Here is a 46,154-nt window from a genome sequence, read left to right as displayed (position 1 = left end):
GGCCATCACCTCCTGCCTTGTTGGACGAGCCAATAGATGCAGAAGGCACTGCCAGCACACGGGTCTTACACCGCCGGCTTCTTCACTATAGCGCTCATTTTCTTATCTTCAAGTCTTAATATGCATGAAATATAGCTTGAATTACCTTCAATAGTTTTACTATACATTGCGAATTATTGTAGAAATATGTGCGAATTCAGCAAGACTTTGGCTCGACTTTGATGCGGTGCCTTTCCGGCTCCCTCTCGACTCTGCTGCGACACTTCGCTGATGTTCTCTCGACTGCGCGACGGCGCATCGGACCCCATCGGCATCGCAGGTTTTGGCGGAAGGAAGGGATGACCCTCTCGCTTATCATGAGAGGCGCCGTTTACCGATGGACGAGAAGAATTTCTGGAGAAATTTTCTTTGTAGGAAAACCGTAACCTTTCATACGTATTAAAAGATATAAGGATTTAAGAAAATAATATTATAGTCACTATCTCACATTGAGAATTTGAAAAAATATAGTCATAGAATGACTTAATACTTATGTCAGAAAATGGTCAATATGGATTTGAACTGGGGATTTGCTATATTCCCATATAGCAAAGAATGTCTCTATTAATAAATAATAGAGACATATAATGATTCTGTGACTATTCATTTTCAGGAAGTTTTCAAGGTTCCGACAATTTGTCGTAATTTTTTGTGGAGACGGAATCGGGCAAAAAGGGGTTTTTGAGCACAAAACTAACTCAGAGTCAACAGTAAATGCCCAGCGTAGAGGTCAAAATTGAAAACTTCTCGACTTTACTTCGTTGCCGATTTGTAGATAATTATCCATGAACAAAAACGCTCTTTGGCACTCCTATGCCCAAATAGCGAAACCGACGTTTTGGAAGCAAGTAAGAACCCCGTCGGGACCACTCCTGGCCCCAACGGCGAAATAGCTGGTCGGAAGCGGAAAATGTCCGGCCTGGCACACGAGAGAACGAGCGAGAACATGAGCAACGAACGAATCGAAAACCAGGGTCTGAACGAGACGAGCGTCGCCAACGCTGCGCCCGGCGTGTCCCCCCAGCAGCCCGGCTTCGTGCCGCCGGCGGTGGATGTGGAGGCGCTGCAGCAGGGCGTGATCAGCCGCAACGCACCGCGCCAGCTGAACCCCATGGGCAAGGCCATTGCCTGGGTGCTGTCGGTGCTGCTGGTGCTGACCTGCTGGAACTCCTACTCGCTGGAGCAGGCGCGCCGCATGATCATCGGCGACGATGCCGTACCCATGGCCTCGGGCACCACCGGCGACGAGATCCTGGACGATTTGAACGACGGCGACACCACCCAGGCCGCCAACAAGGCTGACGACGGGGAAGGCTCCGGTGACGATGCCGACGACGGCACCGACGCCGAAGGTGCCGACGAGGCAGCCGAAGGCGGTGACGACGCGGCCGCTGACGATACCGTCAGCGAGGCAGATATGCAGGCATATCTGCCCGAAAACCTCGTCGATGCCGACAAGGTGCTGCCGGCGCTTTCCGACGATGCGCAGAACAAGCAGGCCGATGGCGTGCAGAACGCCGCATCCGCCAAGGCCGAGGACCTGGCCGCTGCTCTGGCCACCCGCGCCCCCTTCTCGCTCGGGGCTACGGGTGCCTGGCGTGCCTCCGACGGCGTGTACCAGGTGGCCTCCGGCTCGCTGACGCTCGTTCCCAGCCTGGGCAACCTGGCCGTGAACCTGGAGGGCGGATACCTGGGCGGTGCCGAGGATGCCGACGTTGTGGCCCTTACCTTCACGGCTCCGTATCTGTACCAGAACGCCGAGGGCGCGTGGGTGCGCACCAACAGCGCCGAGGACTGGAAGGCTCACGGTGGCGAGGCGGCCGACGCCCGCGCCGTGCTCAGCTTCCCCGGTCTGCCCGCAGGCTGGACGGTGTACACCGAGCATATGGGCCAGTACCTGAAGCACACCGCCGACGAGGCGGCCGCCGGCCTTTCCGGCACCATCGTGCTGCGTTTCGAAGGCGTGCAGGACGAGCACGGCATCACCGTGAACGACACGCGCGGCCAGCTGCCGGCGGGCACGGCGCTGCCCGGCGCCATCGCCACGCTGACTGCGGGCGTGCCCGCTGCCGAGTCGGTGGAGCTGTCGGCCGCCGCAACGGTGAACTCCTACACCGCGCCGCGCAACGACGATGGCACCCCCATCATGAACGACGACGACAACAAGACGCGTAAGATCGAGGATGTGCGCTACGTGGCCGCCGAGGCCGCGCCGGCGACGGTGACGCTGACCAACGCCGAGCCTCAGGTCGCGCTGACCGCCAAGGTGGCTGCCGCCGCCGATCCGATGGTGCAGGACGGCACCGCGTGGGCTGCCTACCTTATTACGTTGGAATCGGCCAAGGGCGCCCTGACCGAGAAGGGCTACACCCTGCGCGTGGCCGACGAGGCTGCCGACGCCGCGGGTGCGGGCATGCTGAACGCCGACGGCATTGTGGCCTTCGATGCCACGGGCATGACCGACGAGGAGCTGGCCGCCGTGAATCCGGCCGACGCCGCCACGGTGGATGCGGCCCTGGCCGCCGTTGCCGCCCGCGACGCCGAGGCGGCCGAGCCCGGCGCCGACACCGAGCGCGAGCGCGCCGCGGTGACCAAGGTGTCCGACGGCGTGGCCGACATCACCTTCGCCACCCGCGAGGGCGACGCGCTGACCTACGACGCCATGGAGGCCGAGGCCGAGAACAACCGCGTTCTGTACGTGGCCGTGCCCTACCAGGAATCCGCGCTGAGCGTGCCCACCATCGAGGTGCCCCCTGCGGCCGATGCCGGCGAGGATGCCGAGCCCACCTTCGAGCCCGACCCGAACGCCACGGCCTACAGCCCCGAGACCATCGCCCTTACCCTGAACGCCTCGGTGAACGCCAAGACGGTGCAGGAGGAGAAGGTGGCCGGCGCCGCCACGCTGAACGACAGCTTGGCCGACGAAGACACTACCTATATATATAGTGTAGAGGCGCAGACGGTGGAGTTCCCGAAACCGGCCGAGCCGGAGACCCCCGAGCCTGCGGAACCCGAGCCCTCCGACGAGCCCGCCGCCGATGACCAGAACACCGATGGCGAGCCCGCCGACGACGAGCAGCAGCCCGCCGATGACGAGCAGACCGCCGACGAGGACGTCACGCCGGCCACCGAGCCCGTGGAGCCCGACCCCATCCTGAACGCATCGCTGGAAGAGCTCATCATGCCGCTGATGGACTTCGGCGTGTCGCCCTTCGCGCTGGCACCCACCACCTCCATCGGCGGTACGCTGACCGAGGCGCTGTTCAATCCCTCTTTGGTTGTGGACAAGGTGTCCACCGCCCTGGGCACCGACACCTATCTGGTGAACGACCAGGAGCGCCCCACCTTGTCGCTGCAGATCGAGAACACCGGCGGTGACGGCTACTGGGGCGGCTGGAGTCTGTACGGTTCCGACTACTACGGCACCATCGTGGACGGCGCCTACAAAAAGCCCACCACCAACGACTACCAGTTCGCTGATGCGGCCACTGCTATCGCCTACGCCGAGAACCCGGCCAACGGCACCGGCTTCACTCCGTCCTACAGCTACAAGACCCTTATCGAGAATGCTCAGGCTGCCGGCAAGACTGTTGAGGTGCAGCGCCTGAAGCTGGAGGACTACAATAAGCAGATGGACGCTCTGGGCTACCAGAAGATGGGTACGCGCCTGTATCTGGACGTGCCCTACCTGTATCTGGACAACTCCTCGGGCGCCACGCTTTCCACCTACGACTACAACGAATGGAAGAAGAAGGGCGGCGCCTACACCAGCGAGGGCGAGTCCACCGATCCCTCCAAGTTCCAGTTGTTCACCGTGGAGCTGCAGAACATCAACAGCATGCTGAACTACTGGAGCGTGTACCTGCTGTTCGATCACGGCGGCACTGAGGCCAAGGTGAAGCTGGACGGCTTCCTGTCCCAGGGCGGCACCGACCTCACGAAGATTCAGGATTACGACAAGTACCCCGAGCTCGAGGGCCTGAACTTCCTGAAGGGCGTCACCGGCAAGATTGTGTTCGAGTGGCACGGCACCACCAACGAGAACAACGCCACGCTGTTCGACGAGAAGATGCCCAAGTACCAGCTGAACCAGAAAGTACCCAACGGTGTGGTGCACATGTTGGGCCGCATTCCCGAGAACGCCGGCGGCACCATCTGGTACGGCGGCGAGGCGGCCGCGTGGACCGAGAAGGTGTCGGGCAAGGAGAAGAACTGGTACCCCACCGGCGGTCGCGGCAACGTGCTGGTGGCCGAGAAGGGCAAGAGCTACTCCCAGAAGATCCGCAAGGTGACGCTGCTGAAGACGAACCTCAGCTGGGACACCACCTACGAGGCCATCTCCGACAACGTGCTGTTCGACCGCTACAACTATATGGTGTACCGCGTGAACACCACCAATACCTCTGAGGGCAACTCCGAGGTGGACTACCTGGAGTACTTCTTCCGCTTGTTCAACACGTCGGACAACGGCAACCAGGGCATTACCAACACCGACCTCATGCAGTGGAAGTACAACCCCGATACCGGCGACATCACGAAGAACACCTTTGAGACGGTCACGAAGAAAAAATGCTCCAAGTGCGGTTTGGAAATTTCAGTGAACGACACGGTGTGTCCTTATTGCAACGAGGAACAGCCGGCCCAGTCCGACAGCAGCATGTACATCGGCCAGCAGAACGCCGGCGGCGTGCTCATCTACGACACCACCGACTGGCTCGATAAAGACTACGAGGCGCTGGAGATGCGCACGTTCTCGAACATCGACTCCATCAACACGCGCGCCAAGAGCCGTCCGAAAATCTACGAGGACATCAAGGACGAGAACGGCAAGGTGACGGGTCAGCGTCTGAAGTACGACACGAGTCACGACGAAGATTACCCCATCATGTCCAATGACGAGGCCAAGGAACAGGGCATCACCTTCCAGTATCCCGCCAAGGAGATTCCCTATCGTACCAACGGACAGTCGGGCATGGTGAACTTCACCGTGTACGGCACCACCGATGGGAACAACAAGCCTGCCGACGGCGCCGGTCATCTGTATCCCGAGAACCTGCTGCAAGGGGAGGGCACCAAGGGCCACTTCAGCTTCATTCTGGCCTCGCCCTACACCACCAACATCAACCTGAAGTCGGGCGCGGTGGGCAATGCCTACTACGTAACGCTGGGTGCCGTTACCACCATCAACTTCGGTAAGCTGGGTGTGGGCAAGGACTACTCGTGGTCGAAGACCAACCCCAGTTTTGAGTCGCCCTTCGGCGTGCCCGAGTCGTCTATGACCGGCGAGAAGACCGTCATCGACGAATGGCAGCCGCGCAAGAACGCCGGCAACAAGGTGATCGGCTTCGAAAAGCGCGCCACCCCCATCGAGAGCCAGACCACCACCAACACCTTCCTGGGCTATCCGGTGAGCTACCATATTAAGAACTTCACCTCGCGTGGCAACATGCCCCTATACGGCGAGCAGGCCCAGTCGACCACGGCCGGTCCCGAGATTCTGGATTCGCTGCCGAACAACTTCCGCCTGCACAACCTGGAGTTCACGGTGGACACCGACTACGCCCTGGCCGACGACGCCAGCGCCCAGGCCAAGATGGCGCCGCTCTCCAAGTACTTCAACACCCACAAGGCCGATTTCACCGAGCAGATCACGAATCTGCCCGGTGGCGCGCTGAACGATTCGGCCGTGGCGCAATTCGAAGTGGCCGTTACCTCCACCACCGAGAAAGACAAAGACGAGCACTACTGGGTGAACCTGGGCATGCCCAGCTACCTGAAGTCGGAGCAGGTGACCAACGACGAGGGCGAGAAGGTGTGGCGCCACACCTATCGTTTGGGCGGCGATGCGAACGACCGCGACGCCAGCCTGGCCAAGCGCATGGAGAACCGCGGTATTTCCCCCATCGTGGGCCTGGCCAAGAAGCTGACCGCCACGAGCGACGAGATCATCACGTTCACCGGTCGCATGCGCATGCAGCTGGTCACGCCTATCGAGATTGAAGAGGACGAGGACGGCAACCCCATTCCGCTGCCCATCTCGGTGAAGGTGACGGGTTCGGCCACGGTGCCCCAGACCGACTACAAGAACACCACTAATGTGAAGTACGGCCAGCGCACGTGGAACCACGCGGCCCAGAACTACACCTCGAAGGTGCAGAACTCCGAGCAGTCCACCGCCACCTTCCGCCAGGATCGCGACTGGACGCCGCCGAAGCCCACGGTGGGCGCCACGGCGGTGGCCATGGCCAGCCAGCTGTACGACCCCAACAGCGCCATCAGCTCCACCAACCAGGATGAGCAGCCTATTTTGTCGCGTTCGGGCGCCGGCTGGCGCTTCACCCTGGGCAATACCCAGAACTCCATGATGGACCCGGCCACCTTCACGGTGGGCGACATGTTCACGCGCACCGATGCCGAGGGCCATCAGGAGGCCGCCGGCTTCGATACCGAGCACGTGGGCATCTCCGAGGATCTGCTGAACGCTGGCATCATCACCTCCATTACCGTGCGTTCGCTGACGAAGCTGGCCACGGGCTCCATCACCAGCACCGCGCACACCTACACGGGCGAGGCCCTGAAGAACCTGATCGAAAGTCACCGCGACGTTATCCAGAACGACGACGGCACCACCACGCCCAACGGCGTGACGCTCACCCCCGAGGTGTGGCTGAACCAGTACTTCAGCTCGATGAGCATCGAGTTCGAGCAGTTCAAGGGCACCCACGACCTGTCGGGCAAGAAGATGTACGTGGAGATTAACGGCACGCCCGAGGAACTGGCCACCATGACCATGGAGGGCGTGTTCACCACCGCCTACGAGAAGTACGACGCCATTTTCGGCGGCCGCAACGTGTCGGCCCGTGCCTCGGCGTCGTTCACTAGCCGCAAGGCCCCCTACAACCTGCAGGTGGTCACCCAGGGTATGCGCGAGAGCAAGGTGTACGGCGATGCCGCCGCGCTGCTGGGCAATTGGGAGTACAAGCGCAACCCCGACGGCTCCATCAAGGTGGATGCGAACGGCAACCCCGAGATCGAGAAGGACACCCAGAACAACGACAAGGTGTTCGAGGGCTACATCGGCGACCCGGGCACCGGTTGGCGCATCAACGTGTCCAACGATTCGAACTTTGCCATTGGCAATGCCGTCATCAAGGGCGGCGTGGTGCTGAAGGACTCGCAGGGCGCGGGCCTGCCCGTGTTGTCCACGGAAACGGCCGATCGCAAGATTCCCTTCGTGAAAGACGGCCGCACCGACTACAACACCCAGGCCCTGGTGATCAGCCCGGCCCTGTGGCAGACCAGCCAGGTGCAGGAGACCGACAAGGACGGCAACCTCGTCACCGACAATGCCGGCAACCCGGTGATGAAGGACGTGCTGAAGGGCGGCGTGTTGGCCGACCTGAAGCTGGAGTACTTCAACGCCACCAATCTGGATGAGAACCAGAAGCCGCAGTACGTGACCATCGACGGTCTGCTGCTGCGCGCCGCGACCGGCACCTTCACGGCCCAGGACGAGAAGGACTTCGCCGCTGGCACCAAGAAGCGTCCCACGGCTCAGGAAATCGCCGACGCGGGCATCAGCCTGGTGAACGACTACGTGGTCATCAACCTGGAGACCAGCAAGCTGTGGAACGCCAACAACTACCTGCGCGGCTTCGAGCAGTACTTCACCGATTTCGGCATGGGCCTGAAGCAGAGCGATAACGCCTACATCGACGTGTACGGCACCATCGTGAACCAGGACCTGCTCACCCTGGGTGCCGTGTTCTCCACGGCCTACGCCAAGAGCAGCTGGGACACGGCGGTGGACTCCGAGGGCAAGGTGGACGGCATGCCGTACCCCGCTGATGGCACGCCCATCGTGGATGCCTACGCGAACCTGGATGCGAACAGCACCGTGGCCGGCGAGTTCGACCCGGCGTTTCTGGGCTTCAACCGCGACGGCCAGGTGGAGCAGGACGGCCTGCTGATCGACTGGAAGCGCGGCGTGATGACCAAGAGCGCCACGGGTCTGGAGGAGAAGCCTGCCCTGGATGCCAACAACCGCCCGGTGACGGCGCCGCAGCAGAAGAGCTACTATGACTACGAGTCGGGCTACCGCGTAACCCTGGCCAACGACACCAAGTACGCCATGAGCCTGGGCTCCACCGTGGACATCGGCCCCATGAGCCATCATGCCCTGACCGATGCGCGCGACCATTCCGACGGTGTCGAGCGCTTGGTTGACTATCAGACCTACCAGGTGGTGCTGTCGGCCCAGCTGTTCAAGGGCAAGGCCTCGGGCGCCGACGAGCAGCAGAGCTACTACGCCGGCGACATGATGGACGCCTACATCGAGTACTTCGATATCGAAGATTCCGATGCCTCCGACCCGAAGCGGCTGGAGTTGAAGGACCTGATCCAGGGCATTTACGGCTACGAGCTGAATGCCGACGGCAGCCTGTCCTCCACCCCGGCGTCGATGCCCGCCTGGGCGAACGAGCCCGTCACCGACGAGGAGGGCAACCCCACGGGCCGCAAGGTGGTGGAAGTGGATGCCCGGGGCAACTACGTGATCGACTGGCAGGCTTGGGGCCGTGGCTATCTGAACCGCGTGTTCCTCGACTACGCCAAGTTCAACGGCTGGGTGAACGAGAACACCGGCGCCTTCGTGGAGTTCCACGGCAAGAACACCAATCGCGGCACCTTCCAGCTGGACGCCAAGTTCAAGACGAAGCAGGCCATTGAGGAGTGGACCCGTTCCTGGACGAGCAGCGTGGCCCTGCACGCGGTGCTGCCGCCCATTCGCCCGAACTCGGCCATCGGCGCCTACGGTCATGAGGCCAACGCGAACACGCCGGGTGTGGCCGATGTGCCCACCAAGCACGTGAACCAGCAGGCGCTGTATGATCATTCATCGAATTCGGATCGCGACAGAAGTAACTTCAAGGAGAACTACTACAAGCAGTATCCCGTGGTGTCGGGCGAGATCGCCATTGATAAGCCCATCGCTTACCGCGAGGAGCGCAACTCGGGCTACCGCGCCATCGTGACCAACAAGTCGGCCTATCCCATGTACCTGGGCGCGAAGCTGACCATCGGCAACCTGGTGCCCCGCTGGGACAGCTTCGGCAAGGCCTTGGACGAGACGCTTTCGTACCACGCCACCGACCTCACCTTGTCGGAGGGCCTGCTGAACCACGCGAAGGTGGACTACATCACCGTGCGCCACATTCCCGCGAACAGCAAGGTGGTCTCGGGCTCGGGCTCCGGTGCCCTGAACGGCCAGTACGTGGCCCCGGACGGCTACAACAACCAGATCGTGGTGGGCGGCAACCTGGGCCTGGTGGCCGTGACGGGCGCCGCCATCGCCACGCTGGACTGGGATACCGACCTGAAGAAGTACTGGGATGCCGACGGCGACGGCGCGTGGGATGGCGGCAACGTGACCATTCCCGCCATCGAGTGGTTGAACAACGACGCCTACTATTTCGAAGTGCACTTCAAGCGCATCGACGCCAACGTGACCGAGGCCGATAAGGCCTGGGCCGACGTGTTCGGCTATGCCATCGACTCGGCCAATGTGTCGCTGGCTACTGACCCTTATCATGCGGAGTCGGATGATGTATGGCCGGAGATGAACGAATATGCCATCGCTCACTACGGCACCGATCATGCCTGGGATTGCCCAGGTGGTAAGCCGTATACTGACATCCACTACGCCGGGCGCAAGGCCTATGTGGGCAACTACTACGTGTGCATCCAGGCCGACTCGCGCCTGAAGGCCACCTATCCCAACAAGGATTGGGACTTGGCCGGCAAACCGGGTAGGGAGAGCCCCGATGGCGAGGTGACCTATTCCGACGACCAGGCGAACCTGTACGCCATCGCCGGCATGCCGAACATGGCACTGTCGGCCAAGGCCTACTTCGATGTGACCAAGACCGCCGCCGAAGCGGTGAACGACGTGGCGCCCAAGAACTTGAGCGTTCCGAACGACAACGGGGGTGCCAAGGCCTATTGGGGTGAGGACGGCGCCGCCTACCGCTTCAGCTTCAGCAACACGGGCCGCGCGGTGTTCGAGAGCGAGATGCAGATCGGCACCACGAACCGCAAGAACTACAGCTACGCCGACGGCACCAAGGACAACGGCTTCGTGCCCGCGGGCACCAGCGTGTCCTACGAGCTGGTGGCCGACCGCGACGATGTGGAAGAGTACGAGAACGTGGTGCGCGGCTTCCAGACGAAGAACATCATGCTGTCGGCCGACCTGCTGGCATCGGCCGATGTGAAGGAGATCGAGGTTCAGTACTTCCCGCGCGGTCTGGCCGCCTCCGGTCCTCTGACCGCCGTGCCGGCGAAGCAGACGATGTACTTCGCCCTGGGCGACACCCGCGACATCATCAGCCACCAGGTGCGCGTAGGCGGCGCCGTGGGCACCGATGCGCCCCTGGTTACCCACACCGGCGTGGTGCAGCTGCCCCGCGCCGACTACACCGACGGCGATGGCAACGCCGTGGCCGGCTTCATCAATGCCGATGGCAACCTGATCATCCCCTGGGACGAGTGGGGCAAGGGCTATGTGACCAACGTGGTCATCCGCTTCAGCCACATCGACGTGGACGCCGGCGCTACCAGCAAGAACGGCCAGAATGCCTATGTGGATCTGTGGGGCGAGGCCAACAATGTGAAGGATATGCCGCTTTCCACCTGGTTCGGCTGCACCTACAAATACGACGGCTGGCACTACATGAAGGATGAGCCGACGCGCCCCTACGGCCAGAATGTAGGCGGCTATGCCCTGAAGACGTGGATAAACTACTGGCCGAACACCAATGTCAATCCTGGCTACACCTCAGGCTACACCCGCGTGGGCGACTTCGTGAAATACGTGTCGAACGGCAAGACCTGGCAGCAGCTGGGCATTAGTCCCTACCTCCCGGAAAGCTCGTACACCGCAGCGCTCATGCCCCAGTTCAAGCGCTGCGTGGCCGAGTGGCAGACCTACTGGCGCGGTGCGAACGTGTACCAATCGGGCGATGCCACGGCATGGCTGTACGGCCGCCCCTACGAGTCGGACGAGCAGATTACGGCCCGCGCCTTCACCCGCGCCAAGGAGCCCGCTTCCGATATGCCGAACACCGATCTGTACGAGGCCCCGGAGGATCCGGCGCCCGCGACGGTGGACCGCACCAAGAGCGAAGCCCGCACCTATCTGGACGAGCCGGGTGCCGGCTACCGCTTCACCCTGCGCAACGAGGCCGCCAACGACGAGACGGGCACCATTCCGTTCCGCATGCAGAAGGCCTACTTCGCCACGGAGTCCATTCCCTTCGTGGAGAAGATGGTGAAGGACCCGGTGACCAAGGAAAACGTGAAGGCAGGGGAGTACGTCAACTTCACCACCGAATCGGTGGTGGTGTCCAAGGGCCTGTTCGATGCCGTGGCCGGCGGCGCCTACGACGGTGGCGACAAGACCGGCATTGTGGACTTCAGCCTGTTCTACCGTGTGTACGATGCGGCGAACGACGAGAAGCTGACCATTCCCGGTGATGTGCTGATCGCCCTGGCTGCCGGCTCCGCCACGCGCTTCGTGACCGACGCCGCCACCGGTGTGCGCACCACGAACGCCGACGGCAGCTTCGCGACCGCCCCTCTGACCGACGAGGCCTGGATCGACGAGGTGGGCCCGGATGCCGCCAACGGCAACCGCTTCACCGCCTGGCGCAACGTGACCACTACCCAAACCGCCGAGGACGGCACCGAGACCACTACCACTAAGAAGCAGGTGGTGGCCTACCGCGATGCCGACGGCAACGTGATCATCAACAAGGCGGCCTGGGGCGGCCACTACTTCCGCAACGTGGAAACCCATCTGCGCAACTTCGCCGCCCAGACCACCGAGGCCTCGAAGGCCTACATCGAGTTCTGGGGCACGGGTACCTACCGTTGGGTGGCCAAGGACATTTCCGCCACCTTCCGCTCCGACTGGCTGACCAGCTGGTGGAACACCAACAGCCAGAACCGCTACGACGCGGCGCAGAACTCGCGCAGCTCGCTGGGCGTGGTGACGCCCCATGCCACCGGCTTCACCGTGGACACGGTCTATGATGCCCAGATTAAGAACTACGACTATCCGGCGGTTATTGGCTCCAGCAACTACAGCGTATATTCCACCTACAACCCCTATTCGAACTACCGCGGCTGGTGGTTCAACCCCGTGGTTTCCGGTACGCCCACTACGGCGAACCTGGCCAACCATGCTGGTGCCCACCAGTACAAGGATGTTTCTGTGGGCGGCAAGGCACGCTACACCTACACCGCCTCGGCCCGCTTGAACGTGGCCCTGCAGCCGGTGCGCCCGGTGATCTCCATGTACTCCTACAAGGACGCCGCTACCCACAACCTGCCCATCGGCTCGCTGGACAAGTACGCCTATGAGGCGGCGGGCCTGGCAAGCCATCAGTGGAACGGCGACCAGTCGGTAGCGGGCACGAAGCTGCTCGTGAGCGACCACGTGAAGGATCAGGACTTCCCGAACCAGCCCCGGGCCTACTGGCGCGACGAGTCGGCCGGCTTCCGTGCGGTGGTGACCAACAATTCCCGCTACGCCATGACCGACGGTGCCCAGATCACCATCGGCGAGCCGGGCATTGCCTACAAGGGGGCCGGCGAGATGCGCCCCGTGTCGCGCAACGACGCCCGCGCCCTGCTGCAGAACCTGGGCTTCCGCACCACGCGCCTCACGCTTTCCAAGAAGCTGTTCGATGTGGCTCAGTACACCGATGAGGCCGGCGCCAACGTGAACGGCATCAAGTCGGTCACCTTCAACTGGTACAAGAAGGACGCCACGGCCCGCAGCATCTACACCCATACCGGCGGCGACAACATCGTGCAGGCCGGTTCTCAGATTTACTCCACCACCTACACGGGCGACCAGGTGGCCGCCTGGTTCGCGGGAAGCGATGCCGACAGCTACGAGCAGCCCAAGCTGGACGAAAACGGCCAACCCGTGAAGGACGAAGAGGGCAAGCCGGTGATGGAGACCGTTTCCACGGCCGGTTCCGCGGTGAAGAACGCCGATGGCTCGGTTACCGTGTCGTCAGCCAAGTGGCTCGGCGGCGATCTGTGCGGCGTGGTCATCGAGTACGAGAACTTCGCCAACCGCGTGACAGGCACCGATGCTTATGTGGACTTCTTCGGCTACACCATCGACTCTCCCGATGTGAATGACCGCAACCAGATCAGCGGCAGCTGGTGCGACAACCACGGCTGGCACTGCGGCTCCACCGAGTCGGCCCACACCAACTGGGATTGGTTCTACGACCGCATCCAGCAGCTTTCCGAGTTCCGCACCACCTACGACGTGGACGAGTGGAACTACCTGTACGGCGAGTACCGCGACGGGAAGACCTACACCGGCACCCATACGGACGGCACCAAGTACACCTACTACGTGAACCGCATCAACACCAACAACGGCAGCGGTACTACCCCCAACACGTGGAACAACGTGAACGTGAACAGCTACGGCGAGCTGACCAACACCCGCGACTTCGCCGAGCTGCTGGCGCACATGCCCGCCTCCAGCCAGAAGGTGGTGGCCAAGTCGTACTTCGTAGACGCAGCCACGCCTCTGAAGAACATCGCGCTGGGCGCTGATACGGTGAGTGTGCCCGACGATAAGCTGCACGACTCCACCCCGGCCTACTTCCGCTATTACGGCGCGGGCTGGCGCTTCACCTACACCAATTACGGCAACCCGCAGTCGAAGCGCGGCGCGGATACCACCAGCAATGTGTACACCAGCGATGTGTACGATCCCGACCGCAACGTGTACGATGTGGACAACCCCCACACGGGCGGTTCCTACGAGATGTTCGACAGCTACATCCAGGTGGGCGCCATGCCCGCCGACAAGGTGCCCGACGGCACGACTGCGGGCACGAAGGACGAGCGCAGCGACTACGACAACGACTGGCGCAGCTTCGACGCGAAGTACGTGAGCCTGTCGAGCGGACTCATCGATGCCCTCACTTGGGACCCGGCCACGTGGAACAACGCCACCTGGCACGAGGACGCCATGAGGAACAACGGCTTTGCCGACAAGCGCGGCAACGCTATCAAGACCATCAAGATCACCGTGTTCCCGTCGGAGAAGAAGGCGGCAGAAGACGCCCCCGACGCCGACGGTGACGGGGAGGCCGACCAACCCCTGTTCACCGAGGGCACTCAGGTCGACCCGGCCACCGGCGCCACCATCGACACGGTTCAGCGTGACGACGGCACCTTCGTGCAAACCTACACCTTTACGGTGGAGCAGATTCTGAAGGCACCGGGCGTGCAGTACACCGATGGCAACCTGATCATTCCCGCCGAGGCGTGGGGCGAAGGCTACTTCTCGGTGTTGCGTGTGGACGCCTACCACTTCAACGCGAATGTGCGCGAGGCCGACGATGCCACCATCGATGTGCTGGGACGCACCGATGTGTCCGAGAAGGACCTGGTGCTGAAGTCCACCTTCAACACCTACTATCAGGGATCGGGCGCTCTGGATGCGCAGAAGCAGGACATCGACGCCACCGACGCCACCAAGAGCGGCACCTGGGATCACCGTAAAGATAACTACCTGTTCGGCAACGCCATGGATCTGGAGGATTCCGCCACACTGAGGGCACAGATCGACCCCATCCGCCCGCGCATTTCCGGCTACACCTACCTGTACGCCGAAACGGTGGGCGAGGAGCAGGCCTATCCGAAGATGGAGTACAGCCCCGACGGCGTGCACACCGGTGCCAACGGCGTGCTGAACCAGCCGAACACCCCGCTGGAGACGCTGATGGGCTCTGAGAACTCCGGCTGGCGCTTCACGCTGACCAACGAGCCCTCCTACGCCATGGACTCGGCCCGCATCACCATCGGCACGAAGTACTCCGCCAAGGAGACGACCGGCGACAACAAGGGTTCCAGCTGGGCCGATACCGGCTCGACCGGCAACGCCGTGCCTGTGAGCGGCGCCGCCAACAACTACGACGGCGGCGACACCATCTACGGCGAGCTGGTGGACGGCCAGTGGCGCGGCTTCGAGATTAACGAGCTGTACTTCAACAATGCCGCCGTGGCCGCCATCCTGGCCGGCAAGATGGCCGAGAACGCTCCCGCCAGCCGCGTGGCCACGGGCGACTACGAGCAGCAGGGCAGCTATGTGGCCCCCACGGCCGACGCCGCGGCCCTGAACGCCCTTTCCGAGGAGCAGGTGAAGAAGTACCTGGCCGACGCCACGCTGGACGTGTACGCCGTGGGCCACACCGACACCACCTTCAGCGCCACCAAGACGGTGAAGCGCGTGCAGGGCAACGGCTCCTACGCCGACGAGACCATTACCGTGGCCACCAAGCCCGCAAGCCTGCTGCCCATCCACCAGATGGCCGGCGCGGCCGACACCACCCCTGCCGACAAGGACGGCAACCAGGTGTACACCTACGCCGACGGTACGGCGAAGTTCTCGGCCATCAACCTGGCGAACTACGTGAAGAAGGTGGACGGCCAGTGGGTGATCGACGTGCCACGCGAGGCTTGGCTGGCCCACGATAAGGACTGCCAGCACAAGGACGGCGTGGGTCACACCGGCAACCTGTGCAAGGACGAGTTGTACGTGGTGGGCGTCACCTTCCATCTGCCCGGCTTCGCCGCTCAGGTGAAGGATACCGACAAGGCCTTCGTGGACGTGTACGGCGTGCCCACCCGCGCGACGGTGATGGCCCTGAACGGCGAGTTCTCCACCGAGTACAAGACCGAGGCCTGGAACCGCAACGTGAACAGCCGCACCATCGACGGCGACTACGCCAAGATGCTGCCCTTGACGGCCGAGCCCGAGCTGAAGACCTTCTTCAACTGGACCGGCGGCAAGACGGCCGAGAACAACCTGGAAACCGACCTGGTCACCCATCGCCCGCTGACGCAGGCAGCGAATGGAGCGCCTAGCAACGTCATCGACGATGCGCTGCGCTACACCGTGACCCACGTGCCCTACCGCTGGGGTGAGGGCAACTTCGCCAACATCGGCACCGACGGCAAGCCGGTGTTCGGCACCGACAACCCCCAGGAGGACGCCTGGTACGAGTACATTCTGGTGAACCGCTCGAAGTCCACGGCTACCGACGGCTATGTGGATTTGTCGCTGGACGGCATGATGTCGCTGAAGGGCAGCGACGGTGTTACGACCGACACCCGCGGCTTCATGGGCGAGCGCTTGGAAATCGACGGCTACTATCGCTATGCCGACGGCGACGATCGCAACCGCGCGAAGCTGCCGGCCAGCGACACCACCACGAGCTACCATTGGACCAACCGCGCCGGTACCGTGAGCACCCTGTGGCTGTACGGCCACACGGCCATCGTGCCCCATGCCGGCAGCGTGGACTTCAACGACGCCGTGAACGGCTCGTGCCGCCGCTTCGTGGCCACGGCCGCCAACGCCGCCGCCTCGAACGGTAAGTACGAGGCCGGCGACATCGTGGTGCAGAAGAACGACGCCGCGGGCACCTTCGTGTCGGCCACCAAGCCCGTGGCCGTGGTCACTTTGGACGATGCCACCATCGAGGCGCTGTTGAAGCGCACGGGCACCTCCATCGCCTACACCACGAAGGCCACCACGGCGAACGCTTCCGAGCACGAGGCCACCCTCAGCTTGCCGCTGAATATTGCCGACCTGGAGGCCCTGGTGGCCGCTGGCGGCGTGAACATCAGGCTGAACCGCAACGCCCAGGGCAAACTGGACGACATCGCGAACGTGCGCCTGGTGTACAACACCATGAACGCCGAGCTGTACGAGTCCTATCCCGAAGACGGCCTGAAGGCCACCGACAACCCGGCCGTGGTGAACACCAACACGAGCCTCACGGCCCGCATCTACGGCGACGTGCAGACCCACGGCACCCCCACCACGACCATCACCGGCTTCAACACCCTTACCGTGGGCGACCGCAACGCCTCCTTCAACGAGCGTACCTCGTCCACCATGTACTACTTCCCGCTGTCCAGCTTCTACGGCAACATCGACCGTTCCAGCAAGAAGGAGCTGTACATCATCAAGTACGCCGGTGCCTCGGAGGCCTCGGCTATCAAGGCGGCCGCCTCTCGTCCCGCTGGTACCAGCGACACGGTGAGCAAGGCGAACGAGTACGTGACCAACGAGACGCTGTCGTCGAACCAGGCCGTGGTGACTTTGGCCAACAAGTCGCAGGGCGGCTACGAGTTCACCCTGCGCAACACCACCCGCGCCCGCGCCGACAAGACCACGCTTTCCATCCGCTTCGAGAGCGTGGGCATGAAGGCCAAGAACATGCTGGTGCCCGACCCCGAGGTGACCGATGCCGACGACGACCTGGATTCCAACGGCCTGTACGTCTACCGCGGCGTGGTGCGCGGCTTCAAGACCGACGCGCTGACCATCTCCAAGGCCCTGAAGACCATGGGCGCGCTCACGAGCGTGGACCTCACCTTCTACCAGCCCAATGGCGAGAAGTTCATTCTGAAGGTGCCGGCGAATTCCAGCATCCTCACGGCGAAGACCGACGGCTCCTACGAGATCGATTTCAATGCCGTGTGGGGCGCCAAGGTGGTGAACACCTTGGGCACCGACAAGGCGCGCGAGGAGTACATCCCCGTGGGCCTGACCACGGCCAAAAACGACTTCGCCAGCACCGCCACGGTGCCGAACCGCGCCGACTACACCGGTCCCACCACCGTGAACTCGCTGGCTTACAAGGTGACCGACTGCTATCTGTACCAGGTCGACTTCCAGTACGACTCGCTGGAGCCCTCGTGGCGCGCCAGCAATCTGGACACCAAGTCGCCCGTGGACAGCACGAAGAACCAGACCGACGCTGCGGGCGCCTCGGGCCTGCTGCCCTCCAATGCTGCCAACAACGGCCAGCGCGAGACCGCGGCCGACGATCTGGGCATGCTGACGGTGAAGGCCTGGGGCAACGCCGACTGGTACAACTCGGTGGGCAACACGGCTTCCTATAACACCTCTAATGTGGACAACAGCAATTGGAGTGTTGCCGGCTTCCTGAACGCCACCGACAAGACGCTCACCCCCTGCGTGAACGGTTACCGCACTCGCTCTTACGTTTCGGGCGGACATACCTACTACAACCACTACTACCCGCACAACCAGACCCTGCATGCGCGCTTGTTCCTGAAGCAGAAGGGCGACTACGACTCCCGCGGCAGCCGCACGAGCGACTGGCAGGACGGCTCGGCCCTGAACACCGCCGGCAAGGACCAGGCCTCGCAGAGCAGCGCCAAGTTCAAGTACGACACCGTGCGCAAGTGCGCGGCGCTTTCCGTGGCGCGCCCCTACCTGGAGGTGCACTCCTATGTGCGCTACGGCGACCGCGACAACTACACCAACGCCACCGTGGGCGGCGAGTCGTCCACCTATGCCTCCGACGGAAACCGCACCGAGGTGAGCGTGCCCTACGCCAAGACCTTCAACTTCTGGGCGAACCTGAAGAACGAGGCCGGCGTGTCCAAGCTGGACGACACCGATGTGAACATCACGTTCCCCATCGACTACGAGCGCAACATCAAGACCGACAAGGGCGCTGTGGCCAATTCCGTGAAGAACATGTACACGGGCTTCCATCCTGTGAGCTACAGCATCTCGCGGAACTACCTGAAGTGCTTCCCCGACGAGTCGGTGGGCAAGATCCGCATCTTCGGCTACTCGCCGGCCCAGGTGGCCGAGATGTCGGATCCCATCAACAATAAAGACATCTACGCCAACGCCCGCGCCAAGGCCGTGCTGTGGCCCTACTACGAGGAGAAGGGCGGCAAGAAGGTGCTGGCCGGCTTCGAGCTGGAGTACACCACCGGCGCCGCCACGGGCAAAGCGGTGCTGCAGGCCCGGGGCGCCTACGGCTTCAACGAGTCGGTGCTGAATGCCAGCACGCTGACGAGCCACGGCTTCACCGTGACCGATGCCACCGTGGACGGCAATAAGGTGAAGAAGCTGCGCATTCCGCTGAACGACGACGGCAGCTTCTCGCTGACCGAGCAGCAGGTGTACGACATGGGCATCGAGGTGCCCACGCTGTTCCAGCTGTACTCGTGGAAGAACATGGCCGAGGACTGCGCCAAGAACGCCGACAACACGGCCGGCAGCATCGACAAGCAGACCGTGCTCATCCGCGGCTACACCGACAGCAACTTCGAGACGTCGCGCTGCATCAACATCAAGACCTACAACCATCTGGACTCGTTCCGCGAGGCCCCGCTCGATTTACCCGCGGTAAACGGTAGCCCGGCGCTGTGGGGCAACGGCGACAAGGTGGCCAACAATACCGAGGACGCCTACACCCTCACGCGCCAGGACCGCTCGCTCATCTTCGTGTCGAAGATGTACTTCGACACCGTGAGCCGCACCGCCTACGCCGACGTGGATTCCGGCGAGACCGTGACGGACAAGAACAGCGAGATGGACAACGCCAACAAGAGCGAGGTGGACAAGGTCGTCGGCACGAAGTACGAGCAGACCGCCGACGCGCCGGTGGTGGCTGAGGACGGCACCGCCCAGGAGTTCTTCCGCTTCAACCAGAACCTGGTGAACGACGGCTACGCCGCCATCGACGCCGCGAACATCGACGACTATGTGACCACCACCTCCGACGACCCGGAGAACCCGGCGCCCACGCCGCAGCAGGCCTACGTGAAGATGGAGGACGGCACCTACCTGGAGGCCATTCTCACCCGTGCCGAGGACGGCACGCTGATGTTCCGCACCAATGAGGACGGCAGCGTGGACGCTCCCGCCGGTGACACGGTGTTCTACGACTACGATCGCGACCGCATCCATGACGGCTATGTGGCCGTGGCCACCGAGGACTTGGTGAGCACCCAGAACGGGGTGGGGGAGACCAAGGGCACCCAGCTATACATCAAGCAGGAGATTACCGAGAACGGTAAGAAGAAAACGGTTTACTACGCCGCCGTGGTGGAACAGGACGACGAGGGCGTGCTGACCTGGTGGCAGGCCAGCCGAGCCAAGCCGGCCGAGGGCGAGACCCTGGGCGACCTGTACGCGCCTACCGAGGCCGACAAGGAAACGGCCAAGTGGATTCTGCGCAACCTGGACTACGAGCTGCAGGTGACTTACGAGTACAGCAGCGCCACCTACCAGGCCGTTGATGGCGCCGGCGAGGACGACGAGACGCTGTACGAGGCCGTGGTGGACACCGACAGTGGTGAGACCACCTATGTGGAGGTGGCCGATGCCACGGCCGCCGTGCAGGCGGGCAAGCAGCTGTACCGCCTGGTGCCCGGCGTGCAGGAAGGCTACGTGATTTCCGCCGAGAAGGTGAGCGAGGCCACCGACACCGCGAAGGCCGTGGTGAAGGTGGTGGTGTCCCGCGGCGAGGAGCCCGTGGTGAACGAGGCCAAGGACCAGATCGGCAAAACCCTCGAGGCAGCGCGCGAGGCCCTGAAGGAGTTCAACTTCGTCATCAACGACGCCGACATCACCTATCGCTACGACGATACGGTGAAAGAGGGGCTGATCATCGACGCCGAGAAGCTGAGCGAGCCCGTGATGAGCGAGGACGGCAAGACCGTGGAGACCATGGGCACCGTGAGCGTGGTCATCTCCAAGGGCGCCGACCGCTTTAAGGATTTCCGCGGCATGAGCCAGGCCGAGGCCATGGAGGCCCTGCCCAAGGCCACCTACACGGTGAACGATGTGGAATACACCGGCTACGAGGTGAAGACCGTCACCATGAAGTCGAGCGACATCGTGGCCGCGGGCGACGTGATGGACTACAAGGTGGTGACCGAGGCCTTCACCGAGCCGGCCGTGGAGGGCACGCTGAAGCCCGAGTACCAGCCCGGCTACACCCACCCCGTGACGGGCGAGCCGCTACCCGAGCCCGAGAACGAGGCCGACAAGTACGTGGACGGCATTGTGCCCAAGCCCGCCGTGGCCCATCCGGCCCAGATCGAGATGATCGTGTCGTCGGGCAAGAGCCCCGATACGCTGGAAGTGGAAGAGCTGGCCGCCAAGTACCGCGGTTGGGAACTTGAGGCCGCCATTGCCGACTTGGAGGGTCTGGGCTACACCGTGGACCGCACCCTGGGCGTGGTAGAAGAGGAAAGCGATCCGGTGGGCGACGTAGCCGCCGTGCCCGCGGGCGCGGTGATCACCGTGAAGCGCAACGGCGCCTATTCCGAGGACCGCGACCAGCGCGGCGCGGTGACCATCACCATCTCCAAGGGCATGTCGGCCACGGCCACCCGCGCGCTGCTGTTCCAGGATTGCGTGAACAACACCGTGGAGGAGGCCACCGCCAAGCTGGTGGCCGCCGGCTACACCGTGGACGAGGCCACCGACCTCCAGGCCAGCGACAGCGTGGCCGCCGACCATGTGGTATGCGTGGGCTTGGTGCAGGTGACCACCGACCCCGACACCAAGCAGGACGTGGAGGAGATCATCACCGGCGACGACGCCCCGCTCGAGCTGAAGCGCGTGCGCCTGGTGGTGTCGTCGGGCGCCGACAGCTCGTCGGGCGGCACGGGCTCGCTGACACCCGGTGGCTCCGGCTCCGGTGCCACGGTAAGCGACGAGCCGAAGTACGACACCTGGGATGTGCTGAACGGCGGCACGGTCGACCCGAAGACCGCGCGCTTCACGAACTATTCCGTGGGCTCCAACGACGGCCACTCCCACTACGGGCATTCCGAGTGCTGGGGCAACTCGCTGGACGAGACCTCGGGCGACTTGGCCATCGGCTACAAGGCCCAGGGCTCGTTCCTGGTGGACTTCCGCCAGGTGGACACCTTCCCCACCGGCTACCCGAACGCGCTCGGCAACATCACCTACCGTCCGGCCAACCATTCCGGCTACGACCCGAATCCGGCCCGCGGCACGGTGACGGCCAACGCCCCCGAGGGCACCTTCTTCATGGAGCAGGGCAACTCGAACTTCTACCTCACCCGCTGCCCCAGCTGCTACAACTGGTCGTTCTACGACCGCAACAGCCGCTGGATCTACGGCACCAAGGCCGTGGGCGCCGGCTCCACCGACCCGGCTGCGGCGGGCAACATCGTCGACCAGGCCCACTACCACGCCACCCACTACGGCCATGCGTCGCACTTCTGCTACGACTGGGCCAACGGCAACCCGAAGTACAACTCCATCGGTTCCTACACCTATAACACCGGCGCCCATCTGGAGATGGTGCAGGATCTGGCGGGCGACGGCTTCGATGCCTACTACATCAAGATCAAGCGCCAGGCCCTCAGCTACATCGACAAGGTGACAGTGAAGTACCAGCACACCGACGGCACCACCAAGACGATGGAGGTGTCCGGCAAGGAGATTCGCGCGGCGTACTACAATTCCCTGGCCACCGACCGCACCCAGGCCGAGGCCAACGGCGCTGCCGCCGGCAGCGCCGCTGCGGCCACCTCGGTGCAGTTTGACAACGGCACGGGCAAGAAGGCCAATAACGGTACCAGCACCAGCTACGGCGCGGGCCAGTACTTCTTCCGCCTGAACCTGATGAAGTACGAGGACGGCCAACACAAGCCCGACTACGGCAACAACCCCGACTACGCCTACCGTGATTCCTTCAACGACTACCCCGAGGGCAGCCAGCCCGAGTTCAAGGTGACCCAGATCGTCTACGACGTGACCATCAACCAGGGCACCTTGGATTCTGCGGGTAACCCGATGTACCCCGACTACGGCCAGTGGTTCTCCGAGAGCTTGAGCGCCTCCAGCGCCGACTGGACGAAGAACATGTCCTTCGAGGTGACGGGCCGCTTCATCAAGACCGATTCCCCGAACAACGCCGAGGTGACCTCCGCCACCGCCAACAACACGGTGACGAGCACCACCACGGTGAACATGACCATCGGCGGCGACTACTCCGGCTCCAACTACGTGCATCCGGCGGCCCAGCGCTACGACTCGCCCGACCAGCGTGCCGACGGCGCCAACGCCAAGAGCACGTCGAACATCGCCGCTGCCAACGTGTACGGCGAGACGGCCACCAGCGGCGCGGCCGAGAGCTACAACATCTACTACGACGAGTACAACCGCGGCTCGTGGGGCTACAAGAACTTCCACCGCCTGGGTGCCTGCTGCCGTTCCGGCTGGTGCAGCTACCACGGCTGGCACCACCACGCCCACTACTATCAGTTCGACGAGGGCAAGATGCGTCATTTGCGCACCTCGTCGCGCATGATCACCTACGAGAGCCGCAACTACGTGCAGAAATCCGTGACGCGCGATGCGGGCGCGCTGGGCTGGGAGGGCAACAAAAACGTGTCGGACAACCATACCGACCAGGCGGAATTCGGCGGCGACGAGGCCTACTTCGTGTCGCTGTACCGTACCGAGCCGGGCACGAACAACACCTCCTACAGCGACCACGACTACAAGCCCTGGTCCACCTACGTGTCGGCGGCCGACAACATCCGCATCACCGACAACCTGCCCACCATCTATCCCGACCAGGATATCGAGTACTACGGCTATCTGGGCATGGGCATGAAGTTCTTCCGCACCAACGCGGCCAATGCGAATGCCCCCAGCACGGTGGGCAGCAAGGTGAGCTCCATCACCGGCATGACCGCTGCCAACGTGTGGGCGCACTTGAACCCGCTGACCAACTACGCCGGCATCGAGCGCAAGGGCAACCTGGATCGCGTGTTCATCACCCTGCGCACCACCGCCTGGGATAAGGACACCGACTGGACCGAGGAGGCCGCTGCCACCGACAACGGCTGGACGAAGAACCCCGCCAAGGCCCGTACCATCCGCATCCGCCTGAACAACATGTACCTGGTGAATGCCGACGGCAGCGAGACCATGGTGGACTCCAGCCTGAAGCCCACCACCGACGAGAGCAAGTCGCCGGGCCTGACCTATCTGTTCACCAAGGGCCTGGACGCCAACGGCGACGCGGTGATGTACTTCAAGCGCGTGAACGCTGCCGGCGAGGCCGTGGACTACACCCCCGACTTCATGGACGCCCGGTACTGGAACAGCGCGCCGGTGTACAGCTATGTTAAAAAGGGTAAGGATGCCGCGGGCAACCCGGTGTTCGAGGCCGACGGTAAGACGCCGGTGGTCGATCGCTTGACGCTGGAGGCCCTGGAGAGCGACCACGCGCCGCTGACCATCCAGCTGGCCGAGGGCGAGTTCGTGACCAGCTACACGCTGGATCTGGGCCCCTACGGCGGCGATGCCGACTCCACGGCCGAAACGGCCCGCGCCTACGACGGCGACCGCGGCTCCGGCCAGGCCACCAGCGACTTCGCCGTGCTGGGCCGTCCCTTCATCTACAAGGGCCAGAACAACAAGCTGTTCGTGGACGGCAGCACCGATCAAGAGACGAAGTACCAGGACTACATCACCAACGCCATCTCCACGGCCACGGTGGACTTCAACCACTTCTACGCTCCCACCACGTTCAAGCGCAGCGAAGACAAGCAGATCTACTCCTACAACAACTGGACCATCACCAACGGCTACCAGAAGCAGTACAACTACGTGGGCTACGGCAACCGCTGGGTGCCGCGCAATTCCGCGGTGGACACCGCATGGCTTGCCGGCTACAAGGTGCGCTACGGCTACAGCACCGGCATCCAGACCGAGAACAACGGCGCGGCGGGCGTTGCCGCCGACACCGTGGTGGGCAACGGCACCAAGAAGGCCAGCGAGAACTACCGCAACGAGGTGCTCACCCAGGGCAACAGCTTTGGCTACACGGGCACGTCGGCCTCCATCGTGCCGTCGGCACCGTGGAACTACGACTTCACGGTAAGCTCGTCCACCTCAGGCGGCTACACCACCAACACCATCACGCGCCAGACCGACATCAAGCACATCTACGACTTCGGTGACGGCGTGTCCTCCGACAACCTGACGCCCACCAAGGCCACCTACGAGGTGCGCTTCCAGAACACCAAGGACGAGGTGAAGGAGGGCGGCAATCTGGGCGGCGACAACCTGCGCGCCGCGCACCTGTCGCGCGTGAAGCTGAAGAGCACCTTCGACGATAACATCACGAAGGCGGGCAAGGCCGCCTCCGAGAAGGTGTTCCGCCTGCAGAACGTGTACGTGCCGGCCTATCTGGTGCGCGACGGCGGCGCGAATGCCAACCAGTACACCGATCACGCCTACTGCGCCGACCACAAGAGCGGCACCTGCATCGCCTACCAGTACACGCCGTACGTGAAGAACGGCGATGCCTACGAGCCCTACACGGGCAAGCGCGTGCTGAACGCCGACGGAACCAAGCAGGTGACCGAGGACGGCCGCCAGATTTACCTATCCATCGTGGGCGAGCAGTACACCACCGAGGACTACGCCTCCGGCCGCGCCTTCATCGAGGCTCTGGCCTGCGGCGGCCAGAACGGCCAGGACTGCCATTGCGTGGCATGCGACGGCGGCTGGTTCAACGCCACCGACTTCACCTTCACCTACATCGACGCGCTGGGCACAGAACAGCAGAAGTCCATCACCTGGGCCGAACTGAAGGAGGCCGGCCTGGTGAGCGGTCCGTGGAAGATCGCCGACGGCACCCAGGCCGCGGGCACCATGGCCTATGACGGCACCGCGTTGGACGGCAAGGTGACGGCGCAGATCGTGTACGGCGCCGACCATAAGCCCATCTACGACGCCGACGGCGACTACGTGATCGACTTCGAGGGCCTGTTCCGCCAGTGCGTGGCCACCGAGACGAACGCGGGCACCGACGAGGAGCCGAAGCTCCTTACAACATATAATCATCTAACCATTAAGAACGACAAGCTCCTGACCGACGCCAACGGCAAGGTGACCTCCATTCAGAAGAACGCCGGCGACGCCCTGTCGTTCGGCACCTACCGCGCCACCGACGCCACCAATTCCATCAACGGCTTCGCCAACCCCGGTGCGGCCGCCGATCCTTACGACGAGGACGAGGTGGACCAGGTGTACGCCAAGGCGCTGTTCACCTCGCTGCAGATCACCTTCGAGGCGCCCAACGCCAACCGCCGCTTCACCAACACCATGCTGGATTCGGGCCAGTGGCTGACCCGCGCCAGCCAGGTGAACACGGGTGCCGATGTTTCCGGTGCCAATACCGTTCCCACGGCGAACGACATGATGGTGAACTACGCCTTCAAGTACGACGGCACCTTCGTGGACCGTCCCGTGGCCCAGTTCCTGGCGGCCACCGCGGCCACCAACACGCTGACGCCCAATAACGTGCTGGGCAGCGGCGACAAGGACAACGCCGCCCGTTGGGATTACAACTCCACGCCCACCTTCGGCAAACAGGCCAGCCACTTCCGCGGCACCGATGCGCGCCACCTGCTGACGGTGGACCTGAAGGCGAAGGACCCGAACACCGAGTCCATCGTCATCTCCAACGACGACACGGCGGCCTACCGCATCGACCATCGCCTGGGCATCCTGGACGTGTCCTACGTGCGCGGCACGAAGATCACGCCAGTGGGCCACGGGGACGCGGGCGAGCCCTGGCTGGACGCCAACCTGGCCGCCGGCGAGACGCCTACCCACTACATGCACAAGCGCATCGACGGCACCGACATCGGCATCTACGCCGCCGGCGTGCGCTGCCCCGAGGAGTGCAGCAGCTACGGTTGCCCGAGCCACCGCTGCGAGTGGTCGAACACGGTCGTGCGCACCCCCTACATCCAGCGCACCCAGAGCTATCCGGTGAAGAAGGACACGGTGTTCGCCTACGACGCCGACGACCGCTCGGTCACCAACGTGTTCAGCTACCAGCCCTCCAACGCCGACGGCATCGCCAACGACATCCCCGACGGCGCGCTGTACGCCGGCGACTACCTGGAGTACACCTTGTACGTGGGCGCCACGCTGAATTCCATGCTGCCCCTGCAGCATGTGGACGCCCGCTTCACCGTGGGCCGCGGTCAGCGCATCGTGGGCTGGGAAGTGGTCACCGAGGAGGCGGCCGCGAAGAAGCTGTCGCTGAACTCGGTGGGCAACGACACCGTGTGGGGCGTGACCGACGATAAGGGCAAGCCCCTGTCCGACGATGTGGCCACGGTGACGGCGAAGCTGCTGGGCGAGTCCATCGTCATCGACAACGGCGACGGCACCACGGCCACGGTGGACAACGTGACCATGGCCCAGGCCCCCGCCTCCACCGACCTGACCAAGTTCCCCCACGACAAGGCGGCCACCACCCTGACGGCCGGCCCCTCGGCGCAGTCGCTGCTGGAAGGCGTGGCAGGGGAGTACGCCGCCAGCAACCGCGGCCTGGTGTTCTCGGTGGGCAGCCAGACCCAGCAGGTGCAGCCCGGCCAGGGCGTGTACCTGCGCGTGATCACCCAGATGACCGACGAGCTGGAGGCCGACCCCGACTACAACGACACGGTGAACAACGCCTTCAACAACGACGATGACGCGCCGGCCTACGACGCGGATAAGATCAAGGCCACCTTCGAGGTGACCGCCAAGCCGCGCCACGGCTACACCCAGTACATGGTGGAGCAGGCCGACGACCGCGACGAGGCCACCTACAAGGTGATGCACGACGAGGCGCGCGACATCATCGAGTACCACCACAAGAAGGCGGTGGACGCGAACCTGACCGGCAAGAGCCAGTACGGTGCCTTCGTGGAATCGGATGTGCAGTACTACAGCAACGGCGGCAACACGAACGGCTACCATGCCACCGTGGCCGACCGCAAGAGCGGCATCACCGCGCCCTTCGACCCGACCACGGCCGGCGACCAGCTGATCAAGGTGACCGCCGAGGACCGCGCGCTGAAGAACGCCACCACCCTGGACGGCGCCACCGACGCCAGCGGCAACCTGGTGAGCGACGACCTGAAGCAGATTTCCGGCTGGCAGGGCGTGGTGCTGACCAAGCCCGAGCAGACGATCACCAACGCCGGCGACGTGATGCGCGACGTGAAGGACGACCATTTGGGCGATGTGCGCATCACCACCGAGTATCCGAACGTGTCGCCTACGCGCAACACCACGGCCAACCAGGACGGCAACCCGCTGAAGGTGAAGGTGTCGAACCTGGCGAACCCCACGTTCCACACCAACGACATCCGCGTGACGGTGCGCTTCACCGAGCGCTTCAACGATAAGCTGCAGCGCCCCGAGGGCAAGCGCATCTTCGAGGTGTACGGCCACAACCTGGCCTACCCGGAGAACCTGCCCGACAACACCGCCATGGCTCCGGGCGGCACGCGCCAGAACACCGATCTGGCCGACATCGATGCCAAGGACACCTATCCCATGAACCGCGCCTCGGCCGATTCCGTGGTGGCGGTGAACCCGGGCGATGCGGCCGACGGCACCGTGGCGCGCGACGTGGCCTGGACGCATCCCGGCCGCGAGAACATCAAGGTGGAGTACTACGTGCCCCTGGCCTCGGATGCCGACCGCGAGAAGGTGATCGCCATCATGAAGGCCGATCCCGACGCGGTGGACCCGGTGTATCTGACCACCGAGACGCCCGAGGAGAAGGACGAAGAGGGCAACGTGACCGTGCCGGCCGTGACCGACACGGCTCTGGTGGGCGCGTGGCTGACCGAGGACCAGGAGCACAAGGCCCTGACCAGCTACATGACCGGCCGCTCGAACAAGGTGGCGGGCACCGAGAGCGTCGTCGACATCAACCTGTTCCGCGAGGCCGAGGCCATGCGCTGGACCTACTACGACATCCCGGCCACCGAGGACGGCCTGAACCCGTTCAAGCTGAACGATGTGGTGCTGGACGGCGTGGCGCGCTTCAACGACACGCGCGACCTTCTGTCCACCACCCACACCGACATCAACAACTACTACACCGGCAACGTGGCCGTGGACGTGGCCTACACCCACCATCACAACGAGACCACCACGCTGCCCTTCGACGGCCCGCTGTACAACGCCACGGGCACGGTGAACGGCTCGGGCGTGGGCGCGGCTTCCTCCACCAACGTGCAGCATCTGGGCTGGAAGACGAAGCAGAACCAGTGGAAGGTGTCCGAGAACTTCCGCGTGTACCGTCGCGCCCCGAACACCCAGTTCCAGAACCAGGTGTTCCAGACCCGCGACGAGGCCACGGCCCTGTACGACGAGAACGCCCCCCAGAAGACCGGTTACGTGGCCGGTGAGACCTTCTGGTACAAGGACACCCTGGTGAACGCCAACTTGGCCGTGTCGGCCAGCGCCATCGCCGTGACCACGAAGTCGTGGACGAGCGGCTACGGCGACTGGGCGGCCGGCGACGCGAACGGCCGCGGCGGCCAGTACCACTCCACCAACCACGGTCACAGCACCGGGTCGGGCATGAGCATCAGCTTCCAGGTGTACAAGACCACTACCTTCTCGTTCCAGTACTTCGTGTCGTCTGAGAGCAGCTGCGACCGCCTGAACTGGACGGTGAACGGGCCCTCGTACTACAACACTTACTCGGGCAACACCGGCTCGTGGAAGACCTGGTCTGCCACGGTGAAGCCGGGCAACTACACTGTCAACTTCAGCTACACCAAGGACCACTCGGTGCACAGCGGCGACGACACCGCCTACCTGCGCAACTTCTCCATCGTGAACGGCTCCAACGGCGACGTCTCCTTCGACTACGGCAGCGCCAACGCCGCCGAGGTGAAGACGAACGTGTCGGTGACGGACACCCAGGAGGAGAGCGCCGGCGAGGGCGAGATCTACAATCCGGTGTTCTACGAGCGCATTCCGCTGGACTACCTGAAGCAGGCGGCCTACGGCGGCAACAGCTACGGCGATACGGCCTCGAACATCGGCAAGGACATCACCGCCAGCTACCTGGAGAAGGTGATTACCGAGAACACGGCGTGGTACGACCGCTACGGCAACGACGTGACCGCCGAGCGCACCCGCGGCCTGAAGGTGAAGGTGACCCAGGTGGGCACCGAGGAGGGCGCGGCCACCACCACGGCGGCCGACTACGGCGGATCAATGAACTACGAGTCGCACGAGCTGGGTATCTGCGACAACGGCGGCCTGACGAACCCCTGCACCCTGGGCGGTTCCAGCAACTACACCTCGGGCAAGGCCTACAACGACATCGTGCCCACCGACGAGGGGGTGTCGAACACCACCACCTTCGGTCTGTTCAAGATCGAGTGGGTCATGGATGACCAGTATGAGGGTATCAAGGGCGTGGCCGATCCCACCGACCCGGCCGACACCCGTTTCCTGCCTGAGAACGAACTGAAAACCGGCTCTTTACTGACCGACGGCAGCGTGCCGGCCAAGGGCACCGTGCCCACCGACAAGCACCAGCAGCTGCGCCCGGTGGACCGTCCCGACAACAACGGCACCGTGGTGGAGGTGGGCGACACGCTGTCCATCGCCATCCCCGTGCGCGCGGCCACCGAGAACCTGCCCCAGGTGTACAAGGACCTGGATGCCTCCGACACCACGGCCACCGTGGGCGCCGCCCGCGTGGACGATCCGAACGCGGCCTCGAACACCGCCGGGGTGCGCCCGGCCTACCTGCCGCGTTTGGGCGAGTACTACTATTCCAGCTACCACCTGCACTGCGGCCACACCGGCTGCGCCGCCGGCTCGTTCTTCGTGAACCCGGGCCCCGGCAGCGCGAACTTCGGGCTGTCGAACGCCATGCTTGACCCGTTCGGCACCGGCATGGTGACGGGCAACCGCATCAACAACCAGAACGTGCTGATGGACATGGACTCGCTTCTGCACGAGGTGGCGTTCACGGCCGACAAGCCCAAGCACGTGGACACCTACGAGATGCTCGACCACACCTACACCTTCATTCCGGGCACTGCCTCGAATGTGGTGAAGAACGGCGACGGGCACATCGGCGAGAGCGTGGTGAACACCGCCGGCTACACCGAGAGCAACGACTACGGCTCTTCGGGCCGCAACGGCCAGTTCATGGACGCCGACGTGATCACCACCAACAACATGCAGAAGGTGAGCTACCTGACCACGAGCGGGCGGCCGGCCACCATGGAGCTGGGCCGCAGCCACCTGCCCATGGGCTACACCTACGCCAGCGCCGACGAGTGGAGCCTCGACGCCGGCGGCTACACCTCCGTGCAGACCGAGTACACCCGCGACTACTTCAGCTTCGTGACGGCCAACCGCATCGCCGACGCCCTGTCCACCGTGGAAGGCGGCGTGGGCGCGGTGCAGTACCGTCCCTACAACACCAGCGCCAAGCGCAACGAGACCACCGTGAACATGGGCGTGGACTCGCCGCTGCGCACGGCGGCCGAGAAGCTGTCTGCCACCCCGCTCGTGTGGTCGCAGACGCGCGTGCACATGCAGAAGGCGTGGCTGGCCACCACCTCCGAGATGGTGAGCGACTTCGACAACGGCGTGGGCGCGGCCAACGCCACCGACGACTACAAGGCGGCCCGCAAGTACAGCCAGCCCACCACGCTGTCCACCGGCGCGCGCGGCAGCCTGGCGATAAACACCCCCTTCGCGGCGGCCGATGTGAACTACACCGACGCCTACAAGAACCTGTACGACGTGTCGTGGGCCAACGACTTGAAGCACTGGCAGCTGACCGCCGATCCCGAGATCGAGTTCGGCCAGTACGAGGACGCCCTGGAGTTCGGCCAGGAGTTCACCAGCCAGCTGACCGCCTACAACTACGGCGACCGCAACCTGGATGGCGTGACCTTCACCTACATCATGCCCCGCGGCGTGGAGCCGGTGCTGCGCAAGGACGGCAGCATCGATGTGGGCGCCCAGCTGCTGACGAAGGTGAACGGCATCTCCAAGGGTACCGGCGCCGATAACGACGGCGCGCCCTATGTGAGCGAGACCTACGCCGACATTCCCGCCGAATTGGTGGACGTGCAGATCGTGCAGACGCCCTACGGCGCCTACCAGGGCTACGACGCGCCCTCTACGAACCAGGATCCGGCGGCCTACCGCACGGGCAACGTGACCACGGCCGACGTGGACTACTCCGAGCATGTTGAGCAGGGCACCTACGCCAGCGTGAACGGCGCCACCGGCGCGGCCTCCCAGCGCGGCGAGGGCACCGACACCAAGAACGCCGCGGGCGAGATCGTGGCCGACCCGTCGAAGATGACGGGCGCCACCTACACCCAGAGCAGCCAGCCCTGGGTGCTGAAGATCACCGTGAAGCAGGATCTGGGCAAGTGGTTCGGCCGCGCGGTGGACAACGCCGCCAACGGCACCGACCCCGACCCGGTTTCGCTGCGCGCCTGCTACGACGAGGGCGGCTACAAGCTGCGCGTGAACCTGCGCAGCCACATTTTCGGCAACAACGAGTCGGAGGTGTGGTACGACCGCCTGCTGACGGCCCCGTGGGACGATGAGGCCAACACCGGCAACGTGGACGCCGCCACCCCGGGCACGCCCGAGGCCCCGGCCACCTATGCTGAGGCCGATGACGCCGAGCGCGCCGATACGGCGCTCACCCTGTACGTGAAGGACGCCGCGGGCGCCTACGTGGCGGCCACCGCCGCCGACCGCGCCAATGCGGATGCCACCTTGTACAAGATGACGGCCCCGGCCACCGCGGCCGCACCCGGCAAGGAGCCCTTCAACTCCAGCGCCTACTACCAGATCTACGACGTGGACACCTACGAGGGCGGCGCCGCCCTGCAGACGCGCCGCCAGAACGTGCAGCCCTTCGGCATGGACTTCAACTGGACGCTTATCGCCAAGGGCCGCCTGGGCGTGCACGCGCCGCTGTACGGCCAGTTCCACGGTTCGCCCAACATGCCGGCCGTGAACGGCACCACGGTGCTGAACAACGCCGTGGCCGCCGATGAGGCCTTCGCCACCAACAACGACCAGAAGGCCCTGGCGCCCATGGGCCTGCGCGTGACCGACAACGCCGCTGTGAACTACGACGACGCCCTGAAGGGCGGCACGGTGCTGTATGCCCAGACCGGCGCCCACGCCGTGATGCGCAAGCCGATGGTGCGCGTGTGGAACACCGTGAGCACCTTCGAGCCCGAGGTGGGCGACACCTCGGATGCGGCCATCGCCGTGAACGAGACCTACTACGTGGACACCGAGGCCGACAAGCGCCAGCTGAACGTGCACGTGGAGAACCGCTACTGGCTGGACGAGCAGCCCTACCAGTGGGAGCAGGTGAGCGGCTACCACGACCGCCAGGTGTACACCTCGGCGGCCCACAACAACTATGCCGTGGACGGCGGCAGCAAGGGCTCGCTCACGCTGCCCGTGCTGACCGTGGTGCTGCCCTACGGCGTGGCCCTGTACTCCAAGACCACCAAGAAGCCCTATTCCATCGAGGGCACCCAGACGGTGAGCCCCGACGACTGGGATATCTCCACGCCGTTCATGGCCGATTCCGACAACTACCACAAGCTGCAGATCGGCGACAAGAAGTACTGCCGCTACGTGCCGGGCACCGACGCGGTGTTCACGGCCGTGGCCGACCCGGCCGCGTTCACCGGCGACCTGTACGTGCAGGACACCGATGCCGACGGCAACACCATCTATGTGCAGAAGGCTTACGATCCGGCTGATGCCGCCCTCACCTACTACGAGCTGACCACGCCGGCCGTGGCCCCCGCCTACGACGAGATCTCCACCGATGATCTGGAGACCTTCAAGGGCGACCTGTTCCTGCTGGATGCCGCCGATGCCGACGCCAACGCCGACGGCTATGTGCAGTACGCCCGCACCACCGACAGCCTGTGGGTGGAGAAGGTGGCCGTGCGCGGCACCGAGCGCGATCTGAACGCGAACAAGGACCGCGCCTGGAAGGACGACAACTGGGCGGTGACGAGCACCTTCGAGCCCGTGACCACCAACACCGGCGCCACCGAGTACCGCTACGTGGTGCGCTTCGAGCCGAAGGCCTCGGGCTACAACGACGCGAACGACCTGATCACCCAGATCACCTCGGGCGGCATGGACATCTTCAAGATGAACGTGATGACCTACGACGAGCCCAAGATGGGTCTGGACCCGGCGGCCATGGCGCGCTCCTACGAGAACGTCCGCGCGTTCGTGACCTCGAAGGTGGACGGCTACAAGTACCTGACCGACGACATGATCACCGTGGCCGTGAACCCCGATCCGAAGGGCACCGTGAACACCGACACGGTGACCCAGCACGACGCGGCGGGCAACGCCCACACCCTGGCCGGCGCCGGCGCCGACAACCCGTTCACGCCGGGCGCGCCCTCGCAGCTGTCCGACAGCAACGGCATGACCGCCCGCGAGAAGAAGCTGACCTGGCTGGCGTACCGCGGCTCCCAGGCCAACTGGGGTTCCATCAACTCCACCACCTACAACAACAACCTGCGCGCCACCGGCTGGTACTCGGCCGACAAGCGCCTGGACGCCACCGAGACCACCTACTACACCTATGCGCCGGTGGCCGGCGAGGGCTGGGGCGGCTCGGTGTACACGGCCACGCCGCACACCGAGGGCTTCATCCCGGCCAAGTACATCAACAACGGCCAGAACACCGCCGAGAAGGTGCCGAGCAACTACCTGGCCGGCTTCAACGGCCGCTATACCGAGAACCAGGATGGCAACGGCACCACCCGCAGCCGCCTGGCCCTGGGCGGCGTGGCCGTGGCCACGCGCCCGCTGTACGGCGCCGATACCCTCACCCTGGGCGTGAACGGCGAGCCGCTGGCCGCCGACAAGCAGAAGCCCCAGGGCAAGGGCCTGCTGGTGGGCGACTACTTCTTCGATGCCAACCAGTACGGCCTGTCGCAGGCGACGACCCAGAACCTGAACCGCGCCGGCGACGGCACGGCCGTGCGCACCGAGCGCTTCACCGATCGCGCCACGGGCAAGGCGGCCGACCACTACGACGACGGCGTGTACGCCACGGTGAAGCTGCGCACCAAGTCGCCCACGCTGAACGTGGACTACGAGGTGGAGGCCAGCCCCAACGACCGTCCGAGCGATACCGGCAAGAACTACGCCGACAAGACCGCCAGCGACTACGTGCACGGCACCGAGCGCACCGGCATGGGCGCGGGCAAGGACTCCATCATCAAGGTGGACGGCTCCATCATCTCGGCGCCCACGTCCATCCTGGACGCCGCGGGCAACCTCATCACCGACCGCGTGATGAGCGACGCCAACGGCCATGAGCTGATCAAGGTGCAGCGCACCGAGCGTCCCGACGGCTCGCAGACCACCACTATGCACTACAACGCCTACGACGAGGCCACCGACACGCTGATTCCCCAGCGCGAGGCCACCCGTCAGGTGAGCGCCGACGGCAAGACCATCGTGGTCACCCTGAAGAGCTACAAGAACGGCCAGGTGGAATGGTCGCTGGTGAAGACGTTCAAGAAGTCGCAGCTGACCGACGCGGTGGACTCCACCGAGGCCAAGCTGTACTCCGGCGACGTGGATGCCGGCGGCACGCACCTCATCACCGAAAACTACAGCCGCACCAAGAAGGTGACCTTCAACGACATCGTGGGCGGCGGCGCCCCCGAAACGGCCGTGGGCACCACCTTCTTCACCCGCGCCAAGCACTTCGCGGAGATTACCGATGCCTCCTTCACGGGCACGAAGTACGTGAAGCGCATCGACAGCGCCAACGGCAAGACCCTGTACGTGCCCGAGGACCAGACGCCTCCGGGCCAGCCGGCCACCACGACCGAGCCGCGCTACCAGCATCTGCCCGAGCTGGACGTGTACACGGCCGTGCCCTACACCTTCGATGACCTGCATGACGCCTACGAGGCGCAGCAGAAGGCCAAGAAGCAGAAGGACGAGGCCGCCCAGGATGTGGCCAATGCCACCACGGCGGGCGACGCCACCGCCCTGGCCCGGGCCCAGTGGGCCCTCACCGTGGCCACGCTGGCCGCAGAGGAGGCCAAGCTGTACGTGGGCGACGGCGAGGCCTACGTGGGCGTGGTGCTGAACGAGCTGCCTCCGCGCGTGGAGCAGACGGTGGATCCCTACAGCTACTTTGCCTACACCGCCGGCAACCCCGGCACCCTGGACATGATGGGCACCACCTTCTACGTGCAGAACCGCACGTCGAAGGAATACGAGGTGGTGAGCATCGTCTCCGCTACCGATCTGAAGTACTACAGCGGCGCCACGGCCCCGAACCTGTACGTGAAGCAGACCTTCGGCGACACGGTGAACTACGTGCGCGCCAAGCTGGTGCGCAACGTGAGCGCCATGGACGAGCGCGTGTACACCTTGGACGGCGACAGCAAGACCAAGCCCATTACCGGTGTGACGTTCTACACCTACGAGCGCAAGGCCGAGCAGAAGGTGGGTGCCGACGGCAAGCCGATGTACGACGAGGATAACAACCCGGTGATGGAGTACACCGACGTGTACACGCCCTTCCCGCTGGACGACAGCAACGTGGACAGCGTGACCACCAAGAAGGCCACCGACGGCTCCGACCAGGTGGTGCGCCCCGACACCCAGCTGTACGTGGCCGACCCCGATCATAAGGGCTCCTATCTGAAGGTGGGCGACATCACGGTGCGCGACGACGAGCAGTGGATGTACGAGTACACCCTGGACAACTACCCGCAGGTGCCCGCCGAGGGCGGCGTGTTCTACGTGATGGAGGAGAAAGAGCAGAACAAGCTGGACGACAACGGCGATCCGGAGCAGGACGAGGCCGGCAACCTGATCAAGGAGACCGTCTACATCCCCACGGAGCTGAAGAAGTCGGACATCAAGCTGGGCGACTACCTGGAGGCCGAGGCCGACCGCCTGTACGTGAAGATCGAGACCGCCCACAAGGGCAAGGACAAGCTGCCCGACGAGCTGAAGCAGGGCTCGGTGGTGTACGTGCGCCACGCCGATGACGACGACGTGGACGTGTACGTGCAGATCGAGCTGGAGCGCGTGAAGGAAGAGCCCCCGGTGGTGGAGCCCGACGAGTACGACCGCTTCGAGTTCAGCCGCGACCAGACCGTCAGCGACGTGCGCATCGTGGTGAACCGCTCGGTGGACTTCGTGGCGCCCTTCCGCGACCCCGACCAGCTGCTGAACGACGACGGCACCGATCACTTCATCCAGGGCGGCGAGTACTCCGTGAACAGCAAGACCCTGGAGTGGGTGTCGGCCAACGACCCGTACTTCCTGTTCAACAACTACCAGTACGACCCCTCGTTCCTGAACCAGTTCGGCATGGACAACGACTGGGTGAACCACGACACCCTGTTCCTGCCCGCCTTCGAGAACGACGCGTGGCAGTACGACCAGACCCCCTGGTTCGCCGCCACGGTGACCAACTACGCCGACGAGAACGCCCAGCCCGGCCAGACCGGCTACCTGGAGCCCGACGAGTACACCGACATCGTGGAGGCCCAGGGCGACATGAAGCACGCCAAGCTGGTGTACGCCCTGCACCTGCCCAGCCAGGTGACGTTCTACGACGACCGCATGCTGACCGACGACAAGACGCTGGCCCAGGTGGACGACAAGGGCGTTTCCAAGTCGAAGGACTACAAGTACATCGGCGACTACACCGACGACGACTACGCCTTCTACGTGGAGCGCGTGTACACCGACCGCAAGACCGGCGAGCGCGTGACCGAGCGGCTGACTCCCAAGCAGCTGATGGAGAAGGGCTGGACGGTGAAGGTGTCCTACCAGCCCAACTACGGCGACAACAACTTCGCCACCACCGGCACCCTGGCCCTGCGCGGCAAGACCGACAACGCCAACTACGGCAAGGCCGATATGGACGACGCCGCCGACACCGTGGCCGCCCGCGGCCTGGTGACCGATACGCTGTCGGGCTCCACTGAGGCCAACCAGGGCGTGGGCTCCTACAGCACCGTGAAGCCGCGCGTGCACGACCGCGAGGTGGTGGTGTTCGAGATCGCCGCGCCCGACGATGCCACCGACAAGGAGTTCGCCGAGTTCGACTCGCTGCTGAACGCCTACTATGCCGGCGTGCATCCCGACGGCTTCCTGGGCTTCGGCGACTCCATGACCTTGAAGGTGAAGACGCGCCTGGACAACCTGGGCGATGTGGACACCGCCATGGACGACAGCCTGTACGACGGCGATAAGCTGGTGAGCTACAAGAAGCAGATGGAGACCATCGCCAGCTGGAACGGCGACGACTCCCAGGTGTACGCCACGGCCCACGAGACCAAGCTGAACTGGATCGACGACGAGGACAAGGAGGGCTGGGACCACATCTACGACGGCGACGACCTGACGGGTGCGGACACCAGCAACAACACAGGCCTCGGCCAGAAGCCCAACGGCGGCGGCAATGTCGAGGCCGGTGCCGACGGCTCGGTAGACGAGGGCACCACCGGCCTGAAGCCGAAGAAGGACGTGATGACGCTGATCGGCACGTCGTTCCACGGCCAGTCGGTGAACCGCTTCTACCGCTCCGGCGAGAAGGCCGCCGACCATGCGGCCACCAACGTGAACTACGACCGCGACAGCGATCTGGACGACCTGTACGTCACCGACACGTCCGGCTGGTTCCGCATCCGCAAGCCCTCGGCGTCGGTGCGTATCGACACCGAGAAGGCCCGCACGCTCATCTACAACTCCGACATGAACGTGTACTCCGGCCAGGACGTGCAGCTGCGCGGCTCCAACGGCTTCTACATGACCCAAGCCATCAACACCGGCGGCGCGGTGAACAGCTTCGTGGTGGATTGGCAGGTTCCCTTCTGGGCCACGGCCTCGGAGAATCCGGCCAAGAGCGCCATGACCGTGGCCAACGCGCCGTTCACCAAGGACACCGAGTACGCCGTGGGCCGTATCCAGTCGGCCTTCGAGAGCGTGTCCACCGGCATCTGGGAGGTGCCGGGCGCGGTGTACACCGCCGACGGCACCGAAGACGGCATCGCCCTGGCCGCCGACGCCGCCGGCGCCAAGCCGGCCAACGAGGCCGCCGAGACCGAGAGCCAGCTGCGCCTGTTCATGTTCGCCCGCGTGTCGTCCACCAACTTCGGTGCCGACGAGAACGTGTTCATCGAGCAGAACGGCAGCGAGTACCAGGGCCGTGAGAACTTCGCCCTGGCCGGCAGCGACGCCGACCGCGACTACTGGTACGGCGAGGACGAGATCGACCCGGCCTTCAATGAGAGCACCGACTACAACACCGCCGATTCGAAGCAGTGGGTGCAGATCGGCGCCAAGGAGGGCTACGCCATCTCCGACAAGCAGAACATCACCTTCACCCGCAAGCAGATTCTCGGCGAGGACGACTCCGTGCAGATCCGCCAGATCCGCTGGGTGGTGAAGGCGGTGCCCGTGGGCTCCACCGTGGAGGACGACAGCCTGTCCCACAAGGTGCCCGTGCCCCACGGCTTCCGCCTGGACGTGGACGCCGTGCCCGACAAGACCACCGGCCTGAAGCAGCTGAACGGCCGCATCTACGAGGACGGCGACCCGGCCCTGTACAAGGACGCCGCGAAGACCGAGTACAAGGACGGCGTGTCCGACCCGGTGCTGGACGACGGCACCACGCTGACCGACACCGCCGGCAAGTACCTGGCCGAGAACGGCACGCTCATCAACACGAAGGGCAAGCAGGAGGCCGACGACTTCGACCCGCTGCGCCTGAACGTGGGCTGGGGCTACCGCAAGAACAACATGGGCAAGGTGGAGCTGCTGGATTCCGCCGGCAACTACCACCCCGAGACGGTGACCGAGATTCACGCGGGCGTGACCTCGCGGGCTCCCTACGTGAAGTTCACCACCAGCAAGCTGACCGAGCCCTCGCACGGCCAGGCCATCGACGGCGTGCCCGACGATGCCACCGACAGCGGCAGCGACCTCGACGTGCACGTGAACCACTTCGCCAGCGCCACGCCGCGCTACGACGACACCAAGAGCGTGGAGACCGAGCGTTCCCGCGGCGGCTTCATCCGCACGGCCGAGTCGCCGGTGCTGTCGCTGGAGATCTTCCAGGGCTACTTCTCGGGTTCGTCGCGCAACACCGGCTATTCCGAGCCCGACCCCACCGAGGGCTACAGCTGGAGCCGCGGCGCGTCCACCATCAACAAGGGCTCGTCGCTGATGATGCGCTACAAGCTGGTGCTGACCAACCTGTCCGACAACCAGATGGCCGCCCTGGGATATACCGGCTACGAGCAGGACTCCTGCGCCAACCCGCAGATCTCCCAGGTGCTGCCCTATGTGGAGGGCTTCTCCTTCGACTCGTCGGGCAACGTGGTGTCGCCCAACGGCCAGCGTTTGACCTACGTGTCCTACGAGGATCTGGAGGCCGACAAGTACAACGCCGACGGCACGGCTAAAACCATGTGGGAGCGCGCCTACGGCCACTTCGACTGGAACTACACCTCGGAGTGGGTGCCGGGCAAGCCCTACGTGAACATCGACCGCAAGACGCCCATCTGGACGTACTACGTGGCCGACATGACCGACTACCTGGAAGTGGAGTCGGTGCGCACCAAGCTGTCGGAGTCCACGCCGCGCATGAACGACCCGGTGATCGGCAGCGCCTACCGCATCGCCGACAAGACCTCGGGCGTAGATACCACCACCAGCCTGCCCCGTAAGTTCATGAACTGGCGCTTCACCGGCCAGAAGTCCGACAAGGGCACGTCGCGCGGCGTGCTGCAGCCGGGCCAGGCCGTGATCGTGGAGCTGCTGGTGCCCATCGACCCGGATGCCAACGACCTCATCTCCGAGGACCTGCTGACCACGTCGGGCTACGGCTACAAGCCGGGCAACTTCAAGCCCTACACGCCTTCCATCGCCTCGTCCGACGGTTCCACCCGCGGCCTGGTGTCCGACACCCGCGATGTGAACATGGACAGCCAGACCAGCCAGTCGATGATCATGATGCAGCTGCCGGCCCTAAGCTTCGAGAGCGCCGGCACGGTGGACTCCGACAAGGTGGTCACCACGCAGCTGGAGCAGCAGGCCAGCTGGTCGAAGAACGGCCCGGCCGGTGTGCCCGAGGGTACCAGCTACACCTACTACAACACCGTCACGAACCCCGAGGGCGTGGGCGAGGGCGGCGCGAACTCGCCGACCCGCTTCCGCAACGTGGTGTTCTACGACATGCTGCCGCACGAAGGCGACGCCGACGTGTACAACCATAACAGCGACCCGCGCTTCGACGCCTTCAAGACCCGCGATTCCCAGTGGGCCGGCACCTTGTCCGATCTGGACTCCATCCAGGTGCGCCGCTACACCGCGGCCGGCGATGCCACGGCCGACCCGAACGGCACGCCTCTGGTGGACGGCCTGGACATGACTATCTGGGTGGGCCCGTTCAAGAAGGTGAACGGCGAGATCGTGCCCGCCGACGTGGACCAGCTGCTGTGGCTGTACAAGTACGGCGAGCGCCTGGACCCGAACGTGGACACCCCCGAGGATGACGGTATCGACGAGTACGTGCCCGACAGCCGCTTCCAGGTGTTCGAGGAGGTGCGCAACGGCTCCTACAAGTACGTGAACGGCCAGAGCGTGCCCGATAAGTCCGGCGACGAGATGAAGTACAGCTACAACCTGGTGAAGCTGTCCGAGCTGAAGGATTACGTGAACGCGAATCCCGATAAGGAAGCCGAGCTGACCCGTGCCCTGCGCGCCATCTGGGCCCAGCCCAAGAGCGAGATGCACGTGCAGGCCCGCGGCTACATGCGCCTGGTGTACGATCTGGACGCCCCGCTGAACCTGCCCAAGTTCCTGGGCACCAAGACGGGCGACCCGAATGTGGACCTGCAGGCCGAGGAGAGCAACCCCGAGAACACCTACAAGACTCCCGAGGAGCTGGCGGCCTACTACAAGCGCCTGGCCCGCGCCAACCAGCTGCGCAGCGTGGTGCAGCAGAACTCCGTGCTGGTGCGCGTGAACCAGAACGACGCCGGCGACGAGGCCGGCACCTACCTGCGCGAGAACGGCCGCGCCGGCGCCTTCATCGACGCTCCCGACGGCCGCGGCTACATCGGCGACTACGTGTGGCTCGACTCCGACTGGTCGGGCAGCCCCGAGGACGACGTGCTCGGTCGCGACGGCAGTGACGTGACCGTGGACGCCAACGGCTCGGGCGGTGCCAACAGCGCCTACCAGACCAGCCTGAACGGCCGCAAGCTGCTGCGCGGTATCGATCCGCTCACGGGCAAGGCCTTCGACAACACCGGCGCCAACGGCTCGCACCTGAAGGATCTGGACTACGACGCCGAGGTGGAAGACCCGGGCATCAACGATGTGAAGGTGGAGCTGCTGAACGAGTACGGCAACCCCGTGAACCGCGACGGCGAAGTGGTGCAGCTGGTGAACAACGCCGGCACCGGCGGCCAGGACCGCTGGGTGCAGTGCGACGCCCGTACCGGCAAGCCCCTGCGCGACGCTTGGGACAACTACATCAACGCCGACAGCGGCGCGCCGTACGTTACCTACACGAAGTTCGACTACTACGGCAACCCGGGCTACTACATCTTCAGTAACCTGGTGCCGGGCTCCTACCGCCTGCGCTTCACCTTCCCCGAGGAGTACTACAACTTCTCGCCCACTCAGAAGAGCATCGGCCAGAAGGACATCTACTCCAACGCCGGCGACACCGAGGTGACCGTGGAGCGCGTGGAGCGCGATGACGTGGCCGGCACCGATGCCGCCCTGCGCGTGACCACCGCCGCCATCGAGGTGGAGGAAGTGGCCTACGACACCGCCAACATCGGCACCGACCAGTACAACGCGAAGATCCACGCCGACTACGACGCGCGCATGACGTCGATGAAGCTGGGCATCGCCCAGGGCGTCACCTTCGAGGGCGTCACCTACCGCGACGACGTGCTGGCCACCGGCGATATGGAGGAGAGCACCGAGATCAACTCGCTGCTGGATTCCGTGGGCGCCGGCTCCGGCGAGACCGAGGACCAGATGAAGGGCGCCACCTACGTGCCCGAGAAGCGTCTGGAAGGCATGCGCGTCTCGGTGTACGAGTACAACGATGGCGTGATCAGCTCGGCTTTGGCCGACGACGCCGACGGTCAGCCGGCCACGATCATCACCGACGACACCGGCTTCTTCCGCTTCCGCCTGAAGGCCGGCCATACCTACGTGATCAAGACCTCCGACACGGTGAGCACGCGTCTGATCAAGCCGACGCTGGTCACCTGGAGCCAGGACCCGCTGGAGTACCAGCAGGACGGCCTGTTCTACGAGGGCACCCGCAACCTGGTGTCCGACAACGACCTGCGCTACGTGTCCGGCTCGGCGCGCACCTATCCCATCGAGGCCCAGCTGCCCCTGGTGGACGGCAAGGCCGTGTACGAGGACGAGAAGGCCAAGTGGAAGGGCTACAAGCGCCAGAACAAGCTGGCCCTGGGCTACATCGACGGCACCAAGGGCTACCTGGGCGACAAGGTGTGGGCCGACGAGAACAACGACGGCCTGCAGCAGGATACCGAGACCGGCGTGGGCCAGGGCCCGCAGAACGGCGGCCTGAAGGTGAAGATGGAGACCTGGTACTACGCGCCCGTGACTTCCACGGTGAAGTACCAGCAGGCCCTCGACGAGGCCGGCAATCCCGCCTTCGAGAAGAACGACGACGGCATCGAGATCACCACGCCCGACGGCAAGCGCGTGCCCGTGATGGAATGGGTGGTGGAAGACTCCGACGAGTACCAGTGGCAGCTGTACCCCGGCGCCGAGCTGCGCGAGGTGTACACGGGCGACCAGGCGGCCGCCGGCACCTACCTGTTCCGCGATGTGTCCAGCTACGTGGTTGACCCGCGCGACACCCGCAACGTGTCCGACGACTACAAGACCAAGCGTCTGGCCGGCTACCGCCTGCGCGTCGATCAAGAGGATCTGGCCAGCCTGGACGAGGACTACGCCATCACCATCCGCGACGCCTTCCAGACGCGTTCCGGCAACGAGGGCCAGTCCATCGGCACCGACTCCGATGCCATGACCAAGCCCGTGACCACCACGGTGATGCGCCAGGCCGACACCTCCACGGTGCCGTCCTCGGATGCCACCGCCTACTACCGTTACGACGAGGGCACCGGCACCTACGTGGCCACCACGGCCGACTACGAGGGCGACCTGTACACCCTGGTGCGCGACGCCGCCAAGGGCGACGACATCTACGTGAAGGTGGCGGGCAAGGCTCCCGCGACCGCCGCCACGCCGGCCGATCCCGCGGCGCCCGTGGTGACGGGCACCCAGAACGCCGACGGCACCAACGACTTCGGCGGCAGCACCTTCACCTATTACCTGAACGAGAAGGGCAGCCAGCCCGAGACCGGCTCGTTCACCGACGGCTACATCGTGCTGGCCACGGTGGGGCAGCATTCCGCCACCCCCGCGGCCTTCACGGAGTACAACGAGGACGAGCTGGTGGATGTCACCTACACCACCACCTACCGCAACGCCACCGACACCACCCAGATCGTGAAGCTGACCGACCCGTTCCCCGACGGCAACCTGCCCGCGGGCGCTTCCTCGAAGTACGTGAGCGCGGTCGGCTCCTACACCCTGGACGGCGCCACGGTGCCCGTGACGCCGACGGTGGGCAAGGACGCCAACCTGAACGACGCGGTGATCTTCCAGAACATCACCTTGAAGCCCGGTGAGACGGTCACCATCAAGGTGCGCTATAAGTTCGTGGCCGTGCGCACCGTCGCCCATGCGGTCACGGTGGCGGGCGGTCCGGACGGCGATGTGGAGACCAACACCATCGCCCACAAGGTGAAGCGCGACCTCGACCGTATCAAGCCGGTGTACCCGCAGTTCAAGGGCGGTATGCTGGACGATGCCGACATCATCGTGCGCGACGAGGTGACCGACGTCATCACCAAGCGCATCAAGCCGCTGTTCACCGTGCCCAACGTGACGGGCCTCACCTACGACGCGGCCGTGGCGGCCATCCAGCAGAAGCAGACGGCCGTGGACGAGGAGCATGTGACTCAGGAAGGCGCGCTTTCCGTGGGCCGCATCACCTACGAGGCGCCGCTGACCGGCTTCGATCCGGCTAAGATCGGCACCGTGCTGCGCCAGATCACCCCGGCCGGCGCTAAGAAGCACAACGGCGCTCCGGTGGAGCTGGTCATCTACGGCACCGAGCAGCAGAACGACGGCAAGTTCACGCCGGTGGTGAACCGCTACGCCTCCAACGAGGATGTGGAAGCGGCTCTGGACAACCTGTGGAGCAACGTGTCCACGCTGAAGAGCCAGATTCCCAAGAAGCCCACCGAGCCGGTGAACCCCGACGAGCTGGATCCCGACAAGCACGACAAGTACAAGCCCGAGACCTATTACGGCTCTGTGGGCGTGCAGCCCGGCGACACCCCCTCCGACGACCAGCTGGCCGCGGCCGAGCAGGCCGCCAACACGGCGTGGCTGGCCGACTGGCAGGTGTTCCTGGCCACCTACTACGACGTGATCGGCTTCGGTTACTACGATGCTAACGACAACGGCAACCTGCGCATCCTGCCCACCGACGACAAGGCGAGCGAGACGGCGCAGCCCTACACCAAGCACGGCATCATCCTGACGGGCAACAGCGACCAGGAGGCCTTCCTGGCCTACAAGAACGCCTACGAGGGCGCGGCGGGCAAGGAATACGTGGTGAACGAGAAGGACGAGGAGCACCACACCAGCACCACCACCAAGCAGCTGCCCGACTTCCCCGGCTACAAGAAGATCTACGACGACCTGAAGGCCCAGTACGACGCCCGCGTGGCGCTGTACGAGCAGGCCCTGGCCATCTTCAACACGCTGAACGACGAGTTCAACACCTACAAGAACGACTACAAGTACTATCTGTCCGAGAAGCTGGCCTACGAGTCGGAGCAGGACTACAGCACCGGCAAGCTGCTGAACGGCCAGACCGTGAAGAAGGTGCCGGGCACGAGCCTGCTGCCGGGCGACGACCCGCTGTCGGGTACCGCGCCTGTGGTGTACGACATGGGCGACGCGGCCCGTCTGTACAACTGGGATATCGGCCTGGTGCCGGTGCCGCGCTCCAGCGTGGCCGGCAAGGTGTGGGACGACTCCTACTTCAGCGAGCAGCCCGCGCCCGCCGCTCCCGTGCGCGCCGACTTCGCCAGCGACGACGAGTACGCCGGCGCGGTGGCCGACTACAACGCCGAGCTGGCTCAGTGGACGGCCGCCCAGGAGAAGGGCTACAACGGCATCCAGGACGCCGGCGAGCCGGGCATGG

Annotated in this window: 1 protein-coding gene (only partly in view); it reads left to right on the top strand. The window is 64.4% G+C overall.

Annotated features, from left to right (window positions below; translation table 11 throughout):
- The first annotated feature begins 985 nt into the window (after positions 1-985).
- On the top strand, positions 986-46,154 hold the 5' portion of the coding sequence (locus VIN30_RS06325) for an LPXTG cell wall anchor domain-containing protein (RefSeq protein WP_338210144.1). 22,325 nt of this gene lie beyond the right edge of the window; the window shows 45,169 of its 67,494 coding nt (coding positions 1-45,169); it begins with the start codon at positions 986-988; its stop codon lies beyond the right edge, outside the window.

It is taken from the genome of Adlercreutzia wanghongyangiae (assembly GCF_035989245.1).
Taxonomy (GTDB): domain Bacteria; phylum Actinomycetota; class Coriobacteriia; order Coriobacteriales; family Eggerthellaceae; genus Adlercreutzia; species Adlercreutzia wanghongyangiae.
Note: the sequence above shows the minus strand (reverse complement) of the source record. Positions and strands in the feature narration are given on the sequence as shown.